Origin of the sequence: Thermosulfurimonas sp. F29, from assembly GCF_019688735.1 — a bacterium.
GTDB lineage: Bacteria > Desulfobacterota > Thermodesulfobacteria > Thermodesulfobacteriales > Thermodesulfobacteriaceae > Thermosulfurimonas_A.
Genome location: NZ_JAIFYA010000002.1, coordinates 169725 through 225752, shown reverse-complemented (window position 1 = coordinate 225752; position 56028 = coordinate 169725). Strand labels below are relative to the sequence as shown.

Annotated in this window: 60 protein-coding genes, 1 tRNA gene and 1 pseudogene (2 of these 62 running past the window's edge); 35 read left to right on the top strand and 27 right to left on the bottom strand. The window is 56.9% G+C overall.

Features of this window, described 5'->3' with window-relative positions; genetic code table 11:
• The 3 genes in view from K3767_RS05750 to K3767_RS05740 are tightly spaced (at most 60 nt apart) and all read left to right on the top strand, a layout consistent with a single transcriptional unit that may run on beyond the window.
• On the top strand, positions 1–888 hold the 3' portion of the coding sequence (locus K3767_RS05750; RefSeq protein ID WP_221172614.1) for an ammonium transporter. It extends 492 nt beyond the left edge of the window; only the last 888 of its 1380 coding nucleotides appear in the window; the start codon falls outside the window, past its left edge; it ends in the stop codon at positions 886–888.
• A 3-nt stretch (positions 889–891) separates the two neighbouring features.
• Positions 892–1230 carry a P-II family nitrogen regulator gene (locus K3767_RS05745; RefSeq protein ID WP_221172613.1) on the top strand — a complete coding sequence of 113 codons (339 nt, stop codon included), beginning with the start codon at positions 892–894 and terminating at the stop codon, positions 1228–1230.
• Between the two features lie 60 nt (positions 1231–1290).
• Entirely contained in the window at positions 1291–2100 is an 810-nt protein-coding gene (locus K3767_RS05740; RefSeq protein ID WP_221172612.1) for a TorF family putative porin, read from the top strand.
• 45 nt (positions 2101–2145) lie between these two features.
• Here the strand turns inward: K3767_RS05740 and K3767_RS05735 are convergent, their stop codons facing one another.
• From K3767_RS05735 to K3767_RS12255, 15 genes and pseudogenes are all read right to left on the bottom strand, one after another.
• Complete coding sequence (locus tag K3767_RS05735; RefSeq protein ID WP_221172611.1) at positions 2146–2892, bottom strand: acyl-CoA dehydratase activase; 747 nt, start codon at positions 2890–2892, stop codon at positions 2146–2148.
• On the bottom strand, positions 2889–4148 hold the full coding sequence (locus K3767_RS05730; protein ID WP_221172610.1) for a double-cubane-cluster-containing anaerobic reductase: 1260 nt from the start codon (positions 4146–4148) through the stop codon (positions 2889–2891). The genes K3767_RS05735 and K3767_RS05730 overlap by 4 nt, the downstream gene beginning before the upstream one ends.
• A gap of 33 nt (positions 4149–4181) precedes the next feature.
• Positions 4182–4268: transfer RNA gene (locus K3767_RS05725), tRNA-OTHER, on the bottom strand.
• A gap of 178 nt (positions 4269–4446) precedes the next feature.
• Positions 4447–5067 carry a nucleoside triphosphate pyrophosphatase gene (locus K3767_RS05720; RefSeq protein ID WP_221172609.1) on the bottom strand — a complete coding sequence of 207 codons (621 nt, stop codon included), beginning with the start codon at positions 5065–5067 and terminating at the stop codon, positions 4447–4449.
• On the bottom strand, positions 5025–5780 hold the full coding sequence (locus K3767_RS05715) for a TatD family hydrolase (RefSeq protein ID WP_221172608.1): 756 nt from the start codon (positions 5778–5780) through the stop codon (positions 5025–5027). Before K3767_RS05715 ends, K3767_RS05720 begins: the two co-directional genes overlap by 43 nt.
• 6 nt (positions 5781–5786) lie before the next feature.
• On the bottom strand, positions 5787–6584 hold the full coding sequence (locus K3767_RS05710) for a metal ABC transporter permease (protein WP_221172607.1): 798 nt from the start codon (positions 6582–6584) through the stop codon (positions 5787–5789).
• Complete coding sequence (locus tag K3767_RS05705) at positions 6584–7324, bottom strand: metal ABC transporter ATP-binding protein (protein WP_221172606.1); 741 nt, start codon at positions 7322–7324, stop codon at positions 6584–6586. Before K3767_RS05705 ends, K3767_RS05710 begins: the two co-directional genes overlap by 1 nt.
• Positions 7299–8096 carry a nucleoside triphosphate pyrophosphohydrolase gene (gene mazG, locus K3767_RS05700; protein WP_221172605.1) on the bottom strand — a complete coding sequence of 266 codons (798 nt, stop codon included), beginning with the start codon at positions 8094–8096 and terminating at the stop codon, positions 7299–7301. Before mazG ends, K3767_RS05705 begins: the two co-directional genes overlap by 26 nt.
• Positions 8096–8629 (bottom strand): CvpA family protein, encoded by a 534-nt coding sequence (locus K3767_RS05695; protein ID WP_221172604.1) that lies wholly within the window; start codon positions 8627–8629, stop codon positions 8096–8098. The genes mazG and K3767_RS05695 overlap by 1 nt, the downstream gene beginning before the upstream one ends.
• Positions 8626–10089 carry a cysteine--tRNA ligase gene (gene cysS, locus K3767_RS05690; RefSeq protein WP_221173115.1) on the bottom strand — a complete coding sequence of 488 codons (1464 nt, stop codon included), beginning with the start codon at positions 10087–10089 and terminating at the stop codon, positions 8626–8628. Before cysS ends, K3767_RS05695 begins: the two co-directional genes overlap by 4 nt.
• On the bottom strand, positions 10070–10348 hold the full coding sequence (locus K3767_RS05685) for a nucleotidyltransferase domain-containing protein (protein WP_255592311.1): 279 nt from the start codon (positions 10346–10348) through the stop codon (positions 10070–10072). Before K3767_RS05685 ends, cysS begins: the two co-directional genes overlap by 20 nt.
• A 37-nt stretch (positions 10349–10385) precedes the next feature.
• A pseudogene (locus K3767_RS05680) lies at positions 10386–10562 on the bottom strand (HEPN domain-containing protein); the annotation flags it as partial.
• A complete protein-coding gene (gene fbp, locus K3767_RS05675) occupies positions 10562–11707 on the bottom strand; it encodes a fructose-1,6-bisphosphate aldolase/phosphatase (RefSeq protein ID WP_221172601.1) in 1146 nt (381 codons plus the stop codon). The pseudogene K3767_RS05680 and the gene fbp, both read right to left, overlap by 1 nt.
• Complete coding sequence (locus K3767_RS05670; protein WP_255592309.1) at positions 11704–12090, bottom strand: nucleotidyltransferase domain-containing protein; 387 nt, start codon at positions 12088–12090, stop codon at positions 11704–11706. Before K3767_RS05670 ends, fbp begins: the two co-directional genes overlap by 4 nt.
• Entirely contained in the window at positions 11993–12424 is a 432-nt protein-coding gene (locus tag K3767_RS12255; protein ID WP_221172599.1) for a HEPN domain-containing protein, read from the bottom strand. The genes K3767_RS05670 and K3767_RS12255 overlap by 98 nt, the downstream gene beginning before the upstream one ends.
• Before the next feature lie 102 nt (positions 12425–12526).
• Here K3767_RS12255 and K3767_RS05660 point away from each other — a divergent pair, with 102 nt between their 5' ends.
• The gene (locus K3767_RS05660) at positions 12527–12784 is read left to right on the top strand and encodes an EscU/YscU/HrcU family type III secretion system export apparatus switch protein (RefSeq protein ID WP_255592308.1); all 258 of its coding nucleotides are present in this window, start codon (positions 12527–12529) and stop codon (positions 12782–12784) included.
• Here K3767_RS05660 and galE read toward each other — a convergent pair.
• Positions 12768–13751 (bottom strand): UDP-glucose 4-epimerase GalE, encoded by a 984-nt coding sequence (gene galE, locus K3767_RS05655; protein ID WP_221172597.1) that lies wholly within the window; start codon positions 13749–13751, stop codon positions 12768–12770. The genes K3767_RS05660 and galE overlap by 17 nt on opposite strands.
• Before the next feature lie 316 nt (positions 13752–14067).
• On the opposite strand from galE, the gene K3767_RS05650 reads away from it, so the two are divergent.
• Genes K3767_RS05650 through K3767_RS05595 form a run of 12 tightly spaced genes read left to right on the top strand, consistent with a single transcriptional unit; the run spans position 14068 to position 25001 of the window.
• Positions 14068–15024, top strand: a complete 957-nt coding sequence (locus K3767_RS05650) for a sigma-54-dependent Fis family transcriptional regulator (RefSeq protein WP_221172596.1) — start codon at positions 14068–14070, stop codon at positions 15022–15024.
• Between the two features lie 39 nt (positions 15025–15063).
• Positions 15064–16983, top strand: coding sequence for a tetratricopeptide repeat protein (locus K3767_RS05645; protein WP_221172595.1), 1920 nt, complete (start codon positions 15064–15066; stop codon positions 16981–16983).
• Between the two features lie 14 nt (positions 16984–16997).
• Positions 16998–18323 carry a sigma-54 dependent transcriptional regulator gene (locus K3767_RS05640; protein WP_221172594.1) on the top strand — a complete coding sequence of 442 codons (1326 nt, stop codon included), beginning with the start codon at positions 16998–17000 and terminating at the stop codon, positions 18321–18323.
• 21 nt (positions 18324–18344) lie between these two features.
• Positions 18345–18740, top strand: a complete 396-nt coding sequence (gene flgB / locus K3767_RS05635) for a flagellar basal body rod protein FlgB (RefSeq protein ID WP_221172593.1) — start codon at positions 18345–18347, stop codon at positions 18738–18740.
• 2 nt (positions 18741–18742) lie between these two features.
• Positions 18743–19153 (top strand): flagellar basal body rod protein FlgC, encoded by a 411-nt coding sequence (flgC, locus tag K3767_RS05630; protein ID WP_221172592.1) that lies wholly within the window; start codon positions 18743–18745, stop codon positions 19151–19153.
• A 14-nt stretch (positions 19154–19167) separates the two neighbouring features.
• Positions 19168–19458, top strand: a complete 291-nt coding sequence (gene fliE, locus K3767_RS05625) for a flagellar hook-basal body complex protein FliE (RefSeq protein WP_221172591.1) — start codon at positions 19168–19170, stop codon at positions 19456–19458.
• A 19-nt stretch (positions 19459–19477) separates the two neighbouring features.
• Positions 19478–21040, top strand: a complete 1563-nt coding sequence (fliF, locus tag K3767_RS05620; RefSeq protein ID WP_221172590.1) for a flagellar basal-body MS-ring/collar protein FliF — start codon at positions 19478–19480, stop codon at positions 21038–21040.
• A gap of 1 nt (position 21041) precedes the next feature.
• Positions 21042–22052: a flagellar motor switch protein FliG gene (gene fliG / locus K3767_RS05615; protein ID WP_221172589.1), complete on the top strand. Its 1011-nt coding sequence runs from the start codon at positions 21042–21044 to the stop codon at positions 22050–22052.
• The gene (locus K3767_RS05610; RefSeq protein WP_221172588.1) at positions 22045–22746 is read left to right on the top strand and encodes a FliH/SctL family protein; all 702 of its coding nucleotides are present in this window, start codon (positions 22045–22047) and stop codon (positions 22744–22746) included. Before fliG ends, K3767_RS05610 begins: the two co-directional genes overlap by 8 nt.
• Positions 22736–24043 carry a FliI/YscN family ATPase gene (locus K3767_RS05605; protein WP_221172587.1) on the top strand — a complete coding sequence of 436 codons (1308 nt, stop codon included), beginning with the start codon at positions 22736–22738 and terminating at the stop codon, positions 24041–24043. Before K3767_RS05610 ends, K3767_RS05605 begins: the two co-directional genes overlap by 11 nt.
• Positions 24040–24471, top strand: coding sequence for a flagellar export protein FliJ (locus tag K3767_RS05600; protein ID WP_221172586.1), 432 nt, complete (start codon positions 24040–24042; stop codon positions 24469–24471). The genes K3767_RS05605 and K3767_RS05600 overlap by 4 nt, the downstream gene beginning before the upstream one ends.
• A complete protein-coding gene (locus tag K3767_RS05595) occupies positions 24468–25001 on the top strand; it encodes a MotE family protein (RefSeq protein WP_221172585.1) in 534 nt (177 codons plus the stop codon). The genes K3767_RS05600 and K3767_RS05595 overlap by 4 nt, the downstream gene beginning before the upstream one ends.
• Here K3767_RS05595 and K3767_RS05590 read toward each other — a convergent pair.
• Both K3767_RS05590 and purQ read right to left on the bottom strand, forming a co-directional pair.
• Positions 24998–25708: a twin-arginine translocase subunit TatC gene (locus K3767_RS05590; RefSeq protein ID WP_221172584.1), complete on the bottom strand. Its 711-nt coding sequence runs from the start codon at positions 25706–25708 to the stop codon at positions 24998–25000. The two genes, K3767_RS05595 and K3767_RS05590, sit on opposite strands and share 4 nt — an antisense overlap.
• A complete protein-coding gene (gene purQ, locus K3767_RS05585; RefSeq protein ID WP_221172583.1) occupies positions 25705–26526 on the bottom strand; it encodes a phosphoribosylformylglycinamidine synthase I in 822 nt (273 codons plus the stop codon). The genes K3767_RS05590 and purQ overlap by 4 nt, the downstream gene beginning before the upstream one ends.
• Positions 26527–26600: 74 nt before the next feature.
• Between purQ and K3767_RS05580 the strand changes: the two genes are divergently transcribed.
• The 3 genes from K3767_RS05580 to K3767_RS05570 are packed head-to-tail and all read left to right on the top strand — an operon-like array spanning position 26601 to position 29125.
• Complete coding sequence (locus K3767_RS05580) at positions 26601–27674, top strand: hypothetical protein (RefSeq protein WP_221172582.1); 1074 nt, start codon at positions 26601–26603, stop codon at positions 27672–27674.
• Complete coding sequence (locus K3767_RS05575; protein ID WP_221172581.1) at positions 27658–28323, top strand: response regulator transcription factor; 666 nt, start codon at positions 27658–27660, stop codon at positions 28321–28323. Before K3767_RS05580 ends, K3767_RS05575 begins: the two co-directional genes overlap by 17 nt.
• A gap of 4 nt (positions 28324–28327) precedes the next feature.
• Positions 28328–29125, top strand: coding sequence for a HAMP domain-containing sensor histidine kinase (locus K3767_RS05570; RefSeq protein ID WP_221172580.1), 798 nt, complete (start codon positions 28328–28330; stop codon positions 29123–29125).
• A 23-nt stretch (positions 29126–29148) separates the two neighbouring features.
• Here K3767_RS05570 and K3767_RS05565 read toward each other — a convergent pair whose 3' ends face one another.
• Together K3767_RS05565 and K3767_RS05560 are read right to left on the bottom strand one after the other, a co-directional pair.
• Positions 29149–29445: a hypothetical protein gene (locus K3767_RS05565; protein WP_221172579.1), complete on the bottom strand. Its 297-nt coding sequence runs from the start codon at positions 29443–29445 to the stop codon at positions 29149–29151.
• Positions 29445–29708, bottom strand: coding sequence for a hypothetical protein (locus tag K3767_RS05560; RefSeq protein WP_221172578.1), 264 nt, complete (start codon positions 29706–29708; stop codon positions 29445–29447). Before K3767_RS05560 ends, K3767_RS05565 begins: the two co-directional genes overlap by 1 nt.
• A 228-nt stretch (positions 29709–29936) precedes the next feature.
• On the opposite strand from K3767_RS05560, the gene K3767_RS05555 reads away from it, so the two are divergent.
• From K3767_RS05555 to K3767_RS05515, 9 genes are all read left to right on the top strand, one after another.
• A complete protein-coding gene (locus tag K3767_RS05555) occupies positions 29937–30728 on the top strand; it encodes a hypothetical protein (RefSeq protein WP_221172577.1) in 792 nt (263 codons plus the stop codon).
• A gap of 366 nt (positions 30729–31094) precedes the next feature.
• Complete coding sequence (locus K3767_RS05550; protein WP_221172576.1) at positions 31095–31412, top strand: hypothetical protein; 318 nt, start codon at positions 31095–31097, stop codon at positions 31410–31412.
• A 649-nt stretch (positions 31413–32061) separates the two neighbouring features.
• The gene (locus K3767_RS05545; RefSeq protein WP_221172575.1) at positions 32062–35043 is read left to right on the top strand and encodes a pilus assembly protein; all 2982 of its coding nucleotides are present in this window, start codon (positions 32062–32064) and stop codon (positions 35041–35043) included.
• Positions 34950–35543: a prepilin-type N-terminal cleavage/methylation domain-containing protein gene (locus K3767_RS05540; protein ID WP_255592306.1), complete on the top strand. Its 594-nt coding sequence runs from the start codon at positions 34950–34952 to the stop codon at positions 35541–35543. Before K3767_RS05545 ends, K3767_RS05540 begins: the two co-directional genes overlap by 94 nt.
• Positions 35519–35932, top strand: coding sequence for a prepilin-type N-terminal cleavage/methylation domain-containing protein (locus K3767_RS05535; protein WP_221172573.1), 414 nt, complete (start codon positions 35519–35521; stop codon positions 35930–35932). The genes K3767_RS05540 and K3767_RS05535 overlap by 25 nt, the downstream gene beginning before the upstream one ends.
• Positions 35916–36800 (top strand): PilW family protein, encoded by an 885-nt coding sequence (locus tag K3767_RS05530; protein ID WP_221172572.1) that lies wholly within the window; start codon positions 35916–35918, stop codon positions 36798–36800. Before K3767_RS05535 ends, K3767_RS05530 begins: the two co-directional genes overlap by 17 nt.
• Positions 36797–37219, top strand: a complete 423-nt coding sequence (locus K3767_RS05525) for a hypothetical protein (RefSeq protein WP_221172571.1) — start codon at positions 36797–36799, stop codon at positions 37217–37219. Before K3767_RS05530 ends, K3767_RS05525 begins: the two co-directional genes overlap by 4 nt.
• Positions 37206–38549 carry a cobyrinate a,c-diamide synthase gene (locus K3767_RS05520; RefSeq protein WP_221172570.1) on the top strand — a complete coding sequence of 448 codons (1344 nt, stop codon included), beginning with the start codon at positions 37206–37208 and terminating at the stop codon, positions 38547–38549. Before K3767_RS05525 ends, K3767_RS05520 begins: the two co-directional genes overlap by 14 nt.
• Before the next feature lie 238 nt (positions 38550–38787).
• A complete protein-coding gene (locus tag K3767_RS05515; protein WP_221172569.1) occupies positions 38788–41481 on the top strand; it encodes a ChaN family lipoprotein in 2694 nt (897 codons plus the stop codon).
• A 92-nt stretch (positions 41482–41573) separates the two neighbouring features.
• Here K3767_RS05515 and K3767_RS05510 read toward each other — a convergent pair whose 3' ends face one another.
• The 3 genes from K3767_RS05510 to hemB form a co-directional block, all read right to left on the bottom strand.
• Positions 41574–41924: an HU family DNA-binding protein gene (locus K3767_RS05510; RefSeq protein ID WP_255592305.1), complete on the bottom strand. Its 351-nt coding sequence runs from the start codon at positions 41922–41924 to the stop codon at positions 41574–41576.
• An 81-nt stretch (positions 41925–42005) separates the two neighbouring features.
• Positions 42006–42425: a Fur family transcriptional regulator gene (locus tag K3767_RS05505; protein ID WP_255592304.1), complete on the bottom strand. Its 420-nt coding sequence runs from the start codon at positions 42423–42425 to the stop codon at positions 42006–42008.
• A gap of 54 nt (positions 42426–42479) precedes the next feature.
• On the bottom strand, positions 42480–43457 hold the full coding sequence (gene hemB, locus K3767_RS05500) for a porphobilinogen synthase (RefSeq protein ID WP_221172567.1): 978 nt from the start codon (positions 43455–43457) through the stop codon (positions 42480–42482).
• A 126-nt stretch (positions 43458–43583) separates the two neighbouring features.
• Here hemB and K3767_RS05495 point away from each other — a divergent pair, with 126 nt between their 5' ends.
• The 7 genes from K3767_RS05495 to K3767_RS05465 all read left to right on the top strand — a co-directional run bounded on the left by K3767_RS05495 (position 43584) and on the right by K3767_RS05465 (position 52887).
• Positions 43584–44183, top strand: a complete 600-nt coding sequence (locus K3767_RS05495) for a type II secretion system protein (protein ID WP_221172566.1) — start codon at positions 43584–43586, stop codon at positions 44181–44183.
• A gap of 81 nt (positions 44184–44264) precedes the next feature.
• Positions 44265–44882, top strand: a complete 618-nt coding sequence (locus K3767_RS05490) for a hypothetical protein (RefSeq protein ID WP_221172565.1) — start codon at positions 44265–44267, stop codon at positions 44880–44882.
• A gap of 18 nt (positions 44883–44900) precedes the next feature.
• On the top strand, positions 44901–45968 hold the full coding sequence (locus K3767_RS05485) for a hypothetical protein (RefSeq protein WP_221172564.1): 1068 nt from the start codon (positions 44901–44903) through the stop codon (positions 45966–45968).
• Positions 45969–45978: 10 nt separating this feature from the next.
• A complete protein-coding gene (locus K3767_RS05480) occupies positions 45979–47916 on the top strand; it encodes an aconitate hydratase (RefSeq protein ID WP_221172563.1) in 1938 nt (645 codons plus the stop codon).
• A 288-nt stretch (positions 47917–48204) separates the two neighbouring features.
• Positions 48205–50883 carry a UPF0182 family protein gene (locus K3767_RS05475; RefSeq protein ID WP_221172562.1) on the top strand — a complete coding sequence of 893 codons (2679 nt, stop codon included), beginning with the start codon at positions 48205–48207 and terminating at the stop codon, positions 50881–50883.
• A gap of 5 nt (positions 50884–50888) precedes the next feature.
• On the top strand, positions 50889–51749 hold the full coding sequence (locus K3767_RS05470) for a lytic murein transglycosylase (protein WP_221172561.1): 861 nt from the start codon (positions 50889–50891) through the stop codon (positions 51747–51749).
• Positions 51715–52887: a Xaa-Pro peptidase family protein gene (locus tag K3767_RS05465; RefSeq protein ID WP_221172560.1), complete on the top strand. Its 1173-nt coding sequence runs from the start codon at positions 51715–51717 to the stop codon at positions 52885–52887. Before K3767_RS05470 ends, K3767_RS05465 begins: the two co-directional genes overlap by 35 nt.
• Positions 52888–52958: 71 nt before the next feature.
• On the opposite strand, the gene def is transcribed toward K3767_RS05465, so the two are convergent.
• The 4 genes in view from def to K3767_RS05445 are tightly spaced (at most 9 nt apart) and all read right to left on the bottom strand, a layout consistent with a single transcriptional unit that may run on beyond the window.
• Positions 52959–53471, bottom strand: a complete 513-nt coding sequence (def, locus tag K3767_RS05460; RefSeq protein ID WP_221172559.1) for a peptide deformylase — start codon at positions 53469–53471, stop codon at positions 52959–52961.
• Positions 53450–54379: a branched-chain amino acid ABC transporter permease gene (locus K3767_RS05455; RefSeq protein WP_221172558.1), complete on the bottom strand. Its 930-nt coding sequence runs from the start codon at positions 54377–54379 to the stop codon at positions 53450–53452. Before K3767_RS05455 ends, def begins: the two co-directional genes overlap by 22 nt.
• A complete protein-coding gene (locus K3767_RS05450) occupies positions 54376–55248 on the bottom strand; it encodes a branched-chain amino acid ABC transporter permease (protein ID WP_221172557.1) in 873 nt (290 codons plus the stop codon). Before K3767_RS05450 ends, K3767_RS05455 begins: the two co-directional genes overlap by 4 nt.
• 9 nt (positions 55249–55257) lie before the next feature.
• Positions 55258–56028, bottom strand: partial view of an ABC transporter substrate-binding protein gene (locus tag K3767_RS05445; RefSeq protein ID WP_221172556.1) — the 3' portion only. The gene runs 369 nt beyond the window's last position; the window shows 771 of its 1140 coding nt (coding positions 370–1140); its start codon lies off the right edge, out of view; it ends in the stop codon at positions 55258–55260.

Below are 56028 nucleotides of genomic sequence, written 5' to 3'. Positions count from 1 at the left end.
GCCATAACCGCTTTCATCTATCCGGTTTACGCCCACTGGGTCTGGGGCGGGGGCTGGCTTTCGAAGCTCCCCTTCGGTCTCGGACACCTGGACTTTGCGGGCTCGGGAGTGGTACACGCGGTGGGAGGCCTGGTGGGACTTGCCGGGGCCATAGTACTCGGACCGCGTTTCGGAAAGTTTGACAAAAACGGCAAACCCCGGGCCATCCCCGGGCACAACATTCCGCTTGCCGCACTGGGAGTCTTCATCCTCTGGTTCGGCTGGTACGGCTTCAATCCCGGATCCACCTTTTCCGCACACCACCTGCGCATCTCGGTGATAGCGGTGAATACCACCCTGGCCGCCTCCGCGGCCTCTCTCACGGCCCTGCTCCTAATCCTGGCCAAGACCAGGAAATTTGACCTGGGTATGGCCTTAAACGGGGTGCTTGCGGGTCTGGTGGCCATTACCGCTCCGTGCGCCTGGGTTGAGGCCTGGGCCGCGGTGGTGATCGGTATCGTAGCGGGAGTCATTCTGGTAGCCGGAGTCTATTTTCTTGAGGCCATAAAGGTGGACGACCCGGTGGGAGCCGTTCCGGTGCACGGCTTCAACGGCCTCTGGGGACTCATCGCCGTGGGGCTTTTCGCCGACGGTACCTACGGAAACTATGCCATCGAACCACCCTTTGTGAAGGGGCTTCTCTACGGCGGCGGTGCCGGACAGCTCATCGCCCAGCTGATAGGCGCGGTGGCCCTATTCGCCTGGGCCTTCGGTATGGGGCTCGTCCTTTTCAAATTGCTCGATGTCATTATCGGAATCCGGGTCTCGCCGCGGGAAGAGATCCAGGGACTCGATCTCTTCGAGCACGGTACCCCAGCCTATCCCGAATTCTACACCGTAAGGAGGTAAAACATGAGAGAAATACGAGCCATTATCAGACCGGAAAAACTGCAGGAGGTTCTGGAGGCCCTGGAAAGGATCGGACACCCCGGAGTCACGGTCTACCAGGTGGAGGGGCACGGCCGACAGGCCGGACTGGTGGAACAGTTCCGGGGACGGGAATTCAGGGTGGATCTTCTGCCCAAGCTGGAGTTGCGGATCGTCTGCAGAGATGAAGAAGTGGAACAATTATTGCAAGCTATAGCCGGGGCGGCCCGCACCGGAGAGATCGGAGACGGAAAAATCTTCGTCTATCCGGTGCTGGAGGCCCTAAGGATCCGCTCCGGCGAAAGGGGTGAGGAGGCCCTTTAAGGACGGTTGTGTTACAAGTTAGTTAACAAAAGAAACAAAAATGTTAAAAGGAGGGAGAAGATGAGAAGGACGGGTTTGAGAGGAGTGCTGGTAGGGTTGGTGGTACTGGTGCTGGTGGGATTTATGGCCCGGGGGATCCGGGCGGAGGAGCCCCGCCCGTCCACGGATCTGTCCGTGGATGTGCTCTCGCAGTATGTCTGGCGGGGCTTTGCGCTCTCCGACGACTCGGTGGTGATTCAACCCTCCGTGACCGTGTCCTACCGGGGGGCCTATGTGAATTTCTGGGGAAATTACGACACCGATCGCAACAACGAACACGACAAGAGCCTCGACGGAGCGGACTGGAACGAGACGGACTTCACCCTGGGATATACCTACGATGGACTTCCTTACGGGCTCACTCTGGACGCCGGATCCATCTATTACGCCCTGGAGGGGGACGATTCCTTCGAGCTTTACCTGGGTCTTTCGGCCACCTGTCCGAAGACCGGGATCAACTTCGGACTCACGGTGTATCGGGAGATCTCCCACTACCCCGGTACATGGGTGGAACTTTCGGCCGGGCGGGACTTTGAGCTTCCCTGGCACGGGGCCACCCTCGGTCTTTCGGCCTCGGCCATGTATCTCGACTCCGACGACGAGGGGGCCTATCCCGATCCCGACGATCCCGACGATGCCTTTTCCGGCTGGCTCTACATGCAACTCGGGGCCGAGATCAACATCCCGGTGGGCCGGTACCTAACCGTGACTCCCGAGGTTTACTACAGCTTTTCCCTTTCCGACGACGCCGACACCCTGATCGAGGACGGCTCCTGGGACAATCACCACGACCACTTCTTCGGAGGGGTAAGGTTGAGTTTTTCCTTTTAAGATTCATGTTGTGAAACAGGGCCCGGCCGGGCCGGGCCCGAGTAATTAACCTTTCATTCCGTAAAGGGCCGCTCCCAGGGCACCCGTGATCTGCGGGTCTTCGGGAACCAGGATCGGAAACCCCAATTTCTCCTCTAGAATTTTCAACATGGCCCGGTTACGGGCCACTCCACCGGTGAAAACCAGAGGGGGGACCGAAGATACACGATTGAGAAGGCTCAGGGAACGCTTAACAATGGAGCAAATGATCCCGCGGGCGATTCGCTCCGGCTTCTCCCCCCGTCCGATGAGGCCCACCACCTCGCTTTCGGCAAAGACCGTACACAGGGCACTGATACTTGCCGCCTGATCCGCTTTAAGGGCCAGTTCGGCCAGCTCTTCAAGTCTTACGCCCAGAGTTAAGGCCATGACCTCCAGGAAACGCCCCGTCCCGGCAGCACAGCGGTCATTCATCTCGAATTTTACTATCCGCCCCTCGGGATCCAGAAGTATAGCTTTACTATCCTGTCCTCCGATGTCGAGAACGGTTCTCACCTCGGGGAAAAGGCTTCTCACGCCCATAGCGTGGGCCCTGATTTCGGTAAGGGTTTCGGCCCCGAAGAGTTTACCGGCCAGATTACGGCCGTAACCGGTGGCGATCAGCCGGTCGAAGGAGAGACCGGAGAGGAGGGCATGAAGTTGTTCCCCCAGGCGGGCCGAGGTTTCAACACACCGTCGCTCAATAACTCCGTACTCATCTACTATGACCAGTTTTACGGTTCGCGAACCTATGTCCAGACCCGCCACCCTCACCTCAATATCTCCAGAAAGGCCTCGATGCGGGTGCGAAGCTGTTCCCGGTCCTCCTGGCTGTAATCGGTTTCGATCTTCAGGACCGGAACCGGCGCACCCTCTTCTATCTGATAGGCCTCGATGGTGTAGGGATCACAGAACTTCAGAGCATAATGGATGATACCGTGAGCGGAAAATTCCCTTACCATCCGATCGAGGTTTGCGCGACGCTCCGGATTGGGGGTAAAGATGGCGCAGTCAATCCGAAAGTACCTTTCGGCAAGGGCCCTGAGGAGCCCTTCTTTCGAGTTTTCCGAAACCTGCACCAGTTCTCTAGTGTGGCGCGTGCCTACACAGGATTCCTCCGCTACGATCACGGCTCCCGTGGATTCCACGAGGTAAGGTACCTTCCAGTTAGGAATAGCCATGGGACATCCGGAGAGCACTATTCTGGTGGTTCCCGATGGACACACTCCCTCCCCGGCCCGGACCCTCTCCTCCAGTTCGTCGCAGAGTTCGTTTAAGCGAACGGTGAATCTTTCGGGGTCGTCGAAGAAAGCCAGTTGATTGATGAGAAGGGCGTCCCGTCCTGAAATAGGCGGTGGATCGTGGCAACGTAAACGGTTTAGCCGATTAAGGGCCTCGCGTCTTCGATTTATAAGTTCGATGGCCTCCCGGAGATCCTCGGTAGAAATGGGTTTTCCAGAAACTCCTTCTATGTAGAGTGCAAAATCTCGGACTCCTTTGATCCAGAGTTCCAAGCTGGCGAAGTCTTTTTTGTGCGGAACCTGCATGACATAAATTGGCTTGTAACGGTCAAAGATCTCGTAGGCTTTTTTCTTGCCGTCGCAGGTGGTTTCACCCACGAGAAAGTGGCAGACCTCCATGTAGGGGCAGAGACGGGCCAGCTTGAAGCCGAAGAAAGCCTTGATGAGGGGACACAGATTCCGGGGTAGGACCTTATCTACCCTTTCGGGGGCCACCTCCACTCCGGCGCAGAGGCCCACGCACGCCCCTCCGGCGGCCCAGATGATTTCCTCCGGCACGAACACACAGAAGGTCCCCACCACAGGGTTGCCGCTTTCACGAATTTGCAGGAGCTCCGCCACCCGCGCTCCGTGGATATCCACTACTACGGAGTCAAAATACGCCATACCCTGGGGCCGATTCTCCCGGGAGAGATAGATTTCTTCGTAAAGGGGGCCGAGAGCCTCAAGGAGTCTCCGGTGGGCTTCAAGATCCAGCCCCAGGATCTGCCATAACTCTTCGCGATCCATGGTAATGCCTCCATCACCGAAGAGTTTCCAGGCCGGGGCCGGAATCGAACCGGCCAGCCCCCCCCTTTCAAGGGGGCCCACGGGGTTTGCAGCCCCAGGGGAGCACCAGCCCCCTCTCCCGGCCCTCACGGAAATTATATCTCAAATTTATCTATTACAGTAATTGATTTTATCAATAAAATTGAAAAGAGGTATTGGCTGGTGGGGGTAATCCCGACACCCTGATCGAGGACGGCTCCTGGGACAATCACCACGACCACTTCTTCGGAGGGGTAAGGTTGAGTTTCAGCTTCTAGGTTTATCCGGACGAGGCCGGGGCGATGATTTTAAGCCGGAGAAGAAGGGCCACGGTTTCGGCAAGCGGCAGTCCCACCACACCGGTGACCGAACCGTGCACCTCGGTCACGAAGGCCGCGGCCAGCCCCTGGATCCCGTACGCCCCGGCCTTGTCGTAGGGCTCTCCGGTGGCCAGATAAGCCTCGATCTCCCCGGAGGAAAGCGGGCGAAAACGGACCCTGGTCTCGGAGACCAGGGTCTCCGTTTTCCCCTCCAGGCACAGGGCCACCCCGGTGAACACCTGATGGGTGCTTCCGGAGAGTGCCCGCAGCATGGCCCGGGCCTCCTCGGGGCTCCCGGGTTTCCCGAAAATACGCCCCTCCCTGACCACCACCGTGTCCGCGGCCAGCACCGCCTTTCCCGGACACCTTCTTACCACGGCCAGGGCCTTGCCACGAGCCAGATAAAGGACTGTTTCCGCGGGAGAGAGTCCCGCCGGCACCTCCTCTTCTACCTCCGCCGGACGAACCTCGAAGGAAATCCCCAGCGAGGCGAGAAGCTCCCGCCGGCGGGGACTGGCCGAGGCCAGGACCAGGGGCCTCAAATTCCGAAAAAGACCCGGGCGTTCTCGGTGGTCCGCCATGCGCACTCCTCCGTGGAGATCCCTTTCACCTCCGCCACCTTCTCGCACACATAGCGCACATAGGCCGGCTCGTTGCGCCGACCCCGAAAGGGCACGGGGGTGAGGAAGGGACAGTCGGTCTCGAGCATGAGGGCCTCGAGCGGGACGAACCGGACCACCTCCCGGATGTTCTCGGCCCGGGGAAAGGTGACTATACCGGTAACGGAGAGGAGACACCCCAGATCCAGGGCCTTCCTTGCCTCCTCAACGGTTCCGGCGAAGCAGTGAAACACCGCCTTGAGGGGGAGGTACTTTTTCAGGATGGTGAGGGCCTCGGTGTAGGCCTCGCGCACATGCAGGACCACCGGAAGTCCCCTCTCCCGGGCCATGGCCAGCTGCCTTTCGAAGTGTTCCCTCTGGAGATCCCGGGGAGAATATTCCTTGGCGAAATCGAGACCGACCTCCCCCAGGGCCACCACCCGGGAAAGAAGGCTCTCGAGCTCCCGGTAGCCCTCCTCGGTAAGGTTCCTCACCTCGTGCGGATGGATGCCGGCGGTGGCGAAGATGAAGCCGGGATGCTTTTCCGCAAGTTCCAGGGCCAGGTGAGAGGTCTTGAGGTCAATGCCCACCACCACTATGGAGACCAGGCCCTCCCGCCGGGCCCTCAGGAGCACTTCCGGTAGATCCTCGTAGCCCGGAAGATTCAGATGGGCGTGGGTGTCCACCAGTTCCATGGGGCCCTATTTTACCCTCCTTGCGAAGAGACACAAAAGGAAAAGCAGGCCGGAAAAGAGCACTATGGCTCCGGAGGGAGGGAGGTCCAGGGTGACGGAGACGGCAAGGCCTCCGGCCACGGAGATCCCGCCGAAGAGTCCGGAAAGCCACAGACACTGGCGAAAGCTTCGGGCCACCTCCAGGGCGGCGGCCCCGGGGATGACCATGAGGGCCGAGACCAGGAGGAGCCCCACCATGCGCATACCGATCACCACCAGAAGAGCGGTGAGGGTGGCCAGCAGCAGTTTCAGGGTCTTAACCGATAGTCCGGCGGCCCGGGCCGATTCCTCGTCAAAGGAAACGAAAAGCAGAGCTTCCCTGAACCTGTGTAGCACGGCCAGCGTAACCACCAGCAGCCCCAGGGCAAGCAGGGTCTCCTCCCGGGTCACCACCAGTATGTTTCCGAAAAGGTAGGTGAGAAGACGCACATCGTAGCTCCGGGCCAGCGAGGCCAGCACCACCGCCAGGGCCAGCCCCAGCCCGGCGAGAATCCCCACCGCGGTGTCCTCGTAAATGCCCGCGCGTTCGCGGATTTCCATCACGGCAAAGGCCGCAGCCACCGTAACCGCCAGGGCCAGGGCAAGGGGCGCACCCCTTAGCAGAAACCCCAGAGCCACCCCGACAAAGGCCACATGGGTGAGGGCGTGGGGAAGGAGGCTGTCGCGCCTGAGGATCAGGAAGACCCCGGCGGGTCCGGCGGAGACCCCCAGAGCCACCCCGGCGGCAAGGGCCTTCCAGAAAAAGGCGTAGTGCCAGATCTCCATCAGTGTCGGTGCCCCACCAGGTGATGATCCCCGGGGAGAAAGGCGCACACCTCCGGTTTCCGGCAGAATTCCTCGTGCTCTCCGTGAAAGACCAGGCGACGATTAAGACAGGCCACCTGCCGCACATGTCGATCCACCACGGCGATGTCGTGCGTCACGATGAGGATGGTGAGGCCCTCCCGGTTGAGGCTTCCCAGAAGTTCGTAAAACCTCTCCTGAGCGGCGAAATCCACCCCGGTGGTGGGTTCGTCAAGAAGGAGCACCTCCGGACGACCGGCAAGCGCCCGGGCCAGAAAGACGCGCTGTTGCTGGCCACCGGAAAGCTCCCGGAGGAGTCTCCCCTCGTATCCGGAAAGCCCCACCCGTTCAAGGGCGGAAAGCACCAGCTCCCGGCGCTCGCTTCCCGAAGAGAGGGGTTTACCCACGAGCCCCAGTGCCACCGTCTCGAACACGGTAAGGGGAAGGACCCTGTCCACCAGGGCGGTGACCTTCTGGGGCACATACCCTATCCTCCACCACTCGCGAAACTCCGGGAGTTCGCGTCCGAAAAGCTTCACCCTTCCCCTGCGGGGGGAGAGGAGCCCCACCATGATCTTGAGCAGGGTGGATTTCCCGGAGCCGTTCGGCCCGATGAGGGCGCAGAAATCCCCGGCAAAGAGCCTGAGGGATACCTCCTCCAGGATGAGTTCCTCCTCGTAAGCGAAACTCACTCCCTCAACTTCTATTACCGGCGTTCTCACGGGTCTTCACCCTCTCCCACACCTGATCCATTTCCTCGAGCGAGACCTCCCGGAGATCCCGCCCCTGACCGCGGAAGTATTCCTCCATGGCCTCGAAACGCCGTCTGAACTTGGCCAGACTCTTTTTCAGGGCCTCCTCGGGGTTGATTCCCAGCTTGCGGGAAAGATTGGCCACGGTGAAAAGGAAATCCCCGATCTCCTCCTCCAGGCGTTCCCGGGAGGCCCCGGCCAGATTTTCCTCTATCTCCCGCCACTCCTCCCGCAGCTTCGGCAGGACCTCCTCCGGGGAGGACCAGTCGAATCCCACCCGCGAGGCCCGCTCCCCCAGACGAAAGGCCAGTTGCAGGGCCGGAAGGCTGCGGGGCAGATTCCCCAGCACGCTGCTTTTCCCGGATTTCTCGGATTCCTTGATCCTCTGCCAGCGAGCCAGGACCTCCTCGGCACTTGCGGCCCGCTCCTCGCCGAAGACATGGGGATGACGACGGATCATCTTTTCCGCACAGAGTTCGAGCATCTCCTCCAGGGTGAAGTCCCCTCTCTCCTGATAGATGTGCGCCACCATGAGAATGAGGAAGAGGAGGTCTCCCAGTTCCTCCCGGGCCTCCTCCACCGCCCCCTCGCCTATGGCCTCGTAGGCCTCGTAGGCCTCCTCCACCAGATACTTGCGGAGGCTCTCCGGGGTCTGCTGGCGATCCCAGGGACAACCGTCGGGAGCACGCAGGCGGGCCACGATCTCCAGCAGTTTTCGAAAAAGGGCTTCCGGTGGACTCATCAGATGGCCTTTCTCTCCGAACCGAAGTAGTGCCGCCAGTGGTAGTTGAAGCGGTGTTTCCACTTCGAGGGCACCAGTTCCAGCAGGGCCCGGGTAGTCTTGAAGATGAAGGGAGCCACCACGGAACGACGCACCAGACCGGCCCCCTGAGGATAAAAACTCACCAGAAAAAAGAAGATCACGGAAAGGAGCACGCAGGCCTTGACCAGCCCCAGAGCCGCCCCCAGGAGACGATTGAAAAAGGAGAGGTGAGCGGCCTCGAATATGCGGGTAAGTATCTCCGCCAGGATGAACACGGAGAGGAAGATGAGGGTAAAGGCCAGAAGCCAGCACACCGCCTCAAACCAGGGATAGCCCCTGAACCAGGGGGCCAGAATGCCCTCCACCCTGGGAGCCAGAGTCCCGGCGTAGATGAACCCGAGAACGAGCCCGGCCAGGGAGGAAAGCCCCCGGAAGAACCCGATCCAGGCCGTGCGGATGACGAACCACAGGATCACCGCCAGCGCTACCAGGTCAAACCAGGGAAGCTTCATGCCGTCACCATCCAGAACGGTCCCCAGGGCGTGTCCCGGACCTCGATTCCCCGGCGGCCCAGTTCCTCCCGCAGGGCGTCGGCCCGGTCAAAGTCCTTCTTCCGGCGGGCCTCCTCGCGGGCGGCGAGTTTCTCCTCCACCTCCTCCCGGGAAATACCGAGAGAGGAAAGCTTCCTCGCCCTCTCCCCTTCGATGAACTCCTCGGGATCCCGGGCCCCCAGGCCCAGAATGCCTCCGGAAAGCTCCCGGATCGCGGAAAGCACCCTTTCGGACAATTCCGCCTCCACGGAGGTGGCCTCCCTGGCCGCCGGCAAAAACCGGTTGATCTCGGAGAGAAACCTGAAGAGTTCCCCGATGGCCTCGGCGGTATTGAGATCGTCGCAGAGAGCCGCCAGAAACCCCTCCCGAAAAGCGTTCAGGGCCTTTTCCAGGCGTTTACCCCCCTTGCGCAATTCCCCCTCCCGTGCGGGCCTCACCCGTTTGAGGAAATAAAGACTCCCGTAAAGGCCGTAAAGGGCCTTTTCCGCCTCGCGCATACCCTCCTCGGTGTAATCCAGGGGGCTGCGATAATGTTTGGTCAGAAGGAAGAGCCTGATCACCTCGGGATGATACCGGGAGAGCATGTCCTTCACGCTGACATAATTCCCCAGGCTCTTGGCCATCTTCTCACCGCCTACGGTGATGAGGCCGTTGTGCACGAAGAACCGCACGAAGGGTTTTCCTGTGGCCGCCTCGCTCTGGGCGATCTCGTTCTCGTGATGGGGAAAGATGAGGTCCAGCCCCCCGCCGTGGATGTCCAGGGTCTCCCCGCAGTACTTGAGGCTCATGGCCGAGCACTCCAGGTGCCAGCCGGGACGCCCCGGGCCCCAGGGACTCTCCCAGAAGGGTTCCCCGGGTTTGGCCGCCTTCCACAGGGCAAAGTCCAGGGGATTTCGTTTCTTGTCGGACACCTCCACCCGGGCTCCGGCAATAAGATCCGAAAGCCTCCGACCGGAAAGCTTTCCGTAGCCCGGGAACCTTTCCACCGCAAAGTACACCTCTCCATCGGCCACATAGGCCACCCCCCGCTCAAGGAGCCTCCGCACCAGATCAATCATCTCGGGAATGTGCTCCGTGGCCCGGGGTTCGTGCGTGGGGGGGGCCACCCCCAGCGCGGCCATTTCCTCCTGATACTCCCGGATGTACTGCTCGGCTATGTCGCGCCAGGGACGCCCCTCCCGGAGCGCGCGATTGATAATCTTGTCGTCGATGTCGGTGTAATTGCGCACATAGGTGACCTCGTAGCCCAGATACCGCAGAAACCGGTAAAGGACATCGAAGACCACCGCGGCCCGGGCGTGTCCCAGATGGGCCTCGTCGTAAGCGGTGATGCCGCACACATACATGGTGACCCGCGGAGGCCTCAGAGGTTCAAAGACCTCCTTCCGCCGGGTCAGCGTGTTATAGAGCTTCAACCTCATCCCGTTCCGCAAGGACTATCCCCCTGGTTAGAGCCCTTCTTGCCAGCGGCAGATCAAGCCTTTCCTTTTTTACCGGGATAACATCCACCGGTAAAGGTGCCCGGGTGAAGTGCAAAATCCATTCCGTCCACCTGTCCCGAAAGTCGCCGTCCGTTATGATGAGAAGATCAGCGTCGCTTCTGGTCGTGGCTCTTCCCTCCGCAAGAGATCCGAAAAGAACGACCTTTTCCACCCTCCGTTCTCTTCTGAGGAGTTCCAAGGCCAGATTCCTTAAATTCCGGATGATCTCATCCGTTGGAAATAGTGTGTCCCCACCCCTCGCCCCCTAAATATTCGTATAGGGCTTTTACCGCCTTTTCGGCGGCCTGTTGAGCGGCGAAACAGGCCCATTCGAAAAGGCCGGCCCCGAGGGAGATCTCGGCCTGGCGGAGATCCCTCAGGGCCTGAGTCAGCCAGTCCCCGTGTCGCTTCATTATTCGTGGATCTCACCCTGGCCGGAGCCCGGCGCCTTGGCTCCGGGTTCTCCTATGTCTTTGAAACGGTCCTTGAGCTTCTCCAGCACCTTGGGAAGGGTGGTGTACTCCATCTCCTCCGGGGGCAGCCGGTGCGGCTCGAAGATCCCCTGCCGGCGGAGGAAGTTGGCCAGATGGGCCGCCCGCTCGCGAGCCACATCGAAGGCCGGATCGTCAAAGAGATCGTTCGGTCCTATGAGGCGTCCCTCGCAGATCTGGTATCCGGCGGCGATCACCCTCGGAGGACCGTCAAACCGGGTGGGCTTGGCCTGGGAGAAGGAAACCGGCATGAGGGGCCCGGTATGCGAACCCCGCATCCAGCCCTCCACCAGCCAGGGTCTCCCGAAGGGCTCGAGTATCTCGCCCACCGCCGGAAAACCGCTCTGCGCCCGGACGATGAGCACCGGATCGTCCTTGCCCACATAACGGCCGGCCATGAGGGAGAGCTTCTGCGTGGAAGCCGCCGCGGCGATCTCGCCATCGGAATTGCGGTAAACCGCCCGCACCACATAGCGGCTGGTGGCCCCGATGAAGACCAGAAGGTCGTAAAGCTCCGCCGGGGTCTTCAGCAGGATGGCCTTTCCGGAATACACATCCATCACCTCAAAGGTGAACCCGTCGTGCATGGAGGGATCGATCACCAGACCGGCGGTGTTCATGGGATCGGCAAACATCTCGTAGAGGGGCAGGTTCCAGGCGCTGGGGGCGGTCTTGTCGGCGAAGAATACGATCACCGGCTCGCTCTTGCGTTCCTCGAATTCCATCTCCGCCACCCCGGGCCCCATGCCCTTCACATTGCCGGAAAAGGCGTCGGAGAGGATGTCCTGCCCGGCTCCGTAGAGCTTGAGCCTCTTGGCCACCTCGGTGCCGGCGATGAAGGCGTCCCAGGCCAGCTTGTGCACCGGTTCGGCATCCACGCCCTGAGTGTGGGTCATAACCATGGCGATGTCGTCACCGCAGGTGATCACCGAAACATCAAGGATAGTACCCTTTTCCTTGCCGGTCTCGGCCACCTCCCGCACCTTGGCCACGACCTCGGGATGGGTGGTGGAGTGGCCTACAAAGCCCCCTATATCCGCCTTGATCACCGATAGCGTAATCTTCATCCTTCACCTCCTCCGGTGTTTTTTTCCGCAAGTTTTAAACTACGACGATAGGCCTCCGCGGCAAAGGAATTTTCCCGTATCTCCTCCCGGGTATAACAGAAAAGTTCCACCGGAAGCCCGATCTCTTCAAAATAGTTCAGATACTTTAAAGGCCTTTCCCAAAAGGACCCCTCTTCCTTCCCTAAAACGAGAAGGATATCGGCATCACTTCCGGGAACGGCCCGTCCCTCAGCCAGGGAACCGAAAAGCCTCACCTCTTCCACCTCAGGTTTTTCTCTCACCAGCCTAAGAGCACTTTCCCTGAGATTTTTCAGAGCCAGATCCCGATCCAGCCAGAAGACCCTTACAGAACCGTAGGATCTCCTCCGCAGCACCGACGGCATAAAGCGCCTCCTTCTCGGTGTAATAATCCCGCGGCGCCCCCTCCTCCCATCCGTTGGGATATCGTGAAGGAATATAATACACATCCAATTTCCGTGCCAATTCGAATAGGTCCTCCGGAATCGAAATCCTTTCCTCTAAGCCCCTCAATAAATGCAACAAGGAATGTCCCCACGCTGCCCCTCCCAGTTTCTGATACACCGCTTTGAGAGCTTTTTCCGCGGCCTGATGAGCGGCAAAACATCCCCATTCGTAAAATCCTCCCTTTATCTCCCATCGGGCGTTTTCGAGGTCTCTTTCCGCCTGGCGCAACCAGTCCCGGCTTCGTTCCGGCACTTATCCGAACTCCTTGAATTTCCGATAAGTAATCTGTAGCCATATATTGCAAATTATAAAATTAATAACTAACCCTTAGATATGCCAGACCCCAGAAAGGCCGTGGCCCTGAAATACGAACCGGAAAAGGACGGAGCTCCCCGGGTGGTGGCCAAGGGGCAGGGCCGCCTGGCGGAGCTGATCCTGGAGGTGGCCCGGCGCCACGGCATTCCCGTTCGGGAGGACTCCGAACTGGTGCGGGAGCTATTCAGGCTGGAGATCGAGGCCGAAATACCGCCGGAGCTTTACGAGGCCGTGGCCGTCATCCTGGCCTGGGCCTACCGCCTGAATCGCAAGGCCCGCTCTACCCCCTCCCCTTGAGTTCCCATTCCCAGGCCGTTTTCACGATGAATTCGAGGTCGTCGTAGCGAGGTTGCCACCCGAGCCTCTCCCTTATCCTTCGCGCATCCGCCACCAGAATCGGCGGATCCCCCGGCCGCCGCGGAGCCTCCACCACCCGGAAATCCCTCCCGGTCACCCTCTTCACGGTCTCCACCACCTCCCGCACGGAATACCCGTGTCCGTACCCGCAGTTGAAGACCTCGCTCCGGCCACCCTCAAGAAGGTATTCCAGGGCTACGATGTGAGCCTCCGCAAGATCAACGACATGGATGTAGTCCCGGATACAGGTGCCGTCCGGGGTGGGATAATCCGTGCCGTATATCTCCAGTTTCGAAAATTCGCCTTTAGCCGTCTTTACGGCCCTTATGATGAGGTGCGTGGGATCCGGATAGGCGAATCCCACCCGGCCCTCTGGATCCGCCCCGGCTACATTGAAATACCTCAGGGAGATGTAGCGAAAGTCCGCCCCCGAGCCGGAAAGATCCCTCAGGATTCTCTCCACCGCGGCCTTGGTTTCTCCGTAGGGATTGATGGGATTCAGGGGAGCGGTCTCGGGCACGGGAACCCTCTCCGGCACTCCGTAGACCGCCGCCGAAGAGGAAAAAATGAACTTATCCACCCCGAACTCCCTCATAACCTCTAGGAGATTGAGGGTGTTGACCACATTGTTCCGGTAGTACCTGAGGGGCTCCCTTACGCTCTCCGGGACCACTATCAGGGCCGCGAAGTGCATCACCGCATCGGGCCTGAATTCCTCAAAGGTCTTCCTCAGGGTCTCCCTGTCCCCCAGGTCCCCCCTCACCAGCCTCCCGTAAAGCACCGCCCATTCGTGGCCGGTGGAAAGGTTATCGTAAACCAGGACCTCGTATCCCCTTTCTCCGAGCACCTTAACCACATGAGATCCGATGTATCCCGCTCCTCCGGTTACCAGAATACGCTTCCCCATCCTTTTCTCCTGTTCTCCGGTATTAGGAAGATTTACCAGACAGTATAGCAGACCGGGAATATTTCGATAATCCGAAATTCTCGGAAAGATCATCTCCACGGGCTCCAATGATAGCACCCTCTTCACCGGCCCGAACACCTCACCCCTCGTTTTGAATCCGAGCCGCTTGAGATTCTTGAAAGGCATTCCCGTGGAGTACAGATAGAATATCTCTTTCGGAAGATCTGTCTAACCGGATGAAACGCGGTCAACGAACCATCTCCGGATTGTTCAAAAATTTGACACCTTCTTTTTTTCCGTGTTATGAACTTAAAGTATGGCGGAGGAAATCATTGGAAAAAGCCGGGCTATTCGTGAGGTTTTCCGTCTGATCGATAAGGTGGCTCCCACGGAAAGCACGGTGCTTATTCTGGGAGAGTCCGGGACCGGGAAGGAACTGGTAGCCCGGGCCATTCACGCCAGGAGTCGGCGACGGCATGGTCCTTTTGTGCCGGTCAATTGCGGGGCCATCCCGGAGGAACTACTCGAAAGTGAACTCTTCGGTTATGAACGGGGGGCCTTCACCGGAGCCACTCGTAGCAAGCCCGGTCGTTTCGAACTAGCCCACGGAGGCACCATATTTCTGGACGAAATCGCTGAAATGAGTCCCAAACTTCAGGTCAAGCTTCTTCGCATCCTCCAGGAGCGCCGGGTAGAGCGTCTGGGAGGTGAAAGGGCCTTTCCGGTGGATATTCGGATCATTGCCGCCACCAATCGGGATCTGGAAAGGGAGGTGGCGGAAGGCCGGTTTAGAGAGGATCTCTATTTTCGTCTGAATGTGATTCCCATCAAGCTGCCGCCTCTTCGTGAAAGAAAAGAGGACATTCCCCTGCTGGCGAAGCACTTCCTGGCCCGTTTTTGTGAAAGGGAGGACTTGCCTCTTAAGAAACTTTCCGATGGGGCACTTCGAAGACTTATGGAATATCACTGGCCCGGCAATGTACGAGAACTTGAAAATCTGATGGAGAGGCTGGTCATCCTGACCGAGGGAGAAATTATCGAAGAAAAAGACCTCCCTGAACATATCCGATCCGCTTCTCCTGTTCCCATATGTCCTCCCGGGAAATTTCCCGTGGATGGATTCAGCCTCCCCCGGGCCCTTCGAGAGTTTGAGAGAGAGCTTATTCTTCAGGCCCTTGAAATTTCCGGAGGGGTAAAAAGCCGGGCAGCCAGGCTTCTGGGAATCAAGCGCACCACCCTCATAGAAAAGATGAAACGTCTTGGCCTGGATTAAAGATTTCGGTCCGATTTTTGCATAATGCCTGGCGAGACGATGAAAAGTGTCGGTCGTTTTGCTCTCATTGTGGCCCTGATTTTTCTGGTGGGCGTTTGTGCGGTGGGGGCTCAGGACGAGCCCGAAAAGGATCCGGCCTGGTGGCTGAGTCAGGCCCGTTTTGCCTATGGTGAGGGAGACCTTCTCGGAGCTTTATATATAGTAAAAGAAGCCCGCCGTCGTTTTCCGGGACGAGGACATGAAAGATTGGCCGTACTAGAAGCCCGTATCCTTTACGATCTGGGTAAAGTCAAAGAATGCGTTGATATTCTGGGCCCCCTCTCCCTTTCTTACGAACTTGCTCCGGAGGATCTCCTCCTCCTGGCCCGCGCCTATCTGGATGTACAGAATCCCGGAAATGCCCTCTTTTATGCTCATCTTGCGGAGAAAAAAGCCCGAAAGCCGGGCGTGATCTGTGAAGCAAGAGTCATAGCTGCACGAGCCTATCTGCTCAACAGAATTCATCAAAAAGCCCTCCTGATGGCCAGAAAGATTTTAAAGGATTCCTGCTCCGATGAGACGGTGGCCTTGGCCCTGGAAATTCTTCTGGAGGCCGGTGTCCCTGTGAGAGAGGTCCAGAAATATCTTGCACAAAATCCTAATTTAAAGCTTTATGCTCCCAAAATTTTTAAATATCTCGGAGATAAGTTTCTTTCGCAGGGACGCCTCCCCAAAGCGGAACGGTTCTATTTCCGCTATCTAAATCTGTCGGGAAGGGAGGAGGAAGCCCCTCCCATCCTTCTGAAACTGGCCGAGGCGGCCTTTCACCGCGGGGAGGTGCGCAGGGCCAGACTCTATTACAAGTTGCTTGCCACGGTCTGGCCGCATCGGGACGAGGCCCAGTTTGCCAAATTCAGGCTCTATCACCTGACCTATATTCTGAGAAAACGCCTGGGGCTCCCCACCCTGGAACAGCGCAAGGCTCTCATTCCCATTATAAACGAACTCCGGCGAAAACACCCCGAAAATCCCATCACCGAGGAGGCCCAGTCCTTCGAGATCGAACTGTATCTCGAGGACAGGAAGCCCCGAAAGGCCTTCGAAACCGCCCTGGATTTCGTCCAGAGGTATCCGAAGTCCGGACATCTTGCCCGGGTATATCGTCTCCTGTGTGAGGCCGAAAATCTCTACCTCTCCGAGCTCTTTGCCCAAAAAAATTTCTCGGCTATATTGTCTCTTGATCGCCGTTATCAGAAATTTGCCCGCAAGGCCACCTGTGGAGCGCACTTTTATTGGGTGGGAAAGGTTTACGAGCATTTCTATCTGGACATCGTAAAGGATGCCTATTTCCTTCAGGCCTTTGAGTGGGGAGTCCCTGATGCCTATCAACCGGAACTCTATCTCTCCCTTATCGAAGATGCTCTCCGCGAACGACATCTCCCGGAGGCCCGGGATCTCCTCCGGACTTTTGTGAAAAAATTTCCCTTCTATGCCCAACACCCCCGTTATCGGTACCTTGAAGCTTCTTACTGGTATTCCATCGGAAATTATCGGCGTGCCCGCGGGATCCTGGCGGATCTCTTTAAACAAAAGGTGGGTTCCGCCTCGCTGCGCCAGAGAATACTCCAGACTTATCTATCGCTGGCGCTGACCACCAAGGATATAGACCTTGCGCTGCAGATCATCTCGGCCCCGGGATTTAAGACCACCGATGATGACTTTGCCTTTCTCGTTCAGCTTGCCCTTGAAAATCAGGACTACCTGAGAGCCAAAAAGATTCTAAAAATGGCCCGGAAGAAGTTTCCCGATTCCACTACCCTCAAGTGGCTGGCCGGGGTGTATTATGAAAAAACCGGACGCCGGGAGGCACTGGAGATATGGAGGGCTCTTGCTAGTGAAAATTCCACGGAGGGGCGCCTGGCTAAGGGGATTCTCAGGAGTCTGGAACTGGTAGAAGCTGCACGGAAGGTTATATATTAATTCTGTGAAGGCATATGTCCGGTCAGATCCTTTTCGTTTCTCAGAGTCATGAACTCACCACCCTTTCCGAAAAGCTCCGCTCGGAAGGGCTGGAAATCCTGCAGGCACCGGAATGGTTTCAGGCTGTTGAAATTCTTGATTCCGGGAATCCGGCGGTGGTAGTGATAGAAGTGTCAGGGCAGGGACCCTCTCCCCGTCGAATTCTTGACGAATTTAAAAAGCGCAAAAAAAAGCCCGCTATAATCTTCCTGGCCCGAAGGGTCTCCCTTGAAGAGGCCGTAGCCGCGGTTCGAGAGGGAGCTTATGACTTCCGACTTCTCGATACGGATCCGGAGATACTAAAAAGATTGATCCTTACCGCATGGAGGGAGCATCGAACCTCCATAGAGAGTGAGGACTTTCTTACGCGGGATCCGCGCCTCAGGTCCCTGCTGGAAAAACTTAGACCGGTGGCCCGCAGTAGGGCTCCGATTCTCATAATGGGTGAATCCGGCACCGGAAAGGAGGTCCTGGCCCGGTGGATTCACCGGATAAGTGATCGGACTAGGGGCCCCTTCCTGGCTATTAACTGTGCGGCCCTCCCCGAGGCCCTTCTGGAATCGGAACTCTTCGGCTACGAAAAGGGGGCCTTTTCCGGAGCTCTAACCCGGAAAAAAGGTAAGTTCGAGCTGGCTGACGGGGGCACTATTCTTTTGGATGAAATCACCGAAATGCCCCTTACCCTTCAGGCCAAACTCCTGCGGGTGCTTCAGGAGGGAGAGGTAGATCGCCTGGGAGGAGCCTATCCGGTTAAGGTGGATGTACGGGTCATAGCCACCACCAATCGGAATATCGAAGCCGAAGTGTCCGCCGGTCGTTTCCGGGAGGACCTTTACTTCCGGCTAAATGTCATCCCGGTGCGACTCCCCCCCCTCCGGGAAAGGCCCTCGGACATCCCCTTTCTGGCCGAATATTTTTTTCGTGAATTTACCCGGCTGTACAGAAAAAACATTCGAGGATTTGCTCCCGGAGTCCTCGACACCCTGAAAGGATACGAATTTCCGGGAAATGTGCGCGAATTGAAGAATCTCATTGAAAGAGCCGTCCTTCTGTGTGAGGGGCCCTGGATTACACTGGAGGATCTCCTGTGGTCTTCCCGAACTCCCTTCGACCATTCCACGATGGGGAATTCATCTGCGTCGGGAAAGTTCAAACCTCTCCGGGAACTGGAAAGAGAGGCCATTCTGGAGGCCCTAAGGGCCTGCGGGGGCAACCGTACCCGGGCCGCGGAGCTTCTCGGAATAAGCGTGCGCACCCTGCGTAACAAACTTAGGCTCTATCGGGCACAGGGTTTGCTATAAAAATCCCTCGGGAGGTTCGTAATGTTCGGAAGGGTCTTCCAGAAAACCTGGGATCTGGTGGCCCGCAGTCTCCGGCTTCGGATCCTGCGCCATGAGGTTCTGGCCTCCAATGTGGCCAATGTGGACACACCCGGTTACCGGCGCAAGGATGTGCCTTTCGAGAAGTTAATGCGGGCCTATCTAGGGGAGGGTGAACTCCCCCTGCGCCGAACCCGTCCGGAACACCTCTCCCTGGTCTCCCCGGAGGTCTCTCCCCGGGTGGTGGAGGCCGAGGATGTGGGCACTCCCAACAATGTCTCGCTCGAGGAAGAAATGTCCAAACTTATAGAAAATCATCTCCTTTATCAGGCCACGGTTCAGGCCCTGATAAAGGAGATCCAGATCATGCGTGAAGCCATTACCGAAGGAGGTAAGTAATCATGAAACTGCTGACCGCCCTTAAGATCGCCGGAAGCGGCCTTACTGCTCAAAGGGTAAGGCTCAACATTGCCTCCATGAATCTGGCCAACGCCCAGGTCACCCGTACAGCCGAGGGGGGCCCCTATCGGGCCAAGGATGTAATTCTGACCTCCGACCCCCTTCCAGACGAAGAGGGAGTCTCGGAGGTGAAGGTGGCCGAGATCGTGGACGACCCGGCTCCTTTCCGGGAGGTCTATGATCCCACTCATCCCGATGCCGACGAACGGGGAATGGTCAGGTACCCCAATGTGGATGTGTTAACGGAAATGGTGGAATTGCTTTCGGCGGGAAGGGCCTACGAGGCCAACCTTACCGTGATAAACATTACCAAGGATCTGGCCATCAAAACCATAGACATAATCCGTGGATAAGGAGGGATAAGTCCATGAAAATTTTGCCTTCTTCCTGGTCCGGTCTGTTCCCGGTGGAAACCGGGAAGGATGTCCTGAAACGGGAGAAAGATTTCGGGAGACTCCTGAAGGAAAAGCTCAGAGAAACCGATCGCATCCAGAAGCAGGCCCTTGCGCACCTTCGGGATTTCGCCTCGGGACGCGATACGGATCTCACGAAACTCACTCTATCCCTGGCCAAAGCGGATCTCTCCTTTCGACTAGTGGTGCGAATCCGGAACAAGGTCCTTGAGGCCTATCAGGAGATCATGCGCATGCAGATTTAAGTAGGAGGGACCTAAGAGCATGAAGTGGCCTCAACCGCGAGAGGTGGTCGGTCAGCTTCGGACCTTTTACGAGGGTTTGAATCGACAGCAAAAGATCATAGGGAGTATCCTTTTACTTCTGGCGGTGGCCGGTTTTGCTGCCCTCATCCTGTGGTCCTCGAGGCCGGAATGGGCCCTTCTTTATCGAGGTCTTCCCGAGGAAACCGCCGGTGAGATCGTAAATTATCTCAAGAACAAAAACATCCCCTACCGGATCGGCCCCGGAGGATCCATTAAGGTACCCAAGGATAAAGTGCTGGAGCTACGGATGGAGATAGCCGGACAGGGGTTGGTGGGGGGGCCGGGTCCCGGTTTTGAGCTTTTCGACAAGGGACGCATCGGGGCCACGGAGTTCGTTCAGAGGGTCAACTACCAGAGGGCCCTTGAGGGAGAGCTGGCTCGCACCATCATGAGTTTGCGGGAGGTAAAGTATGCTCGTGTTCACCTGGCCCTCCCCAGGGAGAGTTTATTTGTGGAGGAGGAAAAACCCCCCAAGGCCTCGGTCTTCGTCAGCCTCAGGCCGGGTTATACCCTTACCAGAAAAGAGATCCTGGGAATAGTCAATCTCGTCTCCGGGGCGGTTACCGGCCTCACCCCGGAAAACATAAGCATTATTGATTCCACCGGCCGGATCCTTTATAGGGGTAAAAAGGAGGAAGAGGAGGTCTCGGCCACTCAGCTGGCCTATCAGCGAAGTCTTGAGGAACGCTACCGCTCGAAAATAGAGGATTTACTAAGCCGGGCTCTGGGACCGGGCCGGGCCGTAGCTCAGGTCTCGGTGGAGGTGGACTTTGACAAAGGGGCTATACGGGAGGAGACCTACGATCCGGAGATGACCGCGGTGGTCTCCGAGTCGGTAGAGGAATCCAGTAAGAGCAGCCGCAGTCAAGGGGGACCGGCCGGAGTGAAAGGGGCTCTTGCCGCCAAGGCCGAGGGCAACCTGGGACTTGCGGGTCGGGGGGAGGTTTCTTCAAAGAAGAAGATTATCCGTAATTACGAACCCAGCCGGGTCCTCAAGCAAATCTCCATCGCTCCGGGAAAGATAAAACGCCTCTCTGTGGCCGTGCTGGTGGACGAGAACGCTGTAGCCGGAAAGGACAAACAGGCTAAACTTGAATGGATAGAGAAACTGGTTAAGGGAGCGGTGGGATATAATCCCGATCGAGGGGATGTGGTCGAGGTATCCACCTTCCCCTTCCGCACCGAGGAGGTGAAGGGACCGGCGGTGTGGATGGAATATGCGAGTCGCCTGGTCAAGCCGCTGCTTGAGTTTCTGATCGCGGTTCTGGTCCTACTTCTGGTGATACGCCCGCTTCTAAAGAGTATTCTGGAGAAAAAACCCACCGAGGCCGAAATAGAGGCCCTGGAGAGAGGGGAAAGGGCTCCGGAAGTGGAGGCCCGGGAGGAGGCCCAGCCTCTTCCCCACGAGATGGCCCTGGGCATAGTCCAGAGCAGTCCCGAACGGGCGGCCATTCTCGTAAAAAAGTGGTTGCTTGAGGAATCCGCGGAGGAAAGGGCCAAGGCCCTGAAGGAGGCGGCTTAAAATGGCCAAGATAGATCCGGAAAAATTGACCGGTCCCCAGAAGGCGGCCATCTTTCTCATGGTCATGGGAGAGGAGTTCACCTCCGAGGTGTACAAGTATCTGGACGAGGAAGACATAAAACGCATCGGCGTGGAAATGGCTAAGCTGGAATATGTGCCCGCGGAGGCGGTGAAAAAGGTGCTCGAGGAGGCCAATCTTGAGGCCAAGGAATTAATGGCCGACCTCTCCGTCTCCCCGGAGGAGTTCCTCAAGGAGAGTTTGATCAAGGCCTACGGGGAGAAGGGAAAGCAGATCTGGGAGGAGATAAAGAAAGAGATCGGTCCGGAGACCTTCAAGAAGCTCAAGAAACTCGATCCCAAGACCGTGGCCAACTTCCTGCGCAACGAGCATCCGCAGACCATCGCCATCGTTCTGGTACATCTGGATCCCGACCAATCCGGGCAGATTCTGCAATTTTTGCCGGAGAAGATCCGGGGAGAGGTCCTTCTGCGCATTGCGCTTCTGGATAAAGTTGATCCGGATATCGTGCAGGAGATCAGCAACGCCCTTGAGGAGGAGCTTCAGGCCGTGGGTGGGGTGCTGGGGCGCAAGCTGGGAGGCACGGAAAAGGCCGCGGAGATCCTCACCCATGCCGGACGCGAGCTCGAGGACGAAATTCTCTCGGACATCGAGGAGGAAAATCCCAATCTTGCCGAGGAAATTCGCAAGTATCTCTTCACTTTCGAGGACTTCCTCCAGGTGGACGATCTGGCCATCCAGACCATCCTCAGGGAGATTTCCACCGACGATCTGCGTCTGGCCCTCAAGGGGGCCTCGGAGGAGGTGCGGGAGAAGTTCCTGCGCAACATGAGCGAACGCGCCGCCACCCTCCTCCGGGAGGACCTGGAGGTCATGGGGCCGGTGCGGGTTTCCGAGGTGGAAAAGGCGCAGCAGAACATCATCAAGGTGGCCAAGCGCCTGGAACAGGAGGGCAAGATAATCCTGGGACGCGGGGAGGAGGAATTTGTCTAAGATTCTCAAGTCCTCCATGATCAGGATGCGCCGCCTCCGGCTGATGGAGGCCGCCCCGATCCAGGAGGGGAATACCCTTGAGCCCTCTTCAGAAAAGGAGTTCTCACGGGAGGTAGCTCTGGCCCGGGAAAAGGCTTACAGAGAAGGATACCGGGAGGGTTTTGAGGAGGGCCGTACCGAGGGATTTGAAAAAGGGTATAGGGAGGGACGCCACCGTGCCGATAAGGAGTTATCTCAAAAGAAAGCCCAACTTGAGACCGAGTTAGGTAATAAAATTAAAGAATTAGATGAACTATTAGAATCCTTAAAGAGGGAAATATCCGGGGGAATTTTTTCTCTGGATCGTGAGGTCCTTTCTCTTCTGAAGGTTATGGCCAGAAAGTTCCTCTTTAAGGAGGCCCTGAAGGACGAAACCCTCATCCTCAGGGTAATACGCGAAGCTCTTAAAGAGGTGGTAGAGGGGGCCCGGATAAAGATACGGGTCCATCCAAGGGAGGCCGAGTTTCTCAAGCGGTTCGACCTTTCGGCCCTTTCCCAGAAGAGTCTTCCGGCCCTGGAGATTGTGGCCGACCCCTCCATCACCCCCGGAGGGTGCCTGATAGAAACCAACTTCGGTCTGGTGGATGCCACCCTGGAGAGACGCTGGGAGGAGCTCCTGAAAACCCTGAAAGAGGTTTCCGACGGTGAGGGTTAGTTCTCTCGAAAGATATCGACTGGTTCTGGAGGGGGTTAAACCCATTAAGGTGTGCGGACATGTAAAACAGGTGGTGGGACTGGTGGTGGAAGCGGAGGGGCCTCCTCTCCGGGTGGGGGACCTCTGTCGAATAGAAACCTCCTCCGGAGAAATCCTGGCCGAGGTTTCCGGATTCCGGGACGAAAGGCTCCTTCTTCTTCCCCTGGGAAGCCCCATAGGGATAGAACCGGGGAATCGGGTTTATGCCTGCGAGAGGGCCGAGGCCCGGGTGGGAAGGGAACTTTTGGGAAGGGTCATAAATGCGCTGGGAGAGGCCCTAGACGGGAAACCCCTGCCCTACCTTCCGGAGACCTATCCCCTTTACAACGAGCCACTCAAACCCTTTGAGAGGGCCCGCATAACAGAGCCTCTCGATGTGGGGATAAGAGCCATAAACGCCCTTCTTACCGTGGGCAAGGGACAGCGTATCGCCATAATGGCCGGCTCAGGGGTGGGAAAAAGTACGCTTCTCGGCATGATGGCCCGGCATACCCGGGCTGATGTAAATGTAATCGCGCTCATAGGGGAGCGGGGCCGGGAGGTGCGGGAATTTATCGAAAGGGATCTGGGTGAGGAGGGATTGCGGAGATCGGTGGTCGTGGTGGCCACCGCGGACGAGCCTCCTCCGTTAAGGATGCGCGGCGCCTATTACGCCACGGCCATCGCGGAGTACTTTAGGGATCAGGGGCTCGATGTGCTCTTCATGATGGACTCCCTTACCAGATTTTGCATGGCCGGGCGGGAGGTGGGGCTTTCCGTAGGCGAGCCCCCCACCGCCCGGGGATACACTCCCTCGGTGTTTGCGCAGCTTCCGCGTCTCCTGGAACGCATGGGACCACGCACCGAGGGAGGAAGCATCACCGGTATTTACACCGTGCTGGTGGAGGGGGATGACTTTACCGAACCGGTGGCGGATGCCGTACGGGCCATCGCGGACGGGCACATCGTGCTCTCCCGGGAACTGGCACAGGAGGGGCACTATCCGGCCATTGATGTTCTAGCCAGCGTCAGTCGACTGATGCGGGATCTCGCCGAAAGGGAACACTATAAAGCCGCCCAAGAACTGGTAAAACTCCTTGCCGTATACCGGCGGGCCGAGGATCTCATCAACATCGGAGCCTATGTGCGGGGAAGCAACCCGGAGATCGATCGTGCTCTTGAAAAAATCGAGGCCGTCAAGGCCTTTCTGCGTCAGGAAGTGGAGGAACGGGCCGGTTTCGAGGAGAGCATTCGGGCCCTTAAGGAGGCGATTTCGTGAGAAGGCCTCCGCGAATCCTGAATACCCTGCTTTACCTAAGGGAACTCCGGGAGGAACGGGCTCGGGATAGACTCTCGGGAGCCCTTTCGGCTCTGGATGCGGCCCGTCGGGATCTGAAGGAGGTTCGGGAGAATCGCAGGGCCGTGTACAACCGTCTTTCCGGAGCAGTGCTTTCCGGAAAGGATCTCCGGCTTTACGGAGAAGGGCTGGAGGCCACCTTTAGAGAAACCGATCGCCTGGAGAGAAAACTCCGGGCCCGTATGAAGGAGGTAGAAAATCTTAAAAAAGAACTGGAAAAGGCTCATCTAGAAAAAAAAGTGGCTGAAAAATATCACGAAAAGCTATGGCAACGCTTCCGACGGGAGGAGGAAAAGGCCTTTTACCGGGAACTGGACGATCTAACCCTGATGCGCAGGGGGCGGAGATGAAGCCGGCTCGTCTGTTTTTCGTGCTGGCTTTTCTGGCTCTCCTCAAGCTTATTCTGGCCATTACCGCCTTTGAAAGAAATCTTCAGGCCGAAGTGCGCTCCACGAAGGTCCCTTCTTCCCCCCTAGGACAGTGCCCCCCGGAAATCTTTGAGGCCCTCCGGGCGGAGCGCCGCAAGCTTGAGAAAAGAGCGAGAGAAATCGACCTGAGGGAAAAAAGACTTAAACTTCTCGAAAAACAGGTGGAGAGGAGACTTGCGGCTCTTCTTGAGCTTGAGGATTCGCTGGATGAGAAGCTCAGAGAGATTCGGCGAATCGAAACCGAAAGGTTCAACCTGCTGGTCAAGGCCTACTCGGAGATGCGTCCCTCCAAGGCGGCGCGATTGTTGATGAACATGGATCCGGACATGGCGGTCAGGATCCTTTCGGCCATGAAGAGCGACCAGGTGGCCCGGATCCTTGCGGCCATGCCTCCGGAAAAGGCCGCTCCCCTGGCCGAGGCCCTTTCGGGTATATCCCCGCAGAAGTTTTAGACCCGTTTGCGGGCTACCAATCGGGCACCCAGGAGCCCGACCTCGAAGAGGAGGTAAAGGGGCACCGCCATGAGGCTGAGATTGAAAACATCCGGGGTGGGGGTGAGCACCGCGGCGACGATGGTGATGATAAGGATGGCGTGCCGTCGATAACGGGCCGCCCGGTGGGGATTGAGAAGTCCCACCTGAGCCAGGAGAATCATAAAAAGGGGGAGTTCAAAGATGAGGCCGAAGGCCAGAAGAAAAAGGGCCACGAAATTGACGAAGTGCCCCACGGAGATGGTAGGAACGATGTCCTCCTTCTGAAAGGAGAGGAGGAATTTCATTCCGTAAGGGAGGGTGACGAAGAAACAAAAGGCAATTCCGGCGTAAAAGAGGAGCATTCCTCCCAGAACCATGAAAACCCCGTGCACTCTTTTCAGGTGGAACACGGAAGCCGCCGTGCGGTATAGGAGCCACAGAAAGTAGGGAAAGAGAACCACCACGGCCAGAAAAAATGCCGTCTTGAGAAGGGCCAGCCAGGGTTCGGCCACTCCGAAGAAGGCCAGTCTCTGGCCGAAACGCGTCTCCAGCCAGAGGAGCACGCGGGGAGCCGCGGCCAGCGCGGCCAGGCTGAACGACACCAGCAGCAGGACCATCCGCAGGAGATACCGGCGCAGATCAAGCAGAAGCTCGGCCAGGGACTTTACCGCGGAATCTTCCTTCATGAAAGGAGAGTTTCGCGGAGGTACTCCACCGCATTCTTAAAGAGACGAAGACCTGGGGTCTCCGGCGGAATCGTTTCCCGCCTCCAGCGGGGATGATTGGTAGGATGATTGAAGGCCTCGGGATGAGGCATGAGGCCGAAAACGCGCCCGGTGGGATCACAGATCCCGGCCACGGCCATCACCGAACCGTTGGGATTGTAGGGATATTCCTGGGTGGGTTCACCGGTTTCAGGATGGGTGTACTGAAGAACGATCTGTCCCCCGGAAATTAACCTCTCCAGAACATCCCGGTCTCGCACTACAAACTTCCCCTCACCGTGACGCACCGGAAAGTAAAGGCGTTTGAAACCCCGGGTAAAAACGCAGGGAGAATCACGGTTGACCCTGAGGCTCACCCACCGGTCCTCGAAGCGTCCGGAGTCGTTGTAGGTAAGGCTCACCAGGCGTTCCCCGTAGCGTCCCTCCAGCCCGGGGAGCAAGCCCAGTTTCACCAGGAGCTGGAAACCGTTGCAGATCCCGATGATGAGTTTCCCGGCTTTAATGAATTCCAGGAGATGATCCATAAAGCGTTCGCCGGAGGTTCTTATGCGGGCGTGTCGCAGGCGATGGGCCGCGGCCTGGGCCGCCCCCAGATGATCCCCGTCCAGGAATCCCCCCGGGAAGCAGAGAAGATGATAGTCCCGAAGGTGTTTCTCCCCGTAAAGGAGCTCGGAGAGGTGGACTATTTCGGGATCCGCTCCGGCGAGACGCAACACATGGGCCGTCTCCCGCTCGCAATTTATGCCGTAGCCCGAAAGAACCAGCGCCCTGGGTCTCATGGCATTTACATTTAACACAGCGGTTTATAAAATAGCAAGAGGGGATTCGGGTTTCCGGTTAAACGGAGGAACTGATGATAGATCGGAAGCTTTTGGAGATACTGGAGACGCTGCCTCCGGAATGGAGGGAGGCCTTCCTGCGTTTTGCGGAGCTGGTGGATCGGGAAATAGGCGAAAGGGTCACCCGGCGGGACTTTCAGGAATTCGACCGTCGATTTGAGGCCTTCGCCGAAAGAACTCAGGAAAACTTCAACCGCATCTGGAAGATCCTGAACGAGACGGCCGAGCAGCGTAAACGGTTCGAGAAGGAGCTGGACCAGAAATTCAAGAAGGTCTGGGAGACCATCGACAGACTCTCCGAACGACTGGACCGCATGGCCGAACAGCAGAAACAGTTCGAGAAGGAGACCAAGGAAAACTTCCGGCGCGTATGGGAAACTCTGGACCGTATGGCTAAACGCCAGGAAAGGTTCGAGAAGGAGACCAAGGAAAACTTCCGGCGCGTATGGGAAACTCTGGACCGTATGGCTAAACGCCAGGAAAGGTTCGAGAAGGAGACCAAGGAGAACTTCCGGCGCGTCTGGGAAGCCCTGGACCGCATGGCCGAACGCCAGGAAAAATTCGAAAAGGAGACCGAGGAGAACTTCCGGCGCGTCTGGGAGGCCATAGAGCGGCTCACCGAACGGGTGGACCGCCTCACCGAACGGGTGGATCGGCTCACCGAACAGGTGGAAAGGATCGCCCGGGGGCTTGAGCGCACCCGGGAGGAGCTGGGGGGACTTTCCCGCACGGTGGCCTACGCCCTGGAAAACGAGGCCTACCGGCATCTTCCCTCCTTCCTCAGGAGGGTTCACGGAATCGAGACGGTGGAACGTCTGATCCGCACCTACATAGACGGCGAGGAGGTGGATCTCTTCGGAAAGGTGCGCCGCAACGGAAAGGAGATGTTCCTGGTGGGCGAGGCGGTGCTCAAACTGGACGATCGGGAGAAGCTGCGCTCCATCTGGCGCAAGGTGGAGGCGGTCAAAGAAGAGTTCGGCGGAGAGGTCCTTCCGGTGATCGTAACCCATATTGCCCATCCCGAGGTCCTGGAGAGGGCCAGAAAAGCGGGTATCCTGGTGGTGCAGAGCTTTGAGTGGATCCCCTGACCCCCGGGTGCTCATCATCGAGGACGATCCCTTTCTGGGCCCCTCGTTGAGGGATTACCTTAAGGAACGGGGGTTTGAGGCCTTCTGGCTCGGCGACGAAAGGCTCTGGCGTGAAACCCTTTCCCGCCCCTGGGAGGCGGTGGTACTGGATCTCATACTACCCCACATTCCCGGAGAGCACATCCTCAGGGAACTGAAGAGCCGACATCCCTCCCTTCCGGTCCTGATACTCACGGCCAAGGAGGACCTGGAGAGCAAGAAGGTCTGTTTCGAATCCGGGGCCGACGACTACCTGGTGAAACCCTTCGAGGTGCTGGAGCTCGAGCTGCGCCTCAGGGCCCTGCTGAGGCGCCGGGAAAGACCCCCGGCCTCACGGGTGGAGATCGGAGAGCTCATAGTGGACCTCGAGGCCGGGGTCCTCCGTCGGGGAGACGAGGAGGTCGTGCTTTCCCGTCGGGCCTGGGACCTTCTTCTCTATCTCCTCCGGAACCGGGGCCGCATAGTGAGCAAGGAGGAGATCCTGGAAAATGTGTGGAGCGATGTCATCGTGAACGAGGAAACCTTGCGCAGCTACATCAAGGAGCTGCGCCGGGTGCTCCCCCGCGAGGCTATAAAGACCTTCAAGGGAAGAGGTTATCGTCTGGATTGAACCGGTGAGGATCCGCACCCCCGGAGAACTTTTTCGTCTGGCTTTACTCATCCTGGTGCTTTCCCTGATCCTGGTTTATCTCGCCGCTCTCCTGGGTTTTACGGTCTCCGCCGAGACCCCTTTCCCCCCGGCGGAGTTCGCCCGTTATCTCTTTTTTTGGGTGGCCCTGGCCGGAGTGGCCCTGGCCTACCTCCTTTTCGTCTTTTTCCGGGCCTATGAAAGACACGCCCGTCGCCAGGAACTCTTCCTCCGGGTCCTGATCCTCTCCCTCTCCCACCGCTTCGGCAACTTCCTTTCCGCCCAGAAGGTAAAACTCTCCCTGGCCGAGTCCCGCCCCGAGGCCCTCTCCGAGCTCAGGGAAAGCCTCTCCCTCATGGAAAAAGATCTTGCCCGTCTGCTGAAACTCCTCCGGTACTTTCTGGAGGAAGGCCCCGCGGCTTACGAGGAACCTCCCCGGGAGGTGGCGGAACGGGTCCTTAAGAGACTCGAGGCGGACTGGGGGAGAAGGAAAATCCGCCTGCGCCTTGAGCGACTCCCGAACTTCCTGCGTTCTCCGGAGGGGGAGCTTCTACTCTACCTCCTTCTCGAGAACGCCTATCGACACGGAGGGGAGTGGATTTACCTTCGGGCCGGACGCTTCCGGGGCCGGGTCTATCTGGCCCTGGGCAACGACTGCCGCCCCTCCCCTTCTCCCGGAAGCGGCCTAGGGCTCTATCTCTCCCGCCGCCTGAGCGAACACCTGGGTCTGCGGCTCCGTATAGAATCCCGCCGCAATCGCTTCTGGGTGCTCCTCTCCGCTTAGGCCACTTCCTCTTACGGAGCCCCTTATTTCAAAACTTCCAGATACCCCTCAAATCCCCGATCAAAACTGGCTATCCTTCTGACCCCTTCCTCCCTGCATCCTATTACGAGCAAAGCGTCATTGAAGGTTAACCGTCCCTGGCTCTCAATCGCCAGATCCCAAACATCCCAGAACTTCCACGCCAAATAATAGGCAAACTGCGCCGGATTCGGAACCATCCTCCTCAAAACATCCACCGTCTCTCTAAAAGAAAATTGATGCACATCCCGCCGGCACAAAAGCGCCACCAGGAAACTTGTGTCCACCAGGACCGTCTCCATCAAAAAGCCTCCCTGGAGTCCTCCACCGCGTCTCCTCCGGCCGGAATACTCCCTACAAGCCGATCTAAAAGATCGAGATTGGCCTCTCCGGACCCCATCTCTTTCTTCAAGCCCTCCATCGTAAGCCTTACTATCGCCTGGCTGGTGTTCTCCTGCCTCATGGCCGCCACCATCTTAACCTTCCGCAAAAGATCAACGGGAAAGAGAACCGAAACCTTCTTGACCCTTTTCTTGGAGGAACGGACAGATCTGCGAATAGTCATCTCGTTCTCCTAATCGGATTCTCTTCTCTCTTTCATTTACAATTTAAGGTTCCTTGTTTTTCGGATCAAGTTCTTAAAAATCCCGCCGCAATCGCTTCTGGGTGCTCCTCTCCGCTTAGGCCACTTCCACCATCCCGCAAACCTCCGTAGCTTGCCCTTTCCCTGATCCCTCTTTATCCTTAATTTAAAAAGCTCTGAGGGGTGTATGTGATGTCCGGTGTATCCCTTATGAGAAAGATAAGTGAGCTTTCTCCGCCTCTGAGGGAAGTGCTTTTTGCCATCCTGGAGGAAATGGAAAGGCAGTATGCCCGGATGGAGGAGCAGGTTACCCGAAGCGAATTTAACGAGCTCAAGGAGATCGTCCGTGATCTTGGCGAGACTGTAAAGGAGCTTGCCGAGGCCCAGAAACGCACCGAGGAGCGGCTTGAGCACTTTGAGAGGCAGACAGAGGAAAATTTCAAACGCGTGTGGCAGGCCATAAACGAACTCGCCGAGGCCCAAAAACGCACCGAGGAAAGACTCAACGAACTTGCCGAGGCCCAAAAACGCACCGAGGAAAGACTCAACGAACTTGCCGAGGCCCAAAAACGCACCGAGGAAGAGATAGCCAAGCTTGCCCGTGGGCTTCAGAGGGTGAGAAAGGAGGTCGGCGGGCTTTCACGCACCATCTCCTATGCTCTTGAGAACGAAGCCTACCGTCATCTGCCTTCACTTCTCAAGGAAAAGCTGGGGCTTGAGGTGCAGGAAAAAATAGTACGCACCTTTGTGGCAGGAGAGGAGATAAACATCTTTGCCCGGGCCAGAAGGAACGGGGAAGAGGTGCTCCTTGTGGGGGAGGCCGTGCTGAAGCTGGATGATGTGGCGAAGCTGAAACAGGTGTGGAAGAAGGTGGAGGCGGTAAAAGAGGAGATAGGCGGGGAGGTGGTACCCATAGTCGTTACCCACTTTGCGTTACCCAAGGTTCTGGAGCGGGCGGAGCGGGCGGGTATGGTCGTGGTGCAGAGCTTTGAGTGGGTGTGAACCTCTTTGTCTTTGCCTCTCTTGCCTCCACGAGACCGTCCGGTTGCTCCTACCCTGGTTTCTGGTTAACGGAAAGCAGGATTTTTGAAAGCATTGATAAGAAATCGGTTTTAAATTGCACTTAAGGAAGAATAGGCTGATTCTTCCACACGGTTTTCTATCTGGCGCTCAATCTCCTGGGCCACCGGGTAGAGGCCGAGGTTTTGAATCACCGGGGCGTCTGTACATGGCGGTGGCCTTTGATCCGAAACGCCGGACGGTTTCGGATCTCGAAGCCCGCTTGCTTTAAAATTTTTCCACGATTTTTCCACGAATTTTGCGCGGACACTTCACGCAGGAGAAAAAGGCAAATAATATTATGAAAGTATGAAAAAGTTCTACTGGTTGACTATATTTATGGTTTTTCTAAACTTAAAAGGAGCCCCTCTCCGGGCTTTAGACGAGTTGCTTCTTTGCGGAAAAGTTAAGAGAATGAAAGGTTCTTCCCTGGTGGTTTACTTTCCTCAGGAGACCTGCAGGGGTGAAAAAAGGATAAGCCTAAAGGGTAGTTTCCCTGAATTATCTCCCGGTTCCACGATCTGCGTTAGTCTACCTGGCTCCAGGTGTCAAAAGGAAAGTTTTTCCTTAAAACCCGAGGAAATCATCCCTATTAGAGGTAAGGAAAAGAAAATTATTCATGAGTAGGTTTCTACTTTTTTTCCTTCTCATAGCCTCGTTTTTTCTCTACACTCCTAAGGCTGAAGGGGCCAACTACTGTTCCACCCCTCCCTTTTTGACCACCGCCGTTTCTCCGAATATCCTTCTAGTCATCGATGTGAGCGGTAGCATGAGCTGGAATGCTTACTTCAGTAACTGGCAATGTAATGTTCCTTCCTACAATGGCACGGAAATTTACGAAGGATACTTCATCCCTGAGAAACATTACAAAGAGATAGAAGGTATATGGAAAGAAACCACCGATCCCATAAACTGCAATTTAAATGGCCAAGTATTTTATACCAGGAGGGGGTGTTACATTATTTTCTCTCCCTCGGGAATCTGTTCTGGCAACCAATTAAATTTCGCTCTAATGACTCGGATAGATCTCCTAAGATGGGCTCTTACCGGAGGAAGGCCAGAGGCATGTAACGGTCTTGATGATCCCAACTGTGATCCTGCCCTGAGCAGTTCCTGCAACGAAAACACCTGTACTCTAGAAACTTATTCAGGAGAGTTGGTAGAAGTCCCTACAAGCAGGATTAAAGGTGTCCTCCAGGAGATGGAGAAGCAGAGCCCCCGCCCTCGCTTTGGGGCCCTTTTTTACTCTACTCAGATCAGGGCAGAAAAGATTTATTTGGGAGATTATCCCTACACCGGTTTTGGCCAGCCCGGGAACGCCGACCCGGACCATCCTTATACCCACCTTATACGGTTCATAAATTACATATCTCCTGATGGAAGAACAAGTACAGGCCCGGCCATGTGGGAGGCCTACGATTACTTTAAACAACAGGACGACCATAACTATGCCAACGACTTCGACCTCGCCCCCGGAACCTACAAGGACCCGCAGTACTTTTGCGCGTACGACCACACTAATTGTACCGCGGTGCCCTGTGCCAAAAATTTCGTCATCCTGGCCTCCGATGGTCAGTGGAATACTCCATCCTGTAGTATAGATACGGGCTATGAAGACAATTCCGCGGATCCGGTGGTTCCGGCCTACCGCATGCACCATGATGTGCTCCGGACTTTGAACGGAGCCGACATCCGCGTCCAGCAGGTTTACGCCCTGGGACTCTTTTTAGGGGGTACCGGAGAACAGTCCCTCAAAAATGTAGCCATGTACGGATCCTTTGATCTGAATCACGGAGACTGGCCCGACGATCTTACAGGATATCCACAAGACACCTGTCGTATGGATGATTGTTGTAGTGAACCCAACTGTGGTAAAGGCAGCGCTTGTACTCCTCTGCCCTCTTCCTCTCCGGATTGGGATCAAAACGGGGACGGTCAGCCGGACACATTTCTCAAGGCCTCCACGGCCATCCAGATAAAGAACTATCTACTCCGTTTTCTACGCAGCATCCTCGCCAGGGCCTCGGCCGGCACTTCGGTGTCGGCTCAGACCCAGAAGCGTGAAGTGGGAGTAAACCTGATACAGGCCGTGTTCTATCCGAAGGTGCCGGAGAGTGATCTTACCTGGGCGGGGTTCGTGAATGTCTTTTGGCTATACGCCTTCGGCACGAACAGGAACATCCGAGAGGACACGGTGGAAAACAAAATTCTGGACCTGTGTTCTCCCACGGGAGAGCCCGGTGGAGACTACATCTTACATTTCGTCGTAGAAAATGCCACCGGAGAAACCACCATAAAGGCCTACGAAAGTGCCTGCAACGGCACCGAGGCCTCCCGCACCCCAAAAGAGACCTACCTCCATCTTAACACCCTCACCGGAGAGAACTCCCCCGTCAAGGTCTGGGAGGCCGGAAGGAAACTCTCCCAGACCCGGGCCGACGAGAGGAAGATCTACACCCCCGCCGCCTTGAATTCCCTCTTTCCCGAAACCCCGGTAGACCTTACTAATGCAACTTACGAACTGGTGGACCTATCCCAAAGGGATTATTCCCTTTTAGGAGACGAGGACAAAGACGGTTATGTTGACGAGAACGGGGAAAGTTTTCGAGGGGTGACTTTTTCAGAAAACGGTCTGGCGGTGGTGGACCTTATAGACTACATCTACGGAAAGGATCAGCCCGGCTGGAGAAACCGGACCTTTACGGTGGGCACCGAAAACAGGACCTGGAAACTGGGAGACATAGTATATTCCACCCCCCTCGTGGTGGACTATCCCGGTTATTCCGTGGTCTATGTGGGGGCCAACGACGGCCTGCTCCATGCCTTTAGACTGGGAAAGAAACGCTACGACGGCCTGGGGAAGGGACAGCTAGCCAGAATCTGCGACGATACGAATATTCTTTGTACGACGAATCGTCTGGGTGAAGAGCTCTGGGCCTTTGCTCCGAAAAACGCCCTTCCCTACCTGCGCTACCTTGCCGATCCGGGATACTGTCACCTTTACTATGTAGACCTGGAACCCTTCCTTTACCCGGTGGATCGAAATCGGGATGGGCGCCCGGAGAAACTGATCCTCATCGGAGGAATGCGCCTGGGAGGAGCGGTCGGGTGTGATAATGCCACTAATTGTGTTATCCCCCCGGAAGACACCTGTCCGAGCCCGGGCAGATATTCACCGGACTCTAATTCCTGTGTGGGGCTTTCCTCCTACTTCGCCCTGGATGTAACCGATCCTGAAGATCCCAAATTTCTGTGGGAATTCGCCGATCCGGATCTGGGCTTCACCCTCTCCGGTCCGGCCCTGATTTATTATCAAGGTACACCCTTTGTAATGTTCCTTTCCGGACCTACCAGCTACAACGGAAGTGCTGCTCTGCCGCCGAGGGCCTTCGTTTTGGAGCTGGATCCCGACAATTACACCGTGGCTTATACAGAAGATATTAATCCCAAACCCAAAATATACGAAATAGACTTAAACTCTCCACTGGGATTGAGTTCTTCGACCAAGGGCTTCGGAGGCCGCCTTTTTACCTCCGGCCTGGACTACAACGAGGACGGAAACACGGATCTCGTCCCCTTTGGACTGACCTACTGGGACAACTCCACCCAAAGCTGGAAGGGAATTGTTGCGGCGGCGGTGGTGAACTCGTCTAATTCATTAGAATGGACTTTTCAGGTTTACAAAACCGATATAGGTCCCGTAACTACACGGGTACTTGCGGGAAAGTGTAAAGGGGCACCGTGGATTTACTACGCTACAGGCCGTTGGTTTTATAAAGAGGATCCATCTGGCGAGGGAAGGGAAACTCTGGGAGGAATTAAACTGGATCCCACAAATAACTGGGCCGCCTCTACGGAATTAAATGGCGAGTGGTCCGTAACTCTGGATCTCGGAGAAACCGTGGGAGGAATCACCTACGGTAAGGAGCGTTCTATCACCGATCCCCTCTTCAAAGACAACATTTCCTTATTCGTCACCATGGAACCCACCGCGGATGTTTGCGGATTCGGAGGAAGGACCAGGGTGTTAGCCATGGAATGCGACAACGGCTCCTCCATCACCCGGGCCGTGGGCACACTCTTTCTGCAGCTCTCTCGGGGAAACATAGAGAAAATAGAAATCAAACCGGAGAACTTTCCCTTAAAAGGCGGAAGAGCCACCCGGTGGTTCGTGGGCACGCCTTCCCCTTCCCCGCCCCTTCTGGTTTCTCCCGGGGAGGGACTGCGGGGGCGGATAATCTATTGGTTCGAAAAGTGAAGCCGGTAAAGGGTTTGACCTTGATAGAACTTCTGGTGGTGATGGCTCTGCTGGTGGTTCTGGCCGGTTTCGGACTTTCGGGGATTCAGGGAGTGCTCCATCGCTGGTTCCTTAAACGGGATCTGGAAAGGATTTACGCCTCCTTAAAAGAGGCCCAGAGGCTGGCCTTCGTCCGCAAACGGGCCTGCGGGGTATGGTTCGGAGGAGAAACCTTCGATACCCTTGAAATACGCTGCGACGCCTCCTCCCCCTTGGACGAAGACATAGAGGATAGAGATGACCTCCGGATAAAGGTTATAAATCTACGAAATACTTTCCAGCACAGCCTCCGAAGTCGATATATTCTCTTTAAGCCCGAAGGATTCACCTCTAATCTCATGAGCATCTGCCCGGAGGATAACGGGACCCTGACGGTGCGAAACTGTATCAAAATAAACAGGGTAAGAATATCCTTTGGAACTTGGAGCGGCGGGCCGTGCAACGACGAAAACTGTCGCTAAAGGGGTACTCCCTGGTGGAGGTCATGGTGAGTCTCATGATTCTTCTCATCATAGCCGTGGGAATTCTCGAGGCCATGAGAATCTTCGTGAGCAGGGAACTGGAATCCGTCTTCCGCCGGGAGGCTGCACGCCTGGCCGCGGCCTGTCTGGAGGAACTGCGTCTGGGCGCTCCCTGTTTCGGTTTCACCGACTGCGGGGGCGGGACCTGCACGGGAAATTACACCTACCGAATAAAGAATCTCTCCAAGGACTTCCTCCTGACTTTTACCGATCCTTCCCTTATCGGAAACGGAACGGAAGTCTTCGTGAGAGTAGAATATTCTTTTCGGGGAGTTCAAAAAGAAATGGAAATGCGCACCTGGATAACCCCTTATGAGACGAAGGAATAAGACCCGGGGACTTTCCCTGGTGGAGCTTCTGGTAGCCCTGGTGATAGGGCTTCTGGCCCTGGGAGCCTTTCTTGAGGTCTATCAGATTCTTCTCAGGCAGTATGTCCGAAAAGTAACCGTTCTTGAGAGCGAGCTCTCCGAGGCGGTGAGTATCGAAATCCTCCGAAAAGATCTTTCTCTGACCGGTTTCGGAATTCCCGCAAACGAAACCAGTCCAATCCTTTCCTGGAACGACACCGAGATCACCCTTCTTTCCACCGCGGCCAATATTGATAGCCGCAGGGCCCTGAGCTGGGGCTACTGCTTCGATGGAACCCCTTACAACCTTGGAAAAGGTGACTTTACGGAAGCGGAATCCTGCATCACCCTGGACGATGAACTCTATCCTTTGAACTGTTCCTGTAATTGCGACGGATGTCCGGAAAAGACTTTCTACTTCGTATTCGCTTATAACGGTACCACCACGGTGCGTTATTTCCTGAAAGCCACAGATGTTCCGGACTATTGCGCAGAGGGTACCCGCGTTCTCGAAAGGGAGGAGGTGGGAGCGGCGGGAGGACCGTATCCGGTGCTCGATTGCGTGGCGGCCATGAGGGTTTATGTGGGCCTTGATCTTTCAGGAAACGGGACCCTTACCTGGCGTGAGACCTCCTCGGGCCTTTCCTCCGGGGAGATTCGCCGGGCCCGGCGGGTGATCGTATACCTCCTGGTTCAGGAGGGGAAGAGTCAGGCCGGGAGCGTGTCCGTTACCGAATTTCCGATAAGTTATCCGGTGAACGAAGTTCTGCGGGCTCCCTCCGATGGTTATCGCTGGAGGATTATTCGAGTGTACTCGCCCCTCGAAAACCTGGAAAGGAGAACCTTGTGAGAGGTAAACGCCGGGGATTCGTGTTGGTCTCCACCCTGATTTATACCCTGGCCGCCCTGGTCATGGTGTTGGGGGTAAGCCTTCTAATGTTCTACGGAGCCAGGTTTTCCGGCTCCTTAAAAAGATACAGCACCGCCCTTGAGGCAGCCAGAGGCGAAGCCCTGGTCTGCCTAGAGGAAATCCGAAAAGCCTGTGCGAGAGGAGATTGCCCTTCTCCCCCGGCGAATCCCTCTCACTCCGTCCCGGAAGACCTTGCCTCGGACTACTATCACCGGGGAACCTACGGGAACTACGATGCTTACTGTAAGATCATAGACCGGCGTTTCTTCATAGTCCGTTTTTACCATGTCGAGGTAGCGGCCTTCAAACCCGGAACACAGGACTACGCCTGGCTTGCGGTGGGCTATGAACTTAAGTAAGGTCCGTGGCTTTGTAATCGCCGCGCCCTGGAGCGGGGCGGGGAAGACGGTTGTCGCCTGCGGGCTCATCAGGGCTTTTCGGCGAAAGGGAATTACCGTGGCCCCCTTCAAGGTGGGGCCGGACTACATAGATCCCGCCTATCTCGAAAGAGCCGCAGGGAGGCCCTGCTACAACCTGGACGCCTGGTTCTGCCCGGGTGAGGCCCTGCGGAGGAGTATGTCCCGCGGGATGCGCGGGGCGGATCTTGCCGTGGTGGAGGGAGTCATGGGGCTCTTTGACGGGATCGGAGGGACCCCCCGGGCCTCCACCGCCGAGGTGGCCAGGATCCTGGAGCTTCCGGTGCTCATCGTGCTTCCGGCCAAAAGCCTCTCGGCCACCGCCGCGGCCCTCCTCAAGGGGCTTCTGGAATACGATCCCGAACTCACCTTCCTGGGCGTCATCCTTAACGGCGTGGGAAGCGCCAGACACGAAAGGATCCTCCGCCGGGCCGTCTCCGGGCTGGATCTCCCGGTGCTGGGGGCCATTCCCCGGGAGGAAATCCTGGCCCTTCCCTCCCGGCACCTGGGGCTGGTACAGGCCGAGGAAATGGACCTGGAGGAAAGACTCGAGCAATGGGGGGAGACCCTCATCCGAAGGGTGGACCTGGACTTCGTCCTGTATCGGGCCTGCGAAAAACCCCTTGCCCTGCCCCACCCCTCCTCCCCGCTCACCCCTGCGGTCATCCCGGGAAAAAAAGTGGCCGTGGCCCGGGATCGGGCCTTTTCCTTCTATTACCGGGAAAACCTGGATCTTCTCGAGGAGGCCGGGGCGAAGATCCTCTTCTTTTCCCCTCTGAGGGACCCCTTTCCCGAGGAGGCGGAGGCCCTATATCTGGGAGGGGGATATCCGGAACTATTTGCGGAGGAGCTCTCCCGGAGGACGGATCTCAGGAATACCCTTCTACGCAGAATAAAGGAGGGGCTTCCGGTGCTCGCCGAATGCGGGGGCTTCATGTTTCTTCTGGAGGGTATAGAAACCGGGGGAACCTTTTATCCCATGATGGGTATCCTTCCCGGAGTGGCGCGCATGGAAAGGAGATTGCGCTCTCTGGGGTACCGGGAGGTGCGTTTTCTCCGGGACAGTTTCTTATTTCCCAAAGGCTCGCTCGCCAGGGGCCACGAATTCCGGTATAGTATGGTCCTCAAAGGCGAACTCTCCGGCTTAGAGGTGAGAGATGCGGAAGGACGCACGGTGGAAACCTTCGGGGTGGTCCGGGAAAATCTCGTGGCCTCTTACATCCATTTTCACTTCGGTTTTTTGCCGGAAGTGGTGGCTAACTTTCTCGTTTAGTCTATTTGTACTCCTCCTCTTAAGTTCTACCGGACTTTCATCTTCCCGGCTCCCCAGGGTTAAAGTATGGGTCAGGGTCAATCCGGAAAGACATACTCTGAGCGGGAGGTGTCTGATTGAACTCCCTCGAAATCGGGTAAACAGGATCCTGGTAAAGAATCTCTACCTGGGCAGGGTGCTTCTGGGTGGACGGCCCATCCGGCCGGAAGTGGAAGAAGGTCAGTTACGGATCCTAACCGTGGGTAAGACGGAAAAACTGGAGATCCTTTTCAGGGGAATTTTTCCCCCGGCCGAATGGAAGGAAAGAGGGGGCTTCCTGGGAATACGGGAAGGACTCCTGTTCGGAACATGGTTCCCTTCCCCTGAGGGATTGGCCTATTACACCCTTACCGTGGAACTTCCCGCCGGTCTAAAGGCCATCTCCTCGGCCGAACGGCTGGCAATCAAGACCCTAAAACGCCGCAGGATTTATACTTTTATCCTGAACCATCCCGCCCCCCCTCCTCCTCTGGTTTACGGAAAATACGAATATTATTATCGCACCCGGGGATCTCTTACCGTAGCCCTTTATCTGAAAAAACCGGATCCGGAGCTTGCCGAAAATTACCTGAAACGCTCTCTTGCCTACATTGAGGAGTACAAAAACCTGCTGGGGGCTTTCCCCTATCGACGTCTTTCTATTGTGGAAATAAGTAAAGAGTTAGGGGAAGCTTATCCCACGCTGATATTTTTCGGTGAAAGGGTCCTTCGACTTCCCTTTATTCCGGAAACCTCCCTACCTCATGAAATTCTGCATCAGTGGTTCGGATGTGGAGTTTATCCCCGAAAGGCCAACTGGTCAGAAGGTCTGGTAACCTATCTCGGGGACTGGAGACAGGCGGAAAAAAGGGGAAAGGGGGTGAGATACCGAAAGGATCTCCTCATCGCTCACGAGACCTGGTGCGGGAATGAGGACCTCTTTCCTCTCTCCCGTTTTATACGGAGAACGAATCGCTGCGCTCAAGCTATAGGATACGGAAAGGGAGCGTTCCTTTTCTACATGCTTGAACAAAAGCTGGGAAGGCGGGTCTTTCAGGAAAGTCTGAGGGAATTTGTGAACCGTTTTCTTTTTAAAGAAGCGGACTGGGACGACCTGGAAAGGACCTTTTCGGCCCGAGCGGGACATGACCTCTCCCCTTTTTTTCAGGAGTGGGTCGAAAGGAAGGGAGAACCCGTTCTGCATCTAGCCAAACGGTATCTATTCAGGGACGAAAAGGGAAAATATCGTTTGGGATTAACCCTTTACCAGGATCCTCCCTTTTACAGACTCCGGGTTCCCATCGTTATCAAGGGATCCGGAAAAGACATTCATACACAAATAGAAATTTCGGGGATCCGGAAGGATTTTGAATTATCTCTGAATTTTTCTCCGGAAGAGGTACTTCTTGATCCGGAATATACCATCTGGCGCAAACTGGAAGATTCGGAAATCCCGCCCACTCTGGGATTAATCCTGTCCTCCGGGGGAAAGGTGGTTATTTCCAGAGAAAAATGGCCTGTTTATCGTCCGTTGGTTCATTATTTCCAGCACCTGGGCTACAGGGTGACCTGGAAAACATTCACGGAAAGCGAATTAAGCAACGAAAATGTTATTTTTATGGGACAAAAGCCCGGGGTTCTAAATTTCCTTTTTGAGAATAACCGTGAACTAAAGCCGGGATTTTATCTCGAAGTCAGCAAAAGTCCTTACTATCCCGGAAAGGCCCTCCTTTTCGTCCGGGCTACGGAGGCGGAAGAAATAAAGCGGGTCCTACCCCGCCTTGAGCACCTATGGCGTTACAAACGTCTCCTTTTTCGCCAGGGAAGGTTGCTTGAAAAGGTTCGTTCCGAAGGAGAGAACGGTATCAGGCTTCCGCTTTCCACCGAAACCACCGGGCTCCCCCTCAAGGATCTTTTACCGCTTCAGGAAATAATCAGGAGGATCGGTCTATATAGGGTTATTCTTATCGGAGAAGAACATGATCGGTACGAGCATCATCTGACGCAGTTGGAGATCATCCGAACTCTGTACCGGGAGGGACATCGCCTGGCCATCGGGCTCGAAATGTTTCAGCAACCCTTTCAAAAATATCTGGATCTCTTTATTGCAGGATCCATTAATGAAAAGGAGTTTTTAAAAAAGACCGAATACTTCAAGAGATGGCGCTTTGACTGGAAGCTTTATCGTCCCATAGTTCTCTTTGCTCGCCGGAACGGGATACCCCTGGTAGCCCTTAATGTCCCCTCGGAATTGACCAAAAAAGTAGCCCAATCCGGGCTTGAAGGCCTCAGTCTTGAGGAGAAGGCCTCCCTTCCGGAAATGAAACTGGATAATCCCTCATATCGAGCCTATCTTTTTAAGATTTATCAAAAACATCGAGAATTTATCAAGAGATTCCCCAAATTCGAATATTTTTATGAAGCCCAGATCCTGTGGGACGAAGGTATGGCCGAGGCGGCCTATCGCTGGCTCCAGGCACATCCGGATTATCAGTTGGTCATTCTGGCCGGAAAAGGGCATATTATGTACGGATTCGGTATTCCCTCCAGATTGAAGAGACGAGGAATTCGTTCCCTGGTTACCCTGGTTCTGGGAGGGAACGAAAGAATTTCGTCCGGATTTGCTGACTTTATTCTTTATCCGGAACCGGCGAAAAGGCCCTTTACCGCTCGCCTGGGGGTCTGGATCAAAAAGGAAAAAACAGGGGTTAAGATTGTGCAGGTGGAAGAAAAATCCCCGGCTGCTAAAGCCGGTCTTAAAAAAGGAGACATTATACTCCGGGCCGACGGAGAGGCTATCTCCGGTGTAGAGGATTTGCGCCTGATATTGACCTTCAAGGATAAAGGGGATTCAGTAAAGATTACCTACTTACGGGGAGAAAAAGAATATACTACAACTGTCCGCTTCCAGTAAAGGACCTACTTCCAGCCAGGAAAAGATAAAAAGGGAGGGGATTTTTCCCCTCCCGTATTTAGAAAAAAAAATCGAAGGTTATTTCATGTTGATTATTTCTTTTTTTTACTCACCGCCGCTTCAAGGGCACTTCCGGGCTTAAACTTTACCACCTTGCGGGCCGGAATCTTTATCTCCTCACCGGTCCGGGGATTGCGCCCCTTTCGAGCCGCCCGTTCGGCCACCATGAAGGTACCAAACCCCACCAGGGTGACCTTATCGTTCTTCTGCAGGGCCTCCGTTACGGCTTCAATAAATGCATTCAAAGCCTTCTCCACGGATGCCTTGGTCATTCCCGAGATATCAGCCATTCTAGAAACCAATTCCGCCTTATTCATACCGCCCTCCTTATAATTTGAGATTGCCTTAGGTTCCGTTTTAGATGAATGGAAATGATAAGTCAAGAGGGTCGTTAAAGGAAAAATCTTGCCGTATCACCTTTCGGTTTCGGTAAGAAGAAATAAAAATGAAATATTTCGGATAAGTCAGGAACATTTATCGCATTTGCCGAGAAATAAAACTCTTAAACCATAAATTTCCAGTTTTTTGGAATATTGCTCCGGTATGTCGGCCCTCACCTCCCCATAGATATCAATAATTCGCCCACAAGAAAGACAATAGAAGTGGTGATGAGGTTCGGTATTGGGATCAAAGCGTTTTTTCCCACCCTCCACATGAAGTTCCATAACCAGGCCCTTTTCCTTAAGGGCCTCCAGAGTATTGTAAACCGTGGCAAAAGACATGCTCGGAAACTGCTGACTTACATGACGGTATATATCTTCGGCGGTGGGATGGGAGGTATTGCCCTCGAGATACTCCAGAATGGCCAGCCTCTGAGGGGTGATCTTTAATCCAAGGTTTCGGTAAAAATTGATTCTATCTTTGGATAACATTTTATTCCTCATCTTAAAATTTTTATAAAAAAATAATCTCTCCAGATATCTTGTCAACACAAGAGACTAAGATGTACCGAATTTCCGGGCCACCTCCTTGGCGAAGTAGGTAATGATGAGGTCCGCCCCGGCACGACGGATGGAAAGGAGGCTTTCCATCATAACCCTATCCTCATCGAGCCAGCCGAGTTTGGCCGCGGCCTTGATCATGGCGTACTCCCCGCTCACCTGGTAGGCCGCGATGGGATGATTGAATTCCTCCCGCAGGGCCCGGATGATGTCAAGATAGGGCAGGGCCGGTTTGACCATGATGATGTCCGCACCCTCCTCTATGTCCATGGCCGCCTCCCGCAGGGCCTCGCGAGCGTTGGCCGGATCCATCTGGTAGCTGCGCCGGTCGCCGAACTGCGGGGCCGAATCCGCGGCCTCCCGAAAAGGGCCGTAAAAACTCGAGCAGTACTTCACCGCGTAGGAAAGGATGGCCACATTCGGGAATCCGGCCTCGTCGAGGGCCTCCCGTATCCGGCCCACCCGGCCGTCCATCATGTCCGAGGGGGCCACGATGTCGGCCCCGGCCCGGGCGTGCGAGACCGCCGTGCGGGCGAGCTGCTCGAGGGTGGCGTCGTTGTCCACCTCCCCGTTCCGAATGATCCCGCAGTGACCGTGACTGGTGTACTCGCAAAGACAGACATCCGTGACCACGACGAGATCAGGAACGGCCTTTTTTATGGCCTCGATGGCCCGCTGAACGATGCCGCGCCTGGCGTAGGCCTCGGAACCGATCTCGTCCTTCTTTTCCGGGATCCCGAAAAGGATCACCGCCGGCACCCCCAGCTCGTAAACCTCCCGGGCTTCCCTTACGGCCTCGTCCACCGAAAGTCGATAGACCCCCGGCATGGAAGACACCTCCTGCCGGACCCCCTTTCCGGGACAGATGAAGAGGGGATAGATCAGGTGCTTAACGGAAAGCTCGGTCTCCCTCACCATGGCCCGCAGGGCCTCGGTGCGCCTTAACCTCCGGGGACGATACTCCGGAAAGAACATGGCCTCCTCCTTTTCGAAGACAGAAATTTTTGTCTTAATTTTTATCAGAAAAATCGAACTTGACAAAGACCTGCGTTGAAATATAGAATGATTTTGAATACAAAAAGTCTAAAATGGGAGGCTATTATGAAAATAAATAACAGAAGTGCACAGGGCTTTACCCTTGTAGAGTTGGCCATAGTGCTGGTGATCATCGGTATTCTTCTGGGTGCGATATTAAAAGGTCAGGAATTAATTAACAGTGCAAAACGCACCAGGCTCTATAGTCAATATCGAGAAATAATGGCCGCAGTCTATACATATTACGATAAATATAATGCATGGCCCGGTGACGATCCCCAGGCTCAAACTCATCTCGGTACTACTTCCACAGTAAACGGAAATGGTAATGGTTTAATTAATGGAGGGTTTATCTCTACCTGTACGGATAGCAATACTCAAGAAAGTTGCGTAATCTGGGAGCATTTAAGACTGGCTAACATAATTGCAGGAAGCGGTCGGGTTAACCCGCGTAATGTTTTCGGTGGAGCTATCCGTATCGCTTATGGAATTATTAACGGTGTAGCGGCAAACTGGATCTCCTTTGATAATATACCCGAAGATGTGGCCTTACAGATAGATGTCAAATACGATGACGGCAATAACACTAAAGGCTCTATCCAGGCTCTCGGATGTGATTATGATTTAACCACTCCCGATATATGTGATTTGTATTTCCGTTTATAGCAAGTTTTTTTAGTCTCTCGAAAAAATAAAGTACACTTGCCGGGAGAGTAGAGAGCACATTAATAATGGGGGGGAGTACTGGTGTTTGTGCCGGTTCCGGAGAAGGAGCTTCCCGGGGGGCTTCGGCCCCTGGTTCTTGAGGTCTCGGCCCGGAGCGAGACCCCGCTTTTCAAACTCTTCGAGCGTCTTCCCCGGGATCTTTCCGCCGACCGTCTTGATCGGCGGCGATTCCTGATCTCCGGCCCGGTGGAGGCCCTCCGCACCCTCATCCGCGAAAACCTGGACCTCAAGTTTGCGAAGGGTCTCCTTCTTTACCTCCTCCGGTGGGAGCCCTCGCTGGTGGCCGATCTCAAGCCCCGGCACGGGCTCATCCCCCCACAGGATCTCTCCTTTACACTCCTTTCCCGGGAGGAGGTGAGGAACCTCTCCGCAGCCCTAAAGGCCCGGCACCTCTACTTCGGAGTACGCTACCGGGGGCCGGAATCCCTGGCCGTGGAGGTCCTTAAGAGTCGGCTTCCCGCCGAGGTTCGGGGAACTCCGGGGGAGGAGCGGGAAATCTTCCTCTGCGCAAGCCTTGCCGACCTTCTGGTTCATCTGGTAAAACCGTTGAGGGAGGTTTCGCCCCTCAGGGAGGAAGCCGAGGCCCTTCTGGAGAACCTGAAAAAAGAGGTCCCTGAATGTCTGGGGGAAACGGTCTAGTTTTAGGGAGGCTCTAAAGTGCAAAGGGCACGACTTTTTCGGCTTCTTGAGAATCTGGACCCCGGACTGCGGGAAGTCTTTTTCGCCCTTCTGGAGGAAATTGATCAGCAGAGGGCCGGTATGCTCTCCAGGGAAGACCTGCGGGAGGTGAAGGCGGAGCTTCAACGGCTCTCCGAGACCCAGGAGAAGACCTGGGAAGCCATCAGGGAACTGGCCGAGGCACAGAAGCGCACCGAGGAAAGGGTAAACGAGCTCGCCGAGGCCCAGAAACGCACTGAAGAGGAGCTGAGGGAGTTCAGGAAAAGGACGGAGGAGGAATTCAAGCGGGTCTGGAAGGCCATCGAGGAACTCGCCGAGGCTCAGAAGCGTACCGAGGAGAAGGTAAACGAACTGGCCGAGGCCCAGAAGCGCACCGAGGAAAGGGTAAACGAACTGGCCGAGGCCCAGAAACGCACCGAGGAGAAGGTAAACGAACTGGCCGAGGCCCAGAAACGCACCGAGGAGAAGGTAAACGAACTGGCCGAGGCCCAGAAACGCACCGAGGAGGAAATAAGAAAACTCGTCGAAAGACAGAATCGACTCGAGGAACGGGTGAACCATCTGGATAAGGTGGTGAAGGAACTCGCCGAGGCCCAGAAGCGCACCGAGGAGGAACTGCGCAAACTGACTCGGGAACACCGTAAGACCCGGGAGATGCTGGGGGCCCTTCAGCACAGCGTGGGTTACATGCTCGAGGATCGGGCCTACACCCACCTTCCGCGTCTTCTGGAGGAGGAGTTCGGGATCCGGCTGATCGAACCCCTCCGTCGAAGGTACATAGAGGTGGCTCCCCGGCGCTACGAGGAGGTGAACCTCATAGGAAAGGGCCTTAAGGAGGGACGGGAGGTGTGGATCCTGGGGGAATGCAAGTCGCAACTTCGCAAGCGGGATGTGGATTCCTTCCTGGCCCTGGTGAAGCGTCTGGAGAGTTTCTTTCCCGGGGAGAAATTCCTTCTGCTGGTAACCTACCAGACCCCTCCTCCGGTGGAAGACTATGTGAAGGAAAAGGGGCTCGTCCTTTACTATTCTTACCGGTTTCCCCTTTAGGAGGTCGCCTATGGGACTCACCGTGGCGGAAAAGATCATCGAGCGGCATCTGGTTAAGGGAAGTCTCAGGCGGGGTGAACCCATTGCCATCCGCATCGATCAGACCCTGACCCAGGACGCCACCGGCACCATGGCCTATCTCGAGTTTGAGGCCATTGGGATCGATCGGGTGCGGACCGAACTTTCGGTCTCCTATGTGGATCACAACCTGCTTCAGACCGACTTTCGCAACGCCGACGACCACCGGTTTCTCCAGACCGTGGCCGCCCGCTACGGGATCTGGTTTTCGCGGCCGGGAAACGGGATCTGCCATCAGGTCCATCTGGAACGCTTTGCCCGTCCGGGAAAGACCCTTCTCGGCTCCGACAGCCACACCCCCACCGCCGGCGGTTGCGGCATGATCGCCATCGGGGCCGGGGGCCTGGATGTGGCCATGGCCATGGCCGGGGAGCCCTTCCACCTGATCATGCCCCGGATCGTGGGGGTCCATCTTACCGGAAAACTTCCGCCCTGGGTCTCGGCCCGGGATGTGGCCCTCTGGCTCTTAGGGAAACTCACGGTAAAGGGAGGCCTGGGCAAGATACTGGAATATTTCGGTCCGGGGGTCAAGGAACTTTCCGTTCCGGATCGGGCCACCATCGCCAATCTGGGCACGGAAATGGGGGCCACCACCAGCGTCTTTCCCTCGGACGAGGTCACCCGGGCCTGGCTCCGCGCTCAGGGAAGGGAGGAAGACTTCGAGGAGATCCTCCCGGACGAAGACGCCCGTTACGACGAGGTGATCGAGCTCGACCTTTCCACGCTCGAGCCCCTTGCGGCCTGTCCCTCCTCACCGGACAATGTAAAGCCCGTGGCCGAGATAGCCGGACGCCCCGTGGCCCAGGTCATCATCGGCTCCTGCGCCAACTCCTCCCTGAGGGACCTTCTGGTGGTGGCGGAGGTGCTCGGGCGCTATCCCGTCCACCGGGACACCTGCCTTGAGATCAATCCCGGTTCCCTCCAGGTGGTGGAAAACCTCGAGGCCCTTTCGGCATTCCGCAAGCTGGTCCACGGCGGGGCCCGGATCCACCAGAGCGGGTGCCTGGGCTGCATCGGCATGGGCCAGGCCCCGCCCACGGAGGCGGTGTCGCTACGGACCTTCACCCGCAACTTCCCCGGCCGCTCCGGCACCCGTCCGGACTATGTCTACCTGGTCTCCCCCGAGACCGCGGTGGCCTCGGCGGTGCGCGGGGTGATCACCGATCCCCGCGAGCTGGGGGATTATCCGGAGATCAGGCTTCCCGAAAGATTCATCCTGAACGACACCCTTCTCGTGCCGCCGCTTCCCGATGATGAGGCCCGGAGGGTGGAGATCATCCGGGGGCCCAACATCGTGCCCCTTCCGAAGTTTGACCCCCTGCCGGAGGACCTGGAGGGGGAGATCCTCATCAAGGTGGGCGACAACATCACCACCGATCACATCATGCCGGCCGGGGCCAAAATCCTTCCCCTGCGAAGCAACCTCCCGGCCATAAGTGAACATGTGTTTTCGGCCCTGGATCCGGAATTTTCGAAAAAGGCCCTGGCCCTCAAGGAGAAAGGCCGGGCGGTGGTGGTGCTGGGCGGGGAGAATTACGGCCAGGGGTCCTCGCGGGAGCACGCGGCCCTGGCTCCGCGTTACCTGGGAGTGCGGCTCAAGATCGCCAAGAGTTTTGCCCGCATCCACAAGGCCAACCTCATAAACTTCGGGATCCTTCCGGTGGTGCTGGAGGATCCCGCGGACTACGATAGACTTTCGGTCGGTGATCGCATCCGCGTCCCCGGGATAAGGAAGGCCCTCTCCGAGGGGGCCGAGAGTATACATATCGAGGTCCCCGGAAAGGGTGAGATCCAGGTCCGGCTTGAGCTCACGACCCGCGACCGGGAGATCATCCTTGCCGGCTGTCTCCTTAATGTGGTGAAACCGTGAACCGCGAACGCCGACGGGAACTGGGAAAGACTTTGATGGATATGGGAAAGTACTTTCTCACGGGAGGGTTCGTGGGGGCTATCCTCTCGTCAAGATTGGGCCCAGGAAGTGCCCTCCTTTTCGTGATCGCAGGAACGATTATAATAACCCTGGGTTATTTCATAATTCCCCCGGAGGACTAAGAGTGGAAGGAGCTTACATCATTTTAATAGGCACCACTATTTTTGCCTTCATTTTCTATCTCTACATCAAACTCGTGGAAGAGCCACGAGAGAAGAAAGCCTCCCCGTGAAAGTTCGCCTTTCCGTTCTCATACTGGCCCTTCTGGGTCTGGCCGTTGGACTTTTCTCCCCCTTCGTGCGTTTCTACACCGACTATCTATGGTTCCGGGATCTGGGTTACGCACGGGTGTTTCTGGTACGCTACCAGGCGGAGGCTCTCCTTTTCGGGGTCTCCGCGCTCCTTGCGGGGCTGATATTTTACCTCCATGGATATCTGGTTCAGCGCCAGGCCTCCCGGGGTGGGCTCTGGGCCCAATATCTGGACCCCCGGCTGAGGCGCATCCTTTCGGAAAAGTTTCGTCTGCTTCTGCGGGTGGTGTCCCTCATCCTGGCCCTGTCCTTCGGACTTTCCTCCCGCGGTCTCTGGAGTGACTTCCTTCTGGCCCTTCACGGGAAGGGCTTCGGGCTGAAGGATCCTCTTCTTTCCCTGGATGTGGGTTTTTATGTGTTCAGGCTTCCCTTTCTCCGTTACCTGGGAGACGCGGCTCTGGCCCTCTGGACCCTTCTTTTTCTTTCGGGAGTGCTCGTATTTCTGGCTCAGGGGCACCTGGAACGCGGTGGACCTCTGGGGGTAAGGCTCACGCCGACCTTTCGGCGCTATCTGGCCGTGATGTTGGCGCTGTTTTTCCTGCGCCTGGCCTACGATCTATTCCTTGATCGGGCGGACCTCCTCTTCGACGAACGCGGCGTGGTCTTCGGAGCGGGATACACCGAGGCCAGGGTGGTGCTCCCGGCGTTGAACGCCCTGGTATTGCTTTCGCTTGCCGCGGCGGTGCTCTCGGCCCTTTTCGTCCTGAGACCCAGACGCGAGATCCTCCTGGGCCTTACCCTGGGCTACGCCCTGATCTACTTTCTGGGGCTCCGGGTGCTACCCGGGGTGGTTCACCGGTATGTGGTGCAGCCCAACGAACTCGACAAGGAAAAAACCTACATAGCCTACGAGATCCGCTACACCCGGGAGGGGTTCGGTCTGAATCGGGTGGTGGAAAAACCCTTCCGCTTCGGAAAACCCCTCACCTACGCGGACCTCCAGCGCAACGCCTCCACCATAAAGAACATCCGCCTGTGGGACCATCAGCCCCTGCTCGAAACCTACAGCCAGATCCAGGAAATCCGCACCTACTATCGTTTCGTCTCCGTGGACAACGATCGATACCTCATAAACGGGGAACTCAGGCAGGTCATGCTTTCGGCCCGGGAGCTTTCCTACGAGGATCTACCCAGCAAGTCCTGGATCAACCTCCACCTCATCTACACCCACGGCTACGGCCTCACCCTGGGGGTGGTCAACCAGGTCTCCCCGGAGGGGCTTCCGGTGCTTCTCATAAAGGACATCCCTCCGCGCTCGGTCATAGACCTTCGGGTGAAACGCCCGGAGATCTACTTCGGGGAACTCACCACCACCTACGCGGTGGTGGATACCCGACTCAAGGAGTTCGACTATCCCGCCGGGGAGGAAAATGTCTACACCACCTATCGGGGAAAGACCGGGGTGCGGGTGGGGGGAATCTTCCGCCGCCTCCTTTTTGCCTATCGCTTCGGGACGAGCAAGTTCCTCTTCTCCCGGGACATCCGATCCGAAAGCCGCATTCTTTACTATCGCGAGGTGCGGGGAAGGGTAAAGCGTCTGGCCCCCTTTCTGCTGGTGGACCCCGATCCCTATCTGGTAATCGGAAAGGACGGGCGTCTCTTCTGGTTCGTGGATCTTTACACGGTCTCCGACCGGTTCCCCTACTCGCGCCGGGTAAAGGGCCTGGGCAATTACATCCGCAACTCCGCCCTGGCCGTGGTGGACGCCTACCACGGAACGGTACGCTTCTACCTTAAGGATCCCCGGGACCCCCTGATCCGGACCTATCAGGAGATCTTCGGGATCTTTCGGCCCCTTTCGGAACTCCGGGAGGATCTTCGCCGGCACATCCGTTATCCCCATCGGCTCTTCTCCCTTCAGGCCCGGCTCTACGCCCGTTACCACATGACCGATCCCAGGGTGTTTTACAATCAGGAGGATCTGTGGGAGATCCCTAAAAGCCCCAGGGATCCCCGTCGTTACATAAGGGCCTACTACACTATCATGAGACTGCCCGGGGAGACCTCACCCGAATTCATCCTGATGGTGCCCTTTACCCCGGCCAGGAAGAACAACCTTTCGGCCTGGATGTGCGTGCGCTGTGATCCGGAACACTACGGCGAGATGCTGGTCTATCGTTTCCCGAAGCAGACCCTGGTTTACGGTCCCCAGCAGATCGAAAGCCGCATCAACCAGGATCCGGACATCTCCCGGCAGCTCTCCCTATGGGACCAGCGGGGAAGCCGGGTCATCCTGGGCACCCTCCTGGTCATCCCCATAGAAGGCAACCTCCTTTATGTGCAACCTCTTTACCTTAAGTCCGAGACCGGACAGATCCCCGAGCTCAAGAGGGTCATCGTGGCCTACGGCGGGAGCATCGCCATGGCTCCGACTCTGGAGGAAGCCCTTCTTGAGCTTTTCGGGTCTCCTCTGGAGAGGGCCGCCTACCGCACCCGCAGGACCGTCAGCGGAATCCTCAGGGCCGCAAAACCCCGGGCCGAAGCCACCCGCGAGTTCCTCCGGGAACTTTATCGCCGGGCCGAGGAGGCCCTGAGGCGCGGCGATCTCGAGGAATTCGGAAGGCTCTGGAAAAAACTGGGCGAGGCCTTAAGATAGAGAGCATGCGGTTTCTTTGCGTGGGGCTTCTTCTCGTGTTCTTTCCGGCGAACCTGCATGCGGTCCCTCCCGTGTTTGAACCCCTCAAGGTCCGTCTGATCCGGGACGGACTCCCGCGGGAAAAGATAGAGCGCCTCTTCTCCGACCCGCGAGTGCGTTTTCTTCCCCAGATCATGCCCCGCAAGCTCACCTGGGACGAAACCAGGCTTCCCTACCGACAGTTCCTGCGCCCGGAAAGGATCGCCCGGGCCCGGGCCTTTCTGAGGGATTACGCCCCGCTTTTACGGGAGCTGGAAGAACGCTTCGGAGTGGAAAAGGAGATCCTGGTGGCCCTTCTTCTGGTGGAATCCGATCTGGGGCGTCACCATGGTCGCTACGAGGTCTTCAATGTGCTGGCCAGCATGGCCGTCTCCTCCGACTGGGAGAGGGTGAAACCCTACCTGAGGCGTGAGCTTTCACCCGAGGAAGAAGACCGCCTCAGGCGGATCATGGCCCGCCGGGCCCGCTGGGCCTACCGGGAACTAAGGGTGCTCCTTGAGCTTTCCGGGAAGTACGGGCTCGATCCTCTGAGCCTCAAGGGCTCCATATTCGGGGCCTTCGGCTATCCCCAGTTCGTTCCCAGCAGCTTCAGAGAGTACGCCGTGGACGGAAACGGCGACGGCCGAATAGATCTTTACGACCTCACCGATGCCCTGGCCAGTGCCGCCAATTATCTCGCGCGACACGGATGGCGTCCGGGGCTTTCCCGGGAGGAGAAGAAGCGGGTCCTCATGACCTACAATCACAGCGAACCCTACGCCGAAACCATCCTCGCCATAGCGGAGAGGTTGCGTGATCCCGAAGATCGAGATCGAAAGACGCCTTGAGGCCCTGCGCCGGAGCCTCCGGCGGGAAAATCTCGAGGCGGCACTCCTCACCCATCCGGTTCATCTTTTCTACTTCACCGGAAGTTTCGCTCTGGGACACCTGGTGGTGACCCCACGGGAGGTCCGCTTTCTGGTGTTTCGTCCCCTCGAGCGGGTCAAGCGGGAAAGTTCCCTTCCCGCGGAGACCTTCCGTTCCCTGAGAAAACTTCCCGGAGTGCTTCGGGAATGCGGAGTGAAGAGGATAGGGCTTGAGTTTTCCGCCCTGAGCCACGGGCGTTTCCTTCGTTATCAGGAGGTGCTTTCCGACTTCGAACTCCGGGATGTTTCGCCGCTCCTTGCGGAGCTTCGGTGGCGGAAGTCCGCCTACGAGGTGGAATGCATGCGCCGGGCGGCCCGAAACCTCTCCGAGGCCCTTGCGGAGGCTCTCCCGGAGATCCGACCGGGCCTGACCGAGCTTGAGGCCCTCTCCCGTATCGAGGCTGCTTTGAGAACTCGTGGCCATCCGGGGTTCGTGCGCTCTTTTCGCGGCAACGAGTTCTCCACCGGGCTTCTGGTTTCCGGACCGGAAGCCGTGGAACCCTCCTTCATGGTGGCCGGAGAAGGGGGGCCGGGAGTCCCGGGCTTCCCTTCGGGAGCCAGCCTCAAGAAGCTCCGGCCCGGAGAGCCCGTGCTTTGCGATCTTTCCGGTTTTGAGGCCGGCTACTATGTGGATCAAACCCGGATGTTCTCCCTGGGCGAGCCAACCAAAGAGGTGCGCGAGCTTTTCGAGCTTTCTGAAAGACTCATGCAGGCCGCGGAGGCGGCCCTCCGTCCGGGAGTCCCGGCCGAGGAGGTCTACTTCGCCGCCCTCCGCGAGGCCGAACGCCTGGGAGTGTCCCGCTACTTCATGGCTCACGGTGAGGAGGGCGTCGGCTTCGTGGGACACGGGGTGGGACTTTTCATCGACGAGGATCCTCCCCTCGCCCCGGGGGTGAAGACCAGGCTTGCCCCGGGAATGACGCTTGCCCTGGAACCCAAACTCCATGTTCCGGGAACAGGGGTAATCGGGCTCGAGGATACTTTTTATCTTTCGGAAACAGGAAGGGAGATTTTAACTATTTTTCCGAGATTTTTTCAAATAATTCCTATCAAATCGTAATAACAATGGTTGCAAAAGTGGAGAAGATTCCGTAAGGTAAAAATAGGGTGATCGTTTGAGGGTAGAGACGATTACTTACCGCGGGGGCGGTGTTTTTTCCACCAGCGCTGGAAAAGCTTGCGTTTGAGGGGGGAGAGGTGGTCTATGTAGAGGATGCCGTCCAGGTGATCGAGTTCGTGCTGGACGGCCCGGGCGGCAAGCCCCTCCAGTTCCAGTTCGAAGGGATTCCCCTCCCGATCCAGAGCCCGGACCAGCACCCGGGCCTTCCGACGCACCTTGGCCGAATAGCCCGGGATGCTGAGACAACCCTCCTCCTCGTAGAGCTCCTCCTCAGCCTCCACGATTTCGGGGTTTATGAAGACCAGGAGCCCTCGCGGGCCTTCCTCTTTTTCGGAAAGGTCCATAATAAAGAGTCGCTTTAATACCCCCACCTGGTTTGCGGCCAGCCCCAGACCCTTGGCCGCACGCATGGTCTCCACCATGTCTTCGATGAGAGCCTGGAGGTCACCGTTTATCTCCCGGATCTCCTCGGCCCGGTCCCGCAGAAGGGGATCGCCGAAAATCAGGATCTTGCGAACCGCCATAGCCTCCTCTCCAGAGCCGAAATGAGCCCCTCCGGGCAGTAAATCATTACCAGTATAAGAATGATTCCGAAAATTACCACCTCGTAATCCTCGAAGCGGGAGAGTATCTCGGGCAGAACGGCCAGAAAAACTGCTCCCCCCACTGCTCCCCAGAGGCTCGCGATCCCGCCTACGACCACCATGGTCACGAACTTGATGGAATGAAGGAAGGTGAAGCTGTAGGGGCTTATGAAGGTAACGCAGTGGGCGTAGAGAGAGCCGGCTAGAGCCGCCAAAGAGGCCGAAAAGAGAAATACCCCCAGCTTCAACCGGTGAATGTTATACCCCAGAGAGCGCAGGGCCGCTTCGCTGTCGTGAAGGGCAAGAAGGGCCCGTCCCCAGGGGGAGTAAATGATGTGGAGCGCGATCACCAGAAAGAGGATCACCAGGATCCACACCACGAGAAAGTAACTCCTGAAGGAAAGGGGAACCCAGGGAAGCGGGGGAATCCCCACCAGGCCCGAAGGTCCTCCGGTGAGGTTTACGGTCTCCTTGAAGAAGACCTCGGCGATCACCCCCAGGCCGAGGGTGGCGAGCGCCAGATAGTGCCCCCGCAGTTTGAGCGTGGGGAGCCCCAGGAGAAAGGCCACGACGAGGGTCAAGACCTGGGCGAAGAGGATACCCAGCAGGGGCGAGACCCCGTACCTGGTGGAGATTATGGCCGAGGCATACGCCCCCAGGCCGTAAAAGGCGGCGTGCCCCAGGGAAACCTGCCCGGCAAACCCCATGAGAAGGGAAAGCCCTATAACCACCAGCACCTGAAGCCCCACCATGGTGAGCACATTGAAGAGGTACTCGTTCCGGAGACCCAGGTATAGCCCCAGAATCACCCCTACGAGGGCCATAATCTTGAGGTATTCCCGCCTCACAGTTTCTCCACCCTTTCGGGACTGAGGAGTCCCTCGGGCTTCACGAAAAGCACCGTCAGAAGCAGCAGGAAGGCCACGGCATCCTTGTAGGCGGAGGATAGGTAGCCTGCGGCCAGGGCCTCGAGAACGCCCAGGGTGAATCCTCCGAGAAGGGCTCCCCAGGCCGAGCCCAGCCCTCCGAATACCGCGGCGCTGAAGCCCTTGAGTCCCAGCATGGTGCCCATGTCGTAGGCGGCAAAGGTGAGCGGTGAAATGATAATCCCGGCCAGCCCCGAGAGGGCCGCACTCAGAGCGAAGGAGAGGGCCGTAAGCCCCGAGAGATTGAGCCCCAGCACCCGGGCCCCGAAACGGTTGTAGGCGCAGGCCCGCATGGCCTTCCCCCACAGAGTGAACCTGAAAAAGGACTCCGTAGCCACGAAGGCCAGGGCCGATACCGCAAGCACCAGAAGCCCCTGACGGGGGAGCGTGGCCCCGAGCAGGTGCAGAGGGGCCGGGGAAAGAAAGGGACGCACCGGCAGGGGCTCCTTACCCCAGGCGAACATGGCCAGCCCCTTTATGAGAATGGAGACTCCGATAGTGATAATGATGAGGATTAAGGGATTGGTCGTGCGGGCCGGGCGAAGGGCGAGGCGCTCCGTAAGTACCCCGACGAGAGTGGCTCCGGCCAGGGCCACGACGATCATCAGGGCCAGGGGCCAGCCCCGTCCCGAGAGCCAGGCCGTGATCATGGCTCCCAGCATCACGAACTCGCCCTGGGCGAAATTGATCACCCCTGTGGCGCTGTAAATGATCATGAAACCCAGGGCGATGAGGGCATAAATGGCCCCGTTCACCAGCCCGGAAAAGAGAAACTCGAGAAAGTTATCCATTTACCTCCTTTATTCCTCAAGCAGGTGAAAGTCTCCGTTCCTGATCTCCACCAGCACGAAGGCTTCGCGCTCGGAAAGACCGTTGTGATCCTGGGGGCTCATGTTGAAGACACCGTGGATGCCCTTGAGGCCTTTTATGCGTTCCAGGGCGTTCCGGATCCCGGCCCGATCGGCTCCGGCCCTGGCCAGGGCCTCCTTAAGGAGGAGAAAGGCATCGTAGGCGTGTCCTCCAAAGGAGGAGGGCTCTTTGCCGTAGCGAGCCCGGTAGCGCTTGATGTAGCTCAGGAGGAGGGGCTTTTGCGGGTCGCTGTCCGGGAGCTCGTGGGCCACGATGAGTTTTCCGGCCGGAAGGATGATGCCCTCGGCGGCGGCCCCGGCCAGCTCGATGAAGCGCCTCGAGGCCACCCCGTGACTCATGACGAGCTTCTGGGTCATGCCCAGCTCACGCATGTTACGGGCCACGATGGCCGGCCCCGGATTGGTCCCCCAGCAAATAACGACCTGGGCCCCGGTCTTGCGGATCCGAATAAGCTGGGGCTTCATGTCCGTGTCCTTGGGGCCGAAGAGCTCGTCCGCCACCACGGTGATTCCGTACTGAGGGGCCAGTCGCTTGAGCTCCTCCCGACCGCTCTGGCCGAATCCGTTGGAAACCGTAAGGAGGGCCACCCTGGTGAGCCCCTTGCGGCGAAGGTACCGGTAGATCTTTTTCACCGCCAGGCGGTCGCTCTGGGCCACCTTGAAGACATAGGGGCGCACCGGTTCCACGATCTTGATTCCGGC

What these genes read in the sequence shown, in the direction of transcription:
- K3767_RS05590 (WP_221172584.1), bottom strand. Translation starts at nt 25,708, where the DNA reads ATGAAGGAAGATTCCGCGGTAAAGTCCCTGGCCGAGCTTCTGCTTGAT.
- K3767_RS05480 (WP_221172563.1), top strand. Translation starts at nt 45,979, where the DNA reads ATGGGACTCACCGTGGCGGAAAAGATCATCGAGCGGCATCTGGTTAAG.
- K3767_RS05520 (WP_221172570.1), top strand. Translation starts at nt 37,206, where the DNA reads ATGAACTTAAGTAAGGTCCGTGGCTTTGTAATCGCCGCGCCCTGGAGC.
- K3767_RS05530 (WP_221172572.1), top strand. Translation starts at nt 35,916, where the DNA reads ATGAGACGAAGGAATAAGACCCGGGGACTTTCCCTGGTGGAGCTTCTG.
- K3767_RS05745 (WP_221172613.1), top strand. Translation starts at nt 892, where the DNA reads ATGAGAGAAATACGAGCCATTATCAGACCGGAAAAACTGCAGGAGGTT.
- purQ (WP_221172583.1), bottom strand. Translation starts at nt 26,526, where the DNA reads ATGAGACCCAGGGCGCTGGTTCTTTCGGGCTACGGCATAAATTGCGAG.
- K3767_RS05670 (WP_255592309.1), bottom strand. Translation starts at nt 12,090, where the DNA reads ATGCCGTCGGTGCTGCGGAGGAGATCCTACGGTTCTGTAAGGGTCTTC.
- K3767_RS05740 (WP_221172612.1), top strand. Translation starts at nt 1,291, where the DNA reads ATGAGAAGGACGGGTTTGAGAGGAGTGCTGGTAGGGTTGGTGGTACTG.
- K3767_RS05695 (WP_221172604.1), bottom strand. Translation starts at nt 8,629, where the DNA reads ATGAAGCTTCCCTGGTTTGACCTGGTAGCGCTGGCGGTGATCCTGTGG.
- K3767_RS05715 (WP_221172608.1), bottom strand. Translation starts at nt 5,780, where the DNA reads ATGGAACTGGTGGACACCCACGCCCATCTGAATCTTCCGGGCTACGAG.
- def (WP_221172559.1), bottom strand. Translation starts at nt 53,471, where the DNA reads ATGGCGGTTCGCAAGATCCTGATTTTCGGCGATCCCCTTCTGCGGGAC.
- flgB (WP_221172593.1), top strand. Translation starts at nt 18,345, where the DNA reads ATGTTCGGAAGGGTCTTCCAGAAAACCTGGGATCTGGTGGCCCGCAGT.
- K3767_RS05720 (WP_221172609.1), bottom strand. Translation starts at nt 5,067, where the DNA reads ATGGCGGACCACCGAGAACGCCCGGGTCTTTTTCGGAATTTGAGGCCC.
- K3767_RS05555 (WP_221172577.1), top strand. Translation starts at nt 29,937, where the DNA reads ATGAGAAAGATAAGTGAGCTTTCTCCGCCTCTGAGGGAAGTGCTTTTT.
- K3767_RS05730 (WP_221172610.1), bottom strand. Translation starts at nt 4,148, where the DNA reads ATGGATCGCGAAGAGTTATGGCAGATCCTGGGGCTGGATCTTGAAGCC.
- K3767_RS05505 (WP_255592304.1), bottom strand. Translation starts at nt 42,425, where the DNA reads ATGAGGAATAAAATGTTATCCAAAGATAGAATCAATTTTTACCGAAAC.
- K3767_RS05645 (WP_221172595.1), top strand. Translation starts at nt 15,064, where the DNA reads ATGAAAAGTGTCGGTCGTTTTGCTCTCATTGTGGCCCTGATTTTTCTG.
- flgC (WP_221172592.1), top strand. Translation starts at nt 18,743, where the DNA reads ATGAAACTGCTGACCGCCCTTAAGATCGCCGGAAGCGGCCTTACTGCT.
- K3767_RS05565 (WP_221172579.1), bottom strand. Translation starts at nt 29,445, where the DNA reads ATGGAGACGGTCCTGGTGGACACAAGTTTCCTGGTGGCGCTTTTGTGC.
- cysS (WP_221173115.1), bottom strand. Translation starts at nt 10,089, where the DNA reads ATGAGGTTGAAGCTCTATAACACGCTGACCCGGCGGAAGGAGGTCTTT.
- fliE (WP_221172591.1), top strand. Translation starts at nt 19,168, where the DNA reads ATGAAAATTTTGCCTTCTTCCTGGTCCGGTCTGTTCCCGGTGGAAACC.
- K3767_RS05595 (WP_221172585.1), top strand. Translation starts at nt 24,468, where the DNA reads ATGAAGCCGGCTCGTCTGTTTTTCGTGCTGGCTTTTCTGGCTCTCCTC.
- K3767_RS05550 (WP_221172576.1), top strand. Translation starts at nt 31,095, where the DNA reads ATGAAAAAGTTCTACTGGTTGACTATATTTATGGTTTTTCTAAACTTA.
- fliG (WP_221172589.1), top strand. Translation starts at nt 21,042, where the DNA reads ATGGCCAAGATAGATCCGGAAAAATTGACCGGTCCCCAGAAGGCGGCC.
- galE (WP_221172597.1), bottom strand. Translation starts at nt 13,751, where the DNA reads ATGGGGAAGCGTATTCTGGTAACCGGAGGAGCGGGATACATCGGATCT.
- K3767_RS05560 (WP_221172578.1), bottom strand. Translation starts at nt 29,708, where the DNA reads ATGACTATTCGCAGATCTGTCCGTTCCTCCAAGAAAAGGGTCAAGAAG.
- mazG (WP_221172605.1), bottom strand. Translation starts at nt 8,096, where the DNA reads ATGAGTCCACCGGAAGCCCTTTTTCGAAAACTGCTGGAGATCGTGGCC.
- K3767_RS05650 (WP_221172596.1), top strand. Translation starts at nt 14,068, where the DNA reads ATGGCGGAGGAAATCATTGGAAAAAGCCGGGCTATTCGTGAGGTTTTC.
- K3767_RS05450 (WP_221172557.1), bottom strand. Translation starts at nt 55,248, where the DNA reads ATGGATAACTTTCTCGAGTTTCTCTTTTCCGGGCTGGTGAACGGGGCC.
- fbp (WP_221172601.1), bottom strand. Translation starts at nt 11,707, where the DNA reads ATGAAGATTACGCTATCGGTGATCAAGGCGGATATAGGGGGCTTTGTA.
- K3767_RS05495 (WP_221172566.1), top strand. Translation starts at nt 43,584, where the DNA reads ATGAAAATAAATAACAGAAGTGCACAGGGCTTTACCCTTGTAGAGTTG.
- fliF (WP_221172590.1), top strand. Translation starts at nt 19,478, where the DNA reads ATGAAGTGGCCTCAACCGCGAGAGGTGGTCGGTCAGCTTCGGACCTTT.
- K3767_RS05470 (WP_221172561.1), top strand. Translation starts at nt 50,889, where the DNA reads ATGCGGTTTCTTTGCGTGGGGCTTCTTCTCGTGTTCTTTCCGGCGAAC.
- K3767_RS05640 (WP_221172594.1), top strand. Translation starts at nt 16,998, where the DNA reads ATGTCCGGTCAGATCCTTTTCGTTTCTCAGAGTCATGAACTCACCACC.
- hemB (WP_221172567.1), bottom strand. Translation starts at nt 43,457, where the DNA reads ATGTTCTTTCCGGAGTATCGTCCCCGGAGGTTAAGGCGCACCGAGGCC.
- K3767_RS05580 (WP_221172582.1), top strand. Translation starts at nt 26,601, where the DNA reads ATGATAGATCGGAAGCTTTTGGAGATACTGGAGACGCTGCCTCCGGAA.
- K3767_RS05710 (WP_221172607.1), bottom strand. Translation starts at nt 6,584, where the DNA reads ATGGAGATCTGGCACTACGCCTTTTTCTGGAAGGCCCTTGCCGCCGGG.